The organism is Williamsia sp. CHRR-6 (assembly GCF_018474015.1).
Taxonomy (GTDB): domain Bacteria; phylum Actinomycetota; class Actinomycetes; order Mycobacteriales; family Mycobacteriaceae; genus Williamsia_A.
Genome location: NZ_JAHCSG010000006.1, coordinates 1 through 57,671 on the forward strand (window position 1 = coordinate 1; position 57,671 = coordinate 57,671).

Annotated in this window: 48 protein-coding genes and 2 tRNA genes (1 of these 50 running past the window's edge); 31 read left to right on the forward strand and 19 right to left on the reverse strand. The window is 68.0% G+C overall.

The features are described 5' to 3' along the window. Positions 1-157 precede the first annotated feature (157 nt). Entirely contained in the window at positions 158-1,996 is a 1,839-nt protein-coding gene (locus KIK15_RS15770; RefSeq protein WP_214245695.1) for an NAD(P)/FAD-dependent oxidoreductase, read from the reverse strand. A 154-nt stretch (positions 1,997-2,150) separates the two neighbouring features. Between KIK15_RS15770 and KIK15_RS15775 the strand changes: the two genes are divergently transcribed. Beyond that, positions 2,151-3,443, forward strand: a complete 1,293-nt coding sequence (locus KIK15_RS15775) for a GAF domain-containing protein (protein WP_214245696.1) — start codon at positions 2,151-2,153, stop codon at positions 3,441-3,443. A 15-nt stretch (positions 3,444-3,458) separates the two neighbouring features. Here the strand turns inward: KIK15_RS15775 and KIK15_RS15780 are convergent, their stop codons facing one another. Then, a complete protein-coding gene (locus KIK15_RS15780) occupies positions 3,459-4,016 on the reverse strand; it encodes an NUDIX hydrolase (RefSeq protein ID WP_307851931.1) in 558 nt (185 codons plus the stop codon). A 50-nt stretch (positions 4,017-4,066) separates the two neighbouring features. Between KIK15_RS15780 and nucS the strand changes: the two genes are divergently transcribed. Both nucS and KIK15_RS15790 read left to right on the forward strand, forming a co-directional pair. Further along, entirely contained in the window at positions 4,067-4,750 is a 684-nt protein-coding gene (nucS, locus tag KIK15_RS15785; protein WP_214245697.1) for an endonuclease NucS, read from the forward strand. Between the two features lie 5 nt (positions 4,751-4,755). Beyond that, complete coding sequence (locus tag KIK15_RS15790; protein WP_214245698.1) at positions 4,756-5,043, forward strand: ATP/GTP-binding protein; 288 nt, start codon at positions 4,756-4,758, stop codon at positions 5,041-5,043. Between the two features lie 17 nt (positions 5,044-5,060). Here the strand turns inward: KIK15_RS15790 and KIK15_RS15795 are convergent, their stop codons facing one another. Continuing rightward, positions 5,061-6,098, reverse strand: a complete 1,038-nt coding sequence (locus KIK15_RS15795; RefSeq protein WP_250324833.1) for a DivIVA domain-containing protein — start codon at positions 6,096-6,098, stop codon at positions 5,061-5,063. A 91-nt stretch (positions 6,099-6,189) separates the two neighbouring features. Further along, positions 6,190-6,663, reverse strand: a complete 474-nt coding sequence (gene mce / locus KIK15_RS15800; RefSeq protein WP_214245699.1) for a methylmalonyl-CoA epimerase — start codon at positions 6,661-6,663, stop codon at positions 6,190-6,192. A 69-nt stretch (positions 6,664-6,732) separates the two neighbouring features. On the opposite strand from mce, the gene KIK15_RS15805 reads away from it, so the two are divergent. The 5 genes from KIK15_RS15805 to trxA all read left to right on the forward strand — a co-directional run bounded on the left by KIK15_RS15805 (position 6,733) and on the right by trxA (position 11,051). Next, positions 6,733-7,941 (forward strand): acetyl-CoA C-acetyltransferase, encoded by a 1,209-nt coding sequence (locus tag KIK15_RS15805; RefSeq protein ID WP_214245700.1) that lies wholly within the window; start codon positions 6,733-6,735, stop codon positions 7,939-7,941. Positions 7,942-8,009: 68 nt separating this feature from the next. Next, positions 8,010-8,375 (forward strand): DUF3817 domain-containing protein, encoded by a 366-nt coding sequence (locus tag KIK15_RS15810; RefSeq protein ID WP_214245701.1) that lies wholly within the window; start codon positions 8,010-8,012, stop codon positions 8,373-8,375. 81 nt (positions 8,376-8,456) lie between these two features. Continuing rightward, entirely contained in the window at positions 8,457-8,762 is a 306-nt protein-coding gene (locus KIK15_RS15815) for a thiamine-binding protein (protein WP_214245702.1), read from the forward strand. Beyond that, a complete protein-coding gene (locus KIK15_RS15820) occupies positions 8,759-9,991 on the forward strand; it encodes an MFS transporter (RefSeq protein WP_214245703.1) in 1,233 nt (410 codons plus the stop codon). The genes KIK15_RS15815 and KIK15_RS15820 overlap by 4 nt, the downstream gene beginning before the upstream one ends. 103 nt (positions 9,992-10,094) lie before the next feature. Next, the gene (gene trxA, locus KIK15_RS15825) at positions 10,095-11,051 is read left to right on the forward strand and encodes a thioredoxin (protein ID WP_214245849.1); all 957 of its coding nucleotides are present in this window, start codon (positions 10,095-10,097) and stop codon (positions 11,049-11,051) included. 23 nt (positions 11,052-11,074) lie between these two features. Here the strand turns inward: trxA and glgB are convergent, their stop codons facing one another. The 4 genes from glgB to KIK15_RS15845 all read right to left on the reverse strand — a co-directional run bounded on the left by glgB (position 11,075) and on the right by KIK15_RS15845 (position 18,744). After that, on the reverse strand, positions 11,075-13,267 hold the full coding sequence (gene glgB, locus KIK15_RS15830) for a 1,4-alpha-glucan branching protein GlgB (protein ID WP_214245704.1): 2,193 nt from the start codon (positions 13,265-13,267) through the stop codon (positions 11,075-11,077). Between the two features lie 4 nt (positions 13,268-13,271). Next, positions 13,272-15,284 (reverse strand): maltotransferase domain-containing protein, encoded by a 2,013-nt coding sequence (locus KIK15_RS15835; protein WP_214245705.1) that lies wholly within the window; start codon positions 15,282-15,284, stop codon positions 13,272-13,274. Between the two features lie 98 nt (positions 15,285-15,382). Further along, positions 15,383-17,443: an ATP-dependent DNA helicase gene (locus KIK15_RS15840; RefSeq protein ID WP_307851932.1), complete on the reverse strand. Its 2,061-nt coding sequence runs from the start codon at positions 17,441-17,443 to the stop codon at positions 15,383-15,385. Further along, positions 17,440-18,744 carry a nicotinate phosphoribosyltransferase gene (locus KIK15_RS15845; RefSeq protein ID WP_214245706.1) on the reverse strand — a complete coding sequence of 435 codons (1,305 nt, stop codon included), beginning with the start codon at positions 18,742-18,744 and terminating at the stop codon, positions 17,440-17,442. The genes KIK15_RS15840 and KIK15_RS15845 overlap by 4 nt, the downstream gene beginning before the upstream one ends. A gap of 34 nt (positions 18,745-18,778) precedes the next feature. On the opposite strand from KIK15_RS15845, the gene clpS reads away from it, so the two are divergent. From clpS to KIK15_RS15900, 11 genes are all read left to right on the forward strand, one after another. Continuing rightward, a complete protein-coding gene (gene clpS, locus KIK15_RS15850; protein ID WP_214245851.1) occupies positions 18,779-19,147 on the forward strand; it encodes an ATP-dependent Clp protease adapter ClpS in 369 nt (122 codons plus the stop codon). Positions 19,148-19,155: 8 nt separating this feature from the next. Beyond that, complete coding sequence (locus tag KIK15_RS15855) at positions 19,156-19,737, forward strand: DUF2017 domain-containing protein (protein ID WP_214245707.1); 582 nt, start codon at positions 19,156-19,158, stop codon at positions 19,735-19,737. Positions 19,738-19,741: 4 nt separating this feature from the next. Beyond that, on the forward strand, positions 19,742-20,839 hold the full coding sequence (locus tag KIK15_RS15860) for a P1 family peptidase (RefSeq protein ID WP_214245708.1): 1,098 nt from the start codon (positions 19,742-19,744) through the stop codon (positions 20,837-20,839). Positions 20,840-20,862: 23 nt separating this feature from the next. Next, on the forward strand, positions 20,863-21,276 hold the full coding sequence (locus KIK15_RS15865) for a M67 family metallopeptidase (protein ID WP_307851933.1): 414 nt from the start codon (positions 20,863-20,865) through the stop codon (positions 21,274-21,276). 39 nt (positions 21,277-21,315) lie between these two features. Further along, the gene (locus KIK15_RS15870; RefSeq protein WP_214245709.1) at positions 21,316-21,594 is read left to right on the forward strand and encodes a MoaD/ThiS family protein; all 279 of its coding nucleotides are present in this window, start codon (positions 21,316-21,318) and stop codon (positions 21,592-21,594) included. Further along, a complete protein-coding gene (locus tag KIK15_RS15875) occupies positions 21,591-22,562 on the forward strand; it encodes a PLP-dependent cysteine synthase family protein (RefSeq protein WP_214245710.1) in 972 nt (323 codons plus the stop codon). The genes KIK15_RS15870 and KIK15_RS15875 overlap by 4 nt, the downstream gene beginning before the upstream one ends. Positions 22,563-22,725: 163 nt before the next feature. Then, positions 22,726-23,319: a rhomboid family intramembrane serine protease gene (locus KIK15_RS15880; protein WP_374222871.1), complete on the forward strand. Its 594-nt coding sequence runs from the start codon at positions 22,726-22,728 to the stop codon at positions 23,317-23,319. A gap of 38 nt (positions 23,320-23,357) precedes the next feature. Further along, positions 23,358-24,152, forward strand: a complete 795-nt coding sequence (gene murI / locus KIK15_RS15885) for a glutamate racemase (RefSeq protein WP_214245853.1) — start codon at positions 23,358-23,360, stop codon at positions 24,150-24,152. 48 nt (positions 24,153-24,200) lie between these two features. Then, a complete protein-coding gene (locus KIK15_RS15890; RefSeq protein WP_214245712.1) occupies positions 24,201-24,965 on the forward strand; it encodes a cyclic nucleotide-degrading phosphodiesterase in 765 nt (254 codons plus the stop codon). Between the two features lie 68 nt (positions 24,966-25,033). Then, positions 25,034-25,795 (forward strand): ribonuclease PH, encoded by a 762-nt coding sequence (gene rph / locus KIK15_RS15895; RefSeq protein WP_214245713.1) that lies wholly within the window; start codon positions 25,034-25,036, stop codon positions 25,793-25,795. Further along, positions 25,792-26,421, forward strand: a complete 630-nt coding sequence (locus KIK15_RS15900) for a non-canonical purine NTP pyrophosphatase (RefSeq protein ID WP_214245714.1) — start codon at positions 25,792-25,794, stop codon at positions 26,419-26,421. The genes rph and KIK15_RS15900 overlap by 4 nt, the downstream gene beginning before the upstream one ends. Positions 26,422-26,475: 54 nt before the next feature. Here the strand turns inward: KIK15_RS15900 and KIK15_RS15905 are convergent, their stop codons facing one another. Together KIK15_RS15905 and KIK15_RS15910 are read right to left on the reverse strand one after the other, a co-directional pair. Continuing rightward, entirely contained in the window at positions 26,476-26,832 is a 357-nt protein-coding gene (locus tag KIK15_RS15905) for a DUF3817 domain-containing protein (RefSeq protein WP_214245715.1), read from the reverse strand. Continuing rightward, positions 26,829-27,242: a transcriptional regulator gene (locus KIK15_RS15910; RefSeq protein WP_214245716.1), complete on the reverse strand. Its 414-nt coding sequence runs from the start codon at positions 27,240-27,242 to the stop codon at positions 26,829-26,831. The genes KIK15_RS15905 and KIK15_RS15910 overlap by 4 nt, the downstream gene beginning before the upstream one ends. 64 nt (positions 27,243-27,306) lie before the next feature. Here KIK15_RS15910 and KIK15_RS15915 point away from each other — a divergent pair. Next, a tRNA-Leu gene (locus tag KIK15_RS15915) sits at positions 27,307-27,391 on the forward strand. Positions 27,392-27,412: 21 nt separating this feature from the next. On the opposite strand, the gene KIK15_RS15920 is transcribed toward KIK15_RS15915, so the two are convergent. After that, positions 27,413-28,114, reverse strand: a complete 702-nt coding sequence (locus KIK15_RS15920; protein ID WP_214245717.1) for a cutinase family protein — start codon at positions 28,112-28,114, stop codon at positions 27,413-27,415. Positions 28,115-28,216: 102 nt separating this feature from the next. Between KIK15_RS15920 and KIK15_RS15925 the strand changes: the two genes are divergently transcribed. Continuing rightward, positions 28,217-29,137, forward strand: coding sequence for an alpha/beta fold hydrolase (locus KIK15_RS15925; protein WP_214245718.1), 921 nt, complete (start codon positions 28,217-28,219; stop codon positions 29,135-29,137). 166 nt (positions 29,138-29,303) lie between these two features. Here KIK15_RS15925 and KIK15_RS15930 read toward each other — a convergent pair whose 3' ends face one another. Both KIK15_RS15930 and KIK15_RS15935 read right to left on the reverse strand, forming a co-directional pair. Beyond that, positions 29,304-29,627 (reverse strand): putative quinol monooxygenase, encoded by a 324-nt coding sequence (locus KIK15_RS15930; RefSeq protein ID WP_214245719.1) that lies wholly within the window; start codon positions 29,625-29,627, stop codon positions 29,304-29,306. Between the two features lie 531 nt (positions 29,628-30,158). Next, positions 30,159-31,256 (reverse strand): alkene reductase, encoded by a 1,098-nt coding sequence (locus KIK15_RS15935; RefSeq protein WP_214245720.1) that lies wholly within the window; start codon positions 31,254-31,256, stop codon positions 30,159-30,161. A gap of 81 nt (positions 31,257-31,337) precedes the next feature. Between KIK15_RS15935 and KIK15_RS15940 the strand changes: the two genes are divergently transcribed. Continuing rightward, positions 31,338-32,252 carry an alpha/beta fold hydrolase gene (locus KIK15_RS15940; RefSeq protein ID WP_214245721.1) on the forward strand — a complete coding sequence of 305 codons (915 nt, stop codon included), beginning with the start codon at positions 31,338-31,340 and terminating at the stop codon, positions 32,250-32,252. A gap of 9 nt (positions 32,253-32,261) precedes the next feature. On the opposite strand, the gene KIK15_RS15945 is transcribed toward KIK15_RS15940, so the two are convergent. Further along, positions 32,262-34,052: a long-chain fatty acid--CoA ligase gene (locus KIK15_RS15945; protein ID WP_214245722.1), complete on the reverse strand. Its 1,791-nt coding sequence runs from the start codon at positions 34,050-34,052 to the stop codon at positions 32,262-32,264. A 268-nt stretch (positions 34,053-34,320) separates the two neighbouring features. Here KIK15_RS15945 and KIK15_RS18630 point away from each other — a divergent pair, with 268 nt between their 5' ends. The 4 genes from KIK15_RS18630 (at position 34,321) to KIK15_RS15965 (ending at position 42,590) form a co-directional block, all read left to right on the forward strand. After that, positions 34,321-35,742, forward strand: coding sequence for a serine protease (locus KIK15_RS18630; RefSeq protein WP_214245723.1), 1,422 nt, complete (start codon positions 34,321-34,323; stop codon positions 35,740-35,742). A 158-nt stretch (positions 35,743-35,900) separates the two neighbouring features. Next, positions 35,901-37,628 carry a DEAD/DEAH box helicase gene (locus KIK15_RS15955; RefSeq protein WP_307851934.1) on the forward strand — a complete coding sequence of 576 codons (1,728 nt, stop codon included), beginning with the start codon at positions 35,901-35,903 and terminating at the stop codon, positions 37,626-37,628. 232 nt (positions 37,629-37,860) lie between these two features. Then, positions 37,861-38,190 (forward strand): rhodanese-like domain-containing protein, encoded by a 330-nt coding sequence (locus KIK15_RS15960; RefSeq protein WP_214245855.1) that lies wholly within the window; start codon positions 37,861-37,863, stop codon positions 38,188-38,190. A 230-nt stretch (positions 38,191-38,420) separates the two neighbouring features. After that, positions 38,421-42,590, forward strand: a complete 4,170-nt coding sequence (locus KIK15_RS15965) for an AAA domain-containing protein (RefSeq protein WP_214245724.1) — start codon at positions 38,421-38,423, stop codon at positions 42,588-42,590. A 21-nt stretch (positions 42,591-42,611) separates the two neighbouring features. On the opposite strand, the gene KIK15_RS15970 is transcribed toward KIK15_RS15965, so the two are convergent. Then, positions 42,612-43,052, reverse strand: a complete 441-nt coding sequence (locus tag KIK15_RS15970; protein ID WP_214245725.1) for an HIT family protein — start codon at positions 43,050-43,052, stop codon at positions 42,612-42,614. Positions 43,053-43,552: 500 nt separating this feature from the next. Here KIK15_RS15970 and KIK15_RS15975 point away from each other — a divergent pair, with 500 nt between their 5' ends. Then, positions 43,553-52,813, forward strand: coding sequence for a type I polyketide synthase (locus KIK15_RS15975; RefSeq protein WP_214245726.1), 9,261 nt, complete (start codon positions 43,553-43,555; stop codon positions 52,811-52,813). Then, positions 52,810-53,211: a holo-ACP synthase gene (locus tag KIK15_RS15980; RefSeq protein WP_214245727.1), complete on the forward strand. Its 402-nt coding sequence runs from the start codon at positions 52,810-52,812 to the stop codon at positions 53,209-53,211. The genes KIK15_RS15975 and KIK15_RS15980 overlap by 4 nt, the downstream gene beginning before the upstream one ends. Before the next feature lie 98 nt (positions 53,212-53,309). Here the strand turns inward: KIK15_RS15980 and KIK15_RS15985 are convergent, their stop codons facing one another. Both KIK15_RS15985 and bcp read right to left on the reverse strand, forming a co-directional pair. Then, complete coding sequence (locus KIK15_RS15985; protein ID WP_214245728.1) at positions 53,310-53,999, reverse strand: TetR family transcriptional regulator; 690 nt, start codon at positions 53,997-53,999, stop codon at positions 53,310-53,312. A gap of 24 nt (positions 54,000-54,023) precedes the next feature. Next, positions 54,024-54,497, reverse strand: a complete 474-nt coding sequence (gene bcp / locus KIK15_RS15990) for a thioredoxin-dependent thiol peroxidase (RefSeq protein WP_307851935.1) — start codon at positions 54,495-54,497, stop codon at positions 54,024-54,026. A gap of 185 nt (positions 54,498-54,682) precedes the next feature. Between bcp and KIK15_RS15995 the strand changes: the two genes are divergently transcribed. Continuing rightward, the gene (locus tag KIK15_RS15995; RefSeq protein ID WP_214245730.1) at positions 54,683-54,904 is read left to right on the forward strand and encodes a DUF3618 domain-containing protein; all 222 of its coding nucleotides are present in this window, start codon (positions 54,683-54,685) and stop codon (positions 54,902-54,904) included. Between the two features lie 33 nt (positions 54,905-54,937). Here the strand turns inward: KIK15_RS15995 and KIK15_RS16000 are convergent, their stop codons facing one another. Continuing rightward, positions 54,938-55,540 carry a TetR/AcrR family transcriptional regulator gene (locus tag KIK15_RS16000; RefSeq protein ID WP_214245731.1) on the reverse strand — a complete coding sequence of 201 codons (603 nt, stop codon included), beginning with the start codon at positions 55,538-55,540 and terminating at the stop codon, positions 54,938-54,940. A gap of 125 nt (positions 55,541-55,665) precedes the next feature. Here KIK15_RS16000 and KIK15_RS16005 point away from each other — a divergent pair, with 125 nt between their 5' ends. Then, on the forward strand, positions 55,666-57,018 hold the full coding sequence (locus KIK15_RS16005; protein WP_214245732.1) for a cytochrome P450: 1,353 nt from the start codon (positions 55,666-55,668) through the stop codon (positions 57,016-57,018). Positions 57,019-57,053: 35 nt separating this feature from the next. Here the strand turns inward: KIK15_RS16005 and KIK15_RS16010 are convergent. After that, positions 57,054-57,126, reverse strand: a tRNA-Lys gene (locus tag KIK15_RS16010). A gap of 275 nt (positions 57,127-57,401) precedes the next feature. On the opposite strand from KIK15_RS16010, the gene KIK15_RS16015 reads away from it, so the two are divergent. Beyond that, on the forward strand, positions 57,402-57,671 hold the start of the coding sequence (locus KIK15_RS16015) for an Ig-like domain-containing protein (protein ID WP_214245733.1). It continues 957 nt past the right edge of the window; the window shows 270 of its 1,227 coding nt (coding positions 1-270); its start codon is at positions 57,402-57,404; its stop codon lies off the right edge, out of view.

Here is a 57,671-nt window from a genome sequence, read left to right on the forward strand (position 1 = left end):
CCCGGAAGCTAAGCCCTCCAGCGCCGATGGTACTGCACCCTAATCAGTGTGGGAGAGTAGGACACCGCCGAACACACCTTCCCTTGAGGCCCCCACACGATCAGTGTGGGGGCCTCAAGCATGTGTATGCGGTCTTGCGGAGGCTACCGGCTGGTGATCAGCTCAGATGGTGGACCTGTTGCATTCCGTAGACCGGCGTGGGGATACCGACATGGCGCGCCTTGAGTTGCAGGGCCAGATACAGCGAATAGTGTCGCGACTGGTGCAGGTTGCCTCCGTGGAACCACAGGTTGGGCTGTGCAGTCGGCTTCCACATGTTGCGCTGCTCGCCCTCCCATGGGCCGGGGTCTTTGGTGGTCGCCGAGCCCAGGCCCCATACCTTGCCCACTGTGTCGGCCACCTCCTGTCCGATCAGGTCGGCGGCCCACCCGTTCATCGAGCCATAGCCCGTCGCGTACACGACCACGTCGGCCGGTAGCTCGGTTCCATCTGCGAGGATCACCGAGTTCTCGGTGAGTCGTTCCACCTGACCGTGCGCCAGCGCGATGGTCCCATCGGCGATCAGGTCGCTGGCGCCTACATCGATGTAGTAGCCCGACCCGCGGCGCAGATACTTCATGAACAACCCCGAGTCGTCGTCGCCGAAATCCAGATCGAAGCCGGCGGCCTCCAGGCGCTGATAGAACTCCTTGTCGCGTTCGCGGATGGCGTCATAGATGGGCTTTTGGAACTCGTGCATGATCCGGTAGGGGAGCGAGGCGAAGATGAGGTCGGCCTTTTCGGTGGTGACACCGGAGGCCACGGCACGCTCGGAGTAGAGGTCACCGAGGCCGAGATCCATCAATGATTCCGATCGCACGATGTGCGTCGAAGATCGCTGCACCATCGTGGTGTCGATCCCGTTGTCCACCAACGCTTTGCATATGTCATGCGCGGAATTGTTGGAGCCGATGACGACAACACGTTTACCGACGTATCCGTCGGGCCCTGGATGGGCGCTGGAGTGATGCTGTTCGCCGGTGAACACGTCCTGGCCCGGAAGGGTCGGTACGTGCGCCTTGCCGGACATGCCGGTGGCCAACACGAGATGCGTGGGGGTGATGGTGAGTCGCTCGCCGTTACGGTCGACCTCGACTGTCCACCGCTCGGTGCGTTCGTCGTAGGTGGCGGAGGTGCAGGTGGTCGAGCCCCAGTACGGCACCTCCATCACCTGGGTGTAGAACTCCAGCCAGTCGGCGATCTTGTCCTTGGGTGCGAACACCGGCCAGTTGTCCGGGAACGGCAGGTACGGCAGATGGTCGTACCAGACCGGATCATGCAGGCACAACGACTTGTAGCGACTGCGCCACTGGTCGCCTGGGCGTTGGTGACGATCGACCACGATGGTCGGCACACCGAGTTGTCGCATGCGGGCACCGAGTGCGATGCCGGCCTGTCCGCCGCCGACGATCAACACATACGGCTGCACCGTCCGCCCGAGCTGTCGGTCCTCGTCGGCCTTGCGCTCGGCCCACGACCGCGTGTCGGTCGACTGGCCGTGCACCGCGCCCAGGTCGCGCAGTTCGCCCTGGTGCTCTTCGTGACCTGTGAGCTCGCGCAGCGTGGTCAGCAGCGTCCATCCGCGGTCCACGCCGTCAGCGTCGGGGGAGATGCGCACGTGCCCTTTGCCGCGCCCCACCGAGGTGTCGAACTCGATGAACGCTGACACCACATCGCCCTCGGCCGTGGCGGGCTCGACGGTGGTGAACCCGGTCGGCGCGGTGTCGTCGAGCCGAGCACTCAGCATGTCCCGGATCGGCTCGTGGCCCTCGACGGTGCGAATGTTCCAGGTGAACGACACCAGATCGCGCCAGTAGCTGTCGGTGTGGAACTCGGCGACCGCGCGGTCGATGTCACGTGTGGTCAGCGCTTCCTCGAATCGACGCAGCCACGCGAGCATCCGTGCGTGCGGGTCGTCCGCGGTCACTGCGGTTTCGGGCTCCAATGTCTGTGTCATGGTCACTCCTCACTCCCACCCGATGCGATCGTCGGGTTGTGATCGCAAGCACACTCGCCGACCCCACGGCGGGCAAGAGTTGCAGACCGTTGCACCGCGAAGGTGAGCGCCAGGCGATTGCGGACAGGTTGTGACCTGGCGCACACTGTTGGTGATGTCTGATCACCCCGTCGCCGAGCCGGCTCTGGTTGCCGGCGACGATCCACGCGAGCATGCGCGGACCCTCGCCGCGGTCTACGACGCGACCATGTCCGGTGCTCGGGCCCCGGCTCGTCCGCGCTCGATCATCTCCTCGTCCTGGGATCGGCTGCTGTCCATGGGGGTCGACCCCGATCAGCTCGCTGGACCGGTGTCTACCCTCGACGCCACCCAGGTGCAGGCGCGGCGACACGAGTCGGGGTTGATCGACGTGATCGACGACCTGACCTTGGGGCTCGGTGCCCTGCTGGAGGAAGGCGACAACATCCTGGTTGTCGCCGACGGCGACGGTCGGGTGCTGTGGCGCAGCGGGTCCGCTCATGTGATCGACCAGGCTGATCGACTCGGATTCATCGAGGGGGCGAGTTGGGCCGAGCACACCGTGGGAACCAACGCCATCGGAACCGCGCTGGTCTCGCGGCGTGCTGTGCAGGTGTTCTCGGCCGAGCACTTCGTCCGTAGCCATCACCCGTGGACCTGCGCAGGGGCCCCCATCCACGACCCGCGTTCGGGTTCGGTCATCGGCGCGGTCGACGTGAGCGGGCCTGCGGCGACCATTCACCCGACGACCGTCGCGCTCGTCGACGTCGTTGCCCGACTGGCCGAATCGCACCTGCGAGAACTCCATCGCAGCACGTTGGATCGGCTGCGCGCGGTCGCGGCGCCGATCCTGGCCCGGACCCGTCAGCCGTCGCTGGCCGTGGATCGACACGGGTGGGTGGCCGCGGTCGAATCTGTTGCCTCGCGTCACCGGGTGACGTTGCCCGACGAGATGCACGTCGGCCGTGTATACGTACCGACTCTGGGCTTGTGCGACGTCGAACCGTTGCCGGGTGGATGGCTGGTCGCCCCGGTGCGCTCGACAGATGTCGTCGCGCACATGTCGCGTCGGCAGATCCGGATCGACCTCAGCGACACCTCGCGTCCGCTGGTCTGCGTCGACGGGGCGATCGGATCATGGACGCACGAGCCGACCCCGCGCCACGCCGAGATCCTCTATCTGCTGGCCACTCATCGTGACGGTCGAACCGCGTCGCAGATGGCCGCCGATCTCTTCGGTGATCCCACGCGAACCGTCACCGTGCGGGCCGAATTGTCGCGTCTGCGCAAGCAACTCACCGGCATGCTGCTGAGTTCTCCGTACCGGTTCGTCGACGACGTCGACGTCGACGTGCGATTGCCGGAGTGTTCGGCGTGGCTGCTACCCAACTCCACCGCGCCGGCGATCAGAAACGCCGGCGGCCAGTGAACTCGGGCGCGCTCGTCACCGGGCGATCGACAACAACGCCCATGCGGCCAACGAATGCGCATCACACACCGCGCCGGTGCGTATGGCCGTGACGACCTCCCGGCGCGACCACCACCGCCCGATCAGGTCGGACTCTTCGTTCTCGAGGATCGCTCGACCCTCGATGAGGTCTTCGGCCAGGAAGACCGAGTTGGGCTGACTGCAGAACCCGACGGCGACGTCGATCGTGCCCAACAGGGTCAGCCGTCCCGCATCGAGTCCGGTTTCCTCCACCAGTTCACGGCGCGCGATCACCTCCGGCGCTGCGACCGCCTGGTCGGGCAGGGTACCCCCGGGAAACTCCCACCGCCGCGCACCGACCGGGTATCGAAACTGCTCGACGAGGTAGTACTCCTCCTCTGCCGGGCCCGGACGTGCGGCGATCACGGTGACCCCGGGTGGTTTGTCGACGACGCCGTAGACGCCGTCGGAACCATCGGAACGCCGAACCGTGTCTTCACGAAGCGTCATCCATGCGTTGCGGTAGACGATGCGGCTGGACACGGCGACCATCGCATCGTCGTCGGCGTCCACCGCGCCAGCATGCCTCGCAGTCGTCGCGCGCGGCAACCTAAGGTGGAGGGGTGCGTTTGGTGATCGCTGAGTGTCAGGTCGACTACGTCGGACGGTTGACCGCCCATCTTCCGATGGCGCGTCGGCTGCTGTTGATCAAGAACGACGGGTCGGTCAGCGTGCACGCCGACGACCGCGCCTACAAGCCGCTGAACTGGATGAGTCCACCCTGCTGGCTGCACGAGTCGCCGGCACCCGACGATTCAACCGCCACGGCACTGTGGGTGGTGACCAACAAGGCGGGCGAGGAGCTGCGGATCCAGATCGGAGAGGTGGAGCACGATTCCACCCACGAGCTCGGCGTCGATCCCGGCCTGGTGAAGGACGGCGTGGAGGCGCACCTGCAGGAGCTGCTCGCCGAGCACGTGGCCACGCTGGGAACCGGCTACACCCTGGTTCGGCGGGAGTACATGACCGCGATCGGTCCGGTGGACCTGCTGTGTCGGGACGCTGGTGGCGCCACGGTGGCCGTGGAGATAAAGCGCCGCGGTGAGATCGACGGGGTCGAACAACTGACCCGGTACCTCGAGCTGCTCAACCGGGACACCACCTTGGCTCCGGTGTCGGGGGTGTTTGCGGCCCAGGTCATCAAACCGCAGGCGCGGACTCTTGCCGAGGATCGCGGAATCCGTTGCCTCACTTTAGATTACGACGCATTGCGCGGCACCGAGAGCACCGAGTTCCGACTCTTCTGACCCTGATGCCTCGTCACAACAACCGTGATCGCCGCGCGACACCCGTGCCGCGGTCGATCGGCGCCCACCGCGTGGAACCCGGACCTGCCGGATACGAGATCGATCACCATGTCCGGACGATCTCGGCGTCGGCCGCAGTGAAGAACTATCTGTGCCCGGGGTGCAACCAGTCCATCGTGGTCGGGGTGGCCCACGTCGTGGCCTGGCCGGTCACCGATCGCGACGGCGAGGATCGGCGCCACTGGCACACCGGTTGCTGGCGTGGGCGTGCCACCCGCACCGGGTATCGCTGAGAGACTGCTGGGTCTTGCTACTCGCGACCAACGGTGGCAGTGGCGCGATCGATCTTGGCCGCGTCGCCCAGTCCGCCGTTGATCAACTCGGTGATGTCGGTATCGACCATGTCCTTCTCGCCCTCGAGTTCGGCGAGCATGCGCGGCAGTTCGTCGAGGCTGGAGCGCACCTCCGAGATCTGCGCAAGCAGCCGCCCGCGGAGCTGGCGGGCACTCTGCACCAGCTCGCCGGACCGGGTGACCCGCTCGGTGGCGATCGAACGAGACTGGGCGAGAAGACGTTCGGACTCAGCGGTCGCGTTGTCGAGCAGGTCTTTGGCCGTGGCCTGTGAGGTGAGTTCGAGTTCCTTGATGGCCTGGACGGTCTTGTCGCGACGCGCGGCCATCGTGACGTCGAAGTCCTCCTGCACGCGATCGCGGTTGCGCTGGGCCTCGGCGTCGGCTTCGGCGGCCTGGGCGCGGGCGTTGGCGACGATCCGTTCGGCCTCGGCCTTGGCCGCGCTCATCGTGCGAGCATGCTCGGCCTCCATGGCCGCGGTGCGCTCGGCGATGAACCGGGCGTTCTCCTCGGTGGCCCGGCGTGCCTCGGCCTCGAGGTTGGCTGCCTCGGTCCGCAGACGTTGTGACTCCACCTTGGCGGCGGCCAGGGTCGAATTGGCTTCCTCGGAAGCGTTTTCGCGCAGCCGCGCAGCCTCCTGTTGGGCCACCGACAAGATCTCGGCTGCCTGCGCCTGGGCCTCGGCCCGCATTTCCGAGGACTCGTCGGCGGCGAGCTGCAGCATGCGAGAGATGCGGTCGCTCATGCCCTGGGCGGTGGTGACGGGCACCGACAGCGAGTCGACCTCGCGGCGCAGCTGGTCGACTTCGTCGCGTGCGTCCTCGAGGTGCTCGGCGAGTTCGCGTGCGTTCGCTGCGGCTGCGTCCCGGTCGGCGGCGATCACGCGGAGCTCGGCATCGGTTCGCGCGAAGAACTCCGCGACCTGTTCGCGGTCGTAGCCGCGCATCGCGATGGCGAAGGGCAACGTTGACGACGAGACGTGATCGTGTTCGGCCATGCGCCAGAGTTTAACGGGTGTGTCGCACGATTCGGGCGTCAGCGCGCTGCTCGCGAGCCGGGTTCAGGTGCTCTGCCCCGAGGTTGCAGGTTCAGTGCTCGGCGAGCTCGACCAGTTCGAGCAGCACACCGCCGGCGTCCTTGGGGTGGACGAAGTTGATCCGCGAGTCCGCGGTGCCGCGCCGCGGTGCGTCGTAGAGCAGCCGCAGCCCGGCGCCGGACAGGCGGGTCATCACCTCGTCGATGTCGCGCACGCGCACGGCCAGCTGCTGCAGGCCCGGGCCATTGCGGTCGAGGAATTTGGCGATGGTGGAGGATTCGTCCAGCGGGGCCAGCAGCTGGATCAGCGTGCCGCCGGTGGCCGGTGCGTCGGCGGGACCGACCATCGCCTCGACGACCCCCTGCGCTTCGTTCACCTCTTGGTGCAGGCATGCGAAACCCAGGTGCTCGGCGTACCACCCGATGGCCGCTGCGAGGTCGGGTACGGCGATACCGACATGGTCGACGGCAATGACGAGGTCGCTGATCTGCGCGGTGGCCGAATCGGCCCGTTCGGAGGCGGTCATCACCCAACGGTAGCGTTGTCCCGAAACCGCCACCACGCGGCGGTCGGTCCCACCTGCAGGAGGTCACCCATGTCGACAGCCACCACCACCTCGGTCATCGTCTCCGGTGCACGTACCCCCATCGGTCGCCTCAGCGGGTCGCTGAAGGATCTCAGCGCCGTCGACCTCGGGGCCATCGCCATCCGCGGGGCCCTGGACAAGGGCTCGGTCGATCCGTCGGTGGTCGACTACGTGATCATGGGGCAGGTGCTGACCGCAGGCGCCGGTCAGATGCCTGCGCGTCAGACCGCGATCAAGGCTGGGATCGGCTGGGATGTCGCTGCGTTGACGATCAACAAGATGTGTCTCTCCGGCATCGACGCGATCGCCCTGGCCGACCAGTTGATCCGGGCCGGCGAGTTCGAGTGCGTGGTGGCCGGTGGCCAGGAGTCGATGACGCAGGCGCCGCACCTGCTGCCGGGCAGCCGCGGCGGCTTCAAGTACGGCAACGTCGAGCTGGTCGATCACACCGCCTACGACGGTCTGTGGGACGCCTTCACCGATCAGCCCATGGGGGCGTTGACCGAAGAGCACAACGACGGCAACCACGGCCCGGCGTTCAGCCGCCACCAGCAGGACGAGTTCGCCGCGCAGTCGCATCAGAAGGCGGCGGCGGCCTGGAAGAACGGTGTCTTCGCCGACGAGGTGGTGCCCGTGAGCATCCCTCAGCGCAAGGGTGAGCCCATCGAGTTCACCGAGGACGAAGGCATCCGTGCCGACACGACGGTTGATTCGCTGGGACGGCTGCGTCCGGCGTTCGCCGCGAGCGGCAGCATCACCGCCGGCAACGCATCGCAGATCTCCGACGGAGCCGTGGCCGTGGTGGTGATGAGCAAGGCCAAGGCCACCGAACTCGGGCTGGCGTGGCTGGCTGAGATCGGCCCGCACGGAGTGGTGGCCGGGCCCGACTCCTCCCTGCAGTCCCAGCCTGCCAACGCGATCGAGAAGGCTTGTGCCCGTGCCGGTATCACCCCGGCCGATCTGGACCTGGTCGAGATCAACGAGGCGTTCGCCGCCGTCGGACTGGCCTCGACCGAGCAGCTGGGCATCGACCCGGCGATCGTCAACGTCAACGGTGGTGCCATCGCCATCGGGCATCCGATCGGGATCTCCGGCGCGCGCATCACCTTGCATCTGGCCTTGGAGCTGGCTCGCCGCGGCGGCGGGACCGGGGCGGCGGCCCTGTGTGGGGCCGGTGGCCAGGGCGACGCCCTGATCATCACCGTGCCCAAGCGTTGAGAGGTCCGGGAATCGGCTTCTACTACGGCAAGTAGTAGCAGCCTTCCCAGATCGGGCACAATGGTGGCATGCGTTCCTTCTTCGATCTGAGCACCACCGCCAAGCGGTTTCGGTTCATCGCCGTCCTGGAGGCCATCACCTGGGTGGCACTTTTGATCGCCATGTTCTTCAAATGGGTGTTGGGTCACGACAAGGCCGTGTCGGTGCCGGGGATGGTGCACGGCATCGTGTTCATCGCCTTCGTCGTCATCTCCCTGGTCACCGCCCGCGCGTTGTCGTGGGGACGCAACGTCACGCTGCTCGCGCTGGTGTCGAGCATCCCGCCGTTCGGCACATTGGTGTTCGAGGCGTGGGCGCAGCGCAACGGCCATCTGGCCGAACTGAGCACCGGCGTCACGACCCCGACCACCGCAAACCCCACCACCACCGTCTGAGGCCTGGTCGGGCCGACACCTGGCCTCGCACTCTGTGCGATCGGGTTGCCCTACACCGGCGTGGCGTGTGACTGTGACGGGGTGATCGTCGCCTTCAGCATCGCCCCGTCCGGCGGGAACGCCGTGGACGAGGACGGCACCATGACCGACGCCGTCGCGGCCGCGGTCGCGGTGGTGCGCGCCTCGGGGCTCGATCACCAGACCTCGGCGATGTTCACCTACCTCGAGGGGGAGTGGGACGAGGTGTTCGCGGTGGTCAAGGACGCCACCGACGCCGTGCTCGCCGTGGCCCCTCGGGTGTCCTTGGTCCTCAAGGCCGACATCCGGCCGGGCGCGACCGGCGAGCTGGCCGCCAAAGTCGACCGCATCGAGCAGGCCCTGCGATGAGCGCGGGGTCGACGACCGTGATCGCGTCGACCCCGTCCCGCGCCCGCATCGCAGTGTCGGCGGTGTTCGCGGTCAACGGGGCCTTGGCCGCGATGTGGGTGGCCCACGTGCCCGTCATCGCCACCCGCACCGGCGCCGACCACACCACCCTGGGGTTGCTGCTGCTGATCCTCGGCGGGTCAGCGTTCGCCGGGATGCAGCTCTGCGGCGTGGCCATCGATCGGTGGGGCTCACGTGGGCCGGTCGTGATCGCCGCCGCTGCCCTGTGCCTGGTCATGATCGCTCCGGCGACGGTGACCTCGGTGTGGGCGCTGGCGCTGGCGCTGGCGATGTTCGGATTCGTCAACGGCGCACTCGATGTGTCGATGAACGCCCAGGCGGTGGTGGTCGAGCAACGCTGTCCACGCCCGGTGATGTCGTCGTTTCACGCGTTCTTCTCCCTCGGCGGGATGCTGGGCAGTGGTGTGGCCGCGCTCGGGTTGGTGCTCGGTGTGCCGGTACCGGCCACCGTGGCCTGCGTCGGTCTGGTCTGTGCCGTGGTGATCGCCTCCACCGCAGCTCATCTCGTGCGTGCGACCCGCCCGGTACCCGCCGGTGAGACCGACGACCGGGCGGTGGCTGGCTTCCCGCGCGGCTTGCGGCGGCGGATCGCGGTGATGGCCGCAGTCGCCTTCGCTCTGATGCTGGCCGAGGGCACCGCCTACGACTGGAGCGCGTTGCACTTGGTGCAGCGATTCGGCACCTCGGATGCGATCGGCGCCATCGCCTTCGCGGTGTTCAGCGCAACGATGGTGATCAGTCGGTTTCTCGTCGACGGGGTGGTGCACCGGGCCGGGCCGGCTGCAGTGGTCCGGGGCGGCGCGGTGCTCGCTGCGGTCGGTCTGGGGCTGGTGATCCTCGCGCCGGCTCCGCTGATCGCGATCATCGGGTGGGCGGTGTTCGGGATCGGGATCGCCGGCGGCGTGCCCCAACTGTTCACCGCGGCGGGAAACATCACCGATCGGCCCAGCGGTCGCGTGATCTCGACGGTCGTGGGTACCGGATACCTGGGGATGCTGGCCGGACCGGCCTCGATCGGTTTCGTCAGTGGCCACACAGGCCTGGGAACGGCGCTGTGGATCGCGGTGGCTGCGCTGGTCTTCGCCGCCTCGGCGGCCATGGTGGTCCGACCGCGCCGCACCTCGGCAGCACCGACGACCCCGCGCCCGCACGAGGCCCCGTCCGCCTGATGCCGACGCGGGTGCGTGGCTTGGGCCTGCGTGGACGTGCCAGACTTGTGGTGTGAGCCGACCTCAACGACCACAGCCCAGCGCCCTTGCCCGCGCCGCCGCCATGACCGGAGCCGTCGACCTCTCTGCGCTCAAGGAGCGCGCCGACGCCGCCCGCAACCGGCCGCCGTCTCGAGGAGCGTCACCCGCGCCCGCAGGTGGGCCCGCGACGTCCGCGGCCACTGCAGGTGCGACCGGCGCGAACGGTCCCGCGTCCGCCGCGCCGGCAGCCGTCGTGGACGTCACCGAGGAGACCTTCGAGGCCGAGGTGTTGGCCCGTTCCGAGCAGGTTCTGGTGCTGGTCGACCTGTGGGCGACGTGGTGTGGGCCGTGTAAGCAACTTTCACCCGTGCTCGAGCAGTTGGCGGCCGACGCCGACGGACAGTGGGTGCTGGCCAAGGTCGACATCGACGCCAACCCGCGGATCGCGCAGGCCTTCGGGGTGCAGTCGGTGCCGACCGTGATCGCCATCGCGCTGGGCCAGCCGGTCGCGGCGTTCCAGGGTGTGCAACCGGCCGCACAGATCACCGGGTGGGTGAACGAGATCCTGGCCAAGGTCGGCGACCGGCTGACCGGGATGCCCACCGAGGGTGCGTCGACCCCGACCCCTGAACCCGTCGACCCGCAGGTCGCCGCCGCCGAGCAGCTTCTCGAATCCGGTGACCTGGCCGCCGCTGCGCAGGCCTACCGGGCGATCGCCGATTCTGACCCCGGCAATCTCGAGGCCGCGTCGGTGGTGCGCAATCTCGACTTCATGATGCGCGCCCAGCAGCACGACCCGGCGATCGTCGACAGCGCGGCCGCCGACGATCGCGACGGTCAGTTCGCCGCGGCCGACGTCCTGCTGCTCAACCAGCAGCCCGAGGCGGCCTTCGACCGACTGATCACGCTGGTCCGGCTGACCGCAGGTGAGGACCGTACCGCCGCCCGCACCCGGCTGCTGTCGCTGTTCGAGCTCTTCGACCCGGCCGAACCGTTCGTGGTCGCCGCCCGCCGAAAGCTGGCCAGCGCCCTGTTCTGACCTCCCCGAGGGCAATCGTCGCCTCAAGCAGGCTGAATCCAGATGGCACCGTTGGCGGGCAACGTCATCCGTGCCGACGTGGGCCGCCCGTGCCAGGCGGGTCCGTCGGCGACGATCGAGCCGAGGTTGCCCTCGCCGCTCCCGGAGTAGTGCGGGGAGTCGGTGTTGAGGATCTCGGTCCAGGTGCCGGCCTGCGGGAGACCGATCCGATAATCGGTGACGGTGATGCCGGAGAAGTTGTACACACACGCGAGCACGCTGCCGTCGGACCCGAAACGCAGGAAGCTGATCACGTTGCCCGCGGTGTCGTTGGCGTCGATCCAGGAGAACCCGTTGGGGGTGGTGTCCTGGGTGTACAGCGCGGGCGTCTGGCGGTAGACCCGGTTGAGGTCGGTGACGAGAGATTCGATGCCGGTGTGCAGTTCGCCCTCCCACCCGGTGCGTTGATCCCAGTCGAGGCTGCGGTTCTCCGACCATTCCGAGCGTTGTCCGAAGTCCTGGCCCATGAACAGCAGTTGCTTTCCGGGATGTCCCCACATGTAGGCCAGCGCGACGCGCACACCGGCCGCCTTGGCGTGGGAGTCGCCGGGCATCCGCGACCAGAGGGTTCCCTTGCCGTGCACCACCTCGTCGTGGCTGATCGGCAACACGAAGTTCTCGCTCCAGGCGTACATCAGCGAGAACGTCAGCTCGTGGTGATGGTGGCTGCGGTGCACCTGATCTCGGCACAGGTAGCCCAGGGTGTCGTGCATCCACCCCATGTTCCATTTCATGGTGAAGCCGAGTCCGCCGAGGTTCGTGGTGCGGGTGACCCCTGGCCATGAGGTGGACTCCTCGGCCACCGTCACCACGCCGGGATGGTGCTTGTGGACGGTGGCGTTCATCTCCTGCAGGAACTGCACCGCTTCGAGGTTCTCGCGACCGCCGTAGACGTTGGGTGTCCAGCCGCCGTCGGGGCGCGAATAGTCCAGGTACAACATCGATGCGACGGCGTCCACGCGCAGTCCGTCGATGTGGAACTCGTCGAACCAGAACAGCGCGTTGGCCACCAGGAAGTTGCGCACCTCATTGCGACCGAAGTCGAAAACGTATGTGCCCCAATCGAGTTGCTCACCGCGCTTGGGGTCGCTGTGTTCGTAGAGCGGCGCGCCGTCGAAACGGGCCAGCGCCCACTCGTCCTTGGGGAAGTGCGCGGGCACCCAGTCGACGAGGATCCCGATGCCCAGGCCGTGCAGGTGATCGACGAAGAACCGGAAGTCGTCGGGCGACCCGAACCGGGAGGTGGGTGCGTAGTAGGAGGTGACCTGATAGCCCCACGATCCCCCGAAGGGATGCTCGGCCACGGGCAGCAGTTCCACGTGGGTGTACCCGCGAGCGGTCACGTAGTCACCCAGCTCGGTGGCCAACGCGCGGTAGTCCAACCCCATCCGCCACGAGCCCAGGTGCACCTCGTAAACGCTCATCGGCTCGGCGGTGGGTGTCGAGGCCGCGCGTCGTGCGATCCAGTCGGCGTCACCCCAGCGGTGGCTGGACTCGTCGATGATCGAGGCCGTGGCCGGTGGCACCTCGGTGCGTCGGGCCATCGGGTCGGCCTTCTCGGTCACCGTGCCGTCACTGCCGTACACCCGGAACTTGTATCGGGTACCCGGGCCCAGGTCGGGGGCGAACACCTCCCACACCCCACTGGCGCCCAGCGAACGCATCGGGGTGCTGCGGCCCGCCCACCCGTCGAACGATCCGATCAGGGTGACCCCGCGTGCATTGGGTGCCCACACCGCGAACGAGGTGCCCACCACCGACCCGTCCGGGGTGTCGTAGGTGCGCGGTTGCGGGCCGAGGATGTCCCAGAGTCGCTCGTGGCGACCCTCGGAGAACAGATGAAGGTCCAACTCGCCGAGGCTGGGCAGGAACCGGTATCCGTCTGCCACAACGAATTCGCTTGTGCCGCCGTGCCCGTCGGGATAGCTGACGCGGTAGCGATAATCCATCAGCTCGGAGATGGGGACGGCCACGACGAACACGCCCGGCGCCTGCCTGCTCATCGGATGGTCCACCCCGCCGATCACCGCGCTCACCGCGGTCGCGTCTGGACGCAACGTGCGCAGAATGGTGTGTGATCCCATCGGGTGTGCGCCGAGGACCGAGTGCGGATCGTGATGGGTGCCGGTGGCCAGCAGGTGCAGATCGGTGGCTGAGATGTTCGGATCGACGCTCATCAGTTCACCTGTCCGCGATGGGAAGTCGGTAACCCAGGCCGCGGGCCACATCCGGATCCAGTGGGGGAAGGGCGACGATGTGAGCCACCGCGCGCCACGGTTCCAGTCGCAGGTAGTTCGCCTGACCCCAATGGAAGTGCTCGCCGGTCACCTCGTCGACGCCTGAGAACCGATCGCCCCACCCGCGACCGATGGCGGGCATGTCGAGCCAGAGGGTGGATTCCTGCGCGTGGTGGGGATCGAGGTTGACCACCACCACGACCACGTCGCCGGTACCGGGATGGAACTTGGAGTAGGCGATCAACGCATCGTTGTCGACATGATGAAAGGTGATGTGGCGCAACTGCTGTAGCGCCGGATGACGGCGTCGGATGTCGTTGAGGCTGCTCAGCCACGGCTCGAGCGAATCACCCTGCGATGCCGCGGCCTTGAAGTCACGCGGACGGAGCTCGTACTTCTCGGAGTCCAGGTACTCCTCGCTGCCCTCGCGGACCGCCTCGGACTCGAAGAGCTCGTAGCCGCTGTAGACCCCCCAGGTGGGTGCCAGCGTGGCCGCCAGCGCCGCACGCAGCGCGAACATCGCGGGCCCGCCCTGCTGCAGGCTGGCGTGCAGGATGTCGGGGGTGTTGACGAAGAGATTCGGCCGGGCCTCGTCGCAGCGCTGCGCGATCTCGGTGCCGAACTCGGTCAACTCCCACTTGGCGGTGCGCCAGGTGAAATACGTGTAGGACTGCGTGAATCCGAGTTTGGCCAGGCCGTAGAGCCGTGCGGGGCGGGTGAAGGCCTCGGCGAGGAACAGCACGTCGCGATCACGTTTCTTCACCTCTGAGATCAGCCACTCCCAGAAGTCCGGTGGCTTGGTGTGTGGGTTGTCCACCCGGAACACGCGCACGCCCAACGAGACCCAGTGCACCACCACGTCGAGGATGGCGCGATAGATGCCGCGACGATCGTTGTCGAAGTTGAGCGGGTAGATGTCCTGGTACTTCTTCGGCGGGTTCTCGGCGTAGGCGATGGTGCCGTCGGGGGAGACGGTGAACCACTCGGGGTGCTCCAGCGCCCAGGGATGATCCGGCGCGCACTGCAGCGCCAGGTCGAGAGCCACTTCCATGCCCAATTCCCTCGCGCGCGAGACGAAGTAGGAGAAGTCCTCCTGCGTGCCCAGTTCGGGATGGATGGCGTCGTGACCCCCTTCGGCCGATCCGATGGCCCACGGCGAGCCCACGTCGTGCGGTCCGGGGTCCAGGGTGTTGTTGCGACCCTTGCGGTTCACCCGCCCGATGGGGTGAATGGGGGGCAGGTAGACGACGTCGAAGCCCATCTCGGCGATCCGCGGGAGCTCGCCGGCTGCGGTGAGAAACGTGCCGTGCACCGGATGGCCCTCGTTGTCCCAGCCGCCGGTGGAGCGCGGGAACAGCTCGTACCAGGAACCGAAGAGAGCACGCGTGCGGTCCACCCAGACCCGATGGGCGCGGCTGCGGGTGATCAGCTCACGCAGTGGGTGATCGGTCAGCAGGGTCACCATCTCCGGCGCCAGGGCCGGGCGCACCCGCACGGCGAGATCGCGATCGCTGCGCAACGCGTCGACGGCATCGCGGACCAGCCCGACCGACGACGCGGGTACACCTTCGGCGGCACGTTCGAGCAGCCGGGCGCCGGTCTCGATGTCGTTGGCGAGCTCGGCGGCGTGCTGCCCGGCGTCGAGCTTCTTGGTCATCGCCGAGAACCAGGTGGCGTAGGGATCGCTCCAGGCGTCGATGCGAAAAGTCCAGTACCCCACGGTGTCGGGGGTGAACGCGGCGTTGAAGGTGTCCGGTTCGGCGGCGGGCAGCATCGGGGTCTCGACGGCGTGTCCGCGACGTGGGCCCTCGACGTGCAGCGTGGCACCGACGGCGTCGTGACCCTCGCGCCACACGGTCGCGCTCACCGGAACGTACTCGCCCACAACAGCTTTGGATGAGAACTGTCCAGCGGAGATGACCGGCTCGATGTCGTCGATGCCGATGCGGCCAATCACCTTCGGTCACACTCCTGGGTTCGCGTCGCGATGGGCGGCCGGTGGGGGGACCGGTCGGTTCAACCGTAGGTGATGCGGCGGTGGTTTGGCGCGTGGTCTCAGGTTCTGTCGGCCCCGACGGTCGATCCCAGCCGGGTCAGTGCGGCGCGCACCACCGCCGGATCGGTGGTTTGCCAAAACGGTGGCAACGATGCACGCAGGTATCCGCCGTAGCGCGCGGTCACCAGCCGCGGATCCAACACCGCCACCACCCCCTTGTCGTCGGTGGCGCGCAGCAGTCGACCGGCTCCCTGGGCCAGCAGCAGAGCGGCGTGATTGGCCGCGACGGAGAGGAATCCGTTGCCGCCGCGCGCGGTGACCGCTGCCTGACGGGCGATCAGGAGCGGATCGTCGGGTCGGGGAAAGGGCACCCGATCGATCAACACCAGCGACAACGACGGCCCGGGGACGTCGACGCCCTGCCATAGCGACAGGGTGCCGAACAGGCAGGTCCTCTCGTCGGCGCTGAACTCGGCCACCAACGCCCCGGTCGCACCGTCGCCCTGACACAGCACCGGCAGCTCGATGCGTTCGCGCACCGCCTCGGCGGCCTCACGCGCTGCGCGCATCGAGGAGAACAGGCCCAGGGTGCGACCACCGACCGCCGAGATCAGATCGACCATCTCCTCCAGGGTCGCCGGTGCGATGGCCGAGCGTCCGGGCGGATCGAGGTGTGCGGCGACGTAGAGGATCGCCGAACGGGGGTAGTCGAACGGTGAACCGACGTCCACGCCCTGCCACCGCAGCGATTCGCCGTCGGATGGCGTCTGCTTGCCCGAGGCGGTCACCTCGACAGGTGACCCGCCCGTGCTCGACCCGTTCGCGGTGATCGGTAGCCCCCAGGTGGCGGCCAGGCTGTCGAAGGATCCGCCCACGGTCAGGGTGGCCGAGGTGAGAATCGCGGTGGCATCGGCGAACAGCGAGCTGCGCAGCAGCCCGCCGACCGATAGAGGAGCGACCCGCAGCACCGTCCGACGGTCCTCGCGGACGGTCTCCACCGCGGTCCACACCACGTCGCGCCGCTTGGATTCATCGGGTTCGTCGAATGCGGCCAGCACCCGCACCGCGGTGTCGTGCAGATCATCGACGGCAGTGATCGCGGCCGATCGGGCCGCCGCGGCGGTCGCATCGGTGCCATCACGAGCTGGACCGATGGCGCTGCGCGCCCGCCACAACCGATCACGCAGCGCGGCGAAGGTGGGGGCCGCGCCGTCCGGCAGCCGGGTCCACCGGCCCTCGGGCATCGCGCTCAGCAGGTCCTCGAGCATCTCGCCCGCGCCGAGGATGTCGTCGGAGAGTTCCACGACCACGAGCTTGGAACACCGCCGCGCCACGCCGGCCACCGACGACGGCGACACCTCGGCGGTGGCGACCGAGGTGATCCGGTCCACCAGCTCGTGGGCCTCGTCGACGATCACCACGCCGTGTTCGGGAAGCACGTTGAATCCGCTCATCGCGTCGATGGCCAACATCGCGTGGTTGGTCACGATCACGTCGGCCTGCCCGGCCAGTGCGCGGGACCGTTCGGCGAAACAGTCGGCGGCGTACGAACAGTTGGCCGCACCGAGACATTCGCGGGCACTGACGCTGACCGCCCGCCACGACCGGTCCATCACCGAGGTGGGCAGGTCGTCGCGGTCGCCGGTCTCGGTGTCGCTGACCCATTCCCGCAGCCGCACCACCTCCCGACCGATCCGCGACATCGTGAACGGGTCGAAGAGCTCCTCGGCGGGCTCGTCGGATTCGCCCGCGTGGATCTTGTTGAGGCAGATGTAGTTCGCGCGGCCCTTGAGGATGGCGAAGACGGGTTCGCGGCCCAGGGGGCCGGTCAGCGCTGTGGCCAGACGGGGCAGGTCCCGGTCGACGAGTTGGCGTTGCAGCGCGATGGTGGCGGTGGAGACCACGACGGTCGACCCCGACTCCACGGCGTGGCGCAGCGCCGGTACGAGGTAGGCCAACGACTTCCCGGTTCCGGTACCGGCCTGCACCGCGAGGTGTTCGCCGGTGTCGATCGCGTGGGCCACGGCCGAGGCCATCCGCAGCTGCCCGTCGCGGGTGGCCCCGCCCACTGCGGTGACCGCGGTGGCGAGGAGGTCGGGAACCGCGGGCAGTGCTGTCACGGCATGACGTAGCGCGTAGGGATGGCCGGCTCGCCGCGCGAGAGACCCAGCCCCTCCCACGGCAGACTCACCAACGCCGCGGCGAGGTGATCGCGCCCGGCGTTCAGCGATGGCAGGTCGGCGACCGGTTCTCCGTTGCGTACCAACGGGATCTGCAGGGGACGAAACTCCAGACCGTCGGTGTCGGGGGTGTCCGAGCCGACCGGATGGATCACCTCGTCGACGACAGTGCCGCTGGGGCGGTGGGTGCGGATGGCCGTCTTGGCCCCGCCCCGCGACTCCTTGTGGCTCGACCGCTTGGCCACCGCGACGCCCTCCACCTCGACGAGCTTGTAGACCATTCCCGCTGTCGGAGCACCGCTGCCGGTGACCAGCGAGGTACCCACCCCGTACGCGTCGACCGGCTCGGCGCGCAGCGCGGCGATGGCGTATTCGTCTAGGTCGCCGGACACCACGATCCGGGTGGCGGTGGCACCGAGTCGATCGAGCTGCGCGCGGACCTGACGAGCCAGGACGCCGAGGTCGCCGGAGTCGATCCGCACGCCGCCAAGGGTGGGACCGGCCACCGCGATCGCATTCTCCACGCCGGTGGTGATGTCGTAGGTGTCGACGAGCAGGGTGGTGTCGGTGCCCAGGGCGGCCACCTGGCCGGCGAAGGCGGCACGCTCGTCGGGCCCGCCGGGGCCGGTGTGCAGCAGGGTGAACGCGTGTGCGCTGGTGCCCGCGCCCGGCACCCCGTAGCGACGTGCCGCCTCGAGGTTGGAGGTGGAGGTGAGACCGGCGAGATAGGCGGCGCGGGCGCACGCCACGGCCGCATGTTCGTGGGTGCGGCGTGAGCCCATCTCGATCAGCGGCCGACCGCCCGCCGCGGTGACCATCCGCGCTGCGGCCGAGGCGACGGCACTGTCGTGGTTGAGGATCGAGAGCACGACGGTCTCGAGGATGACGGCTTCGGCGAAGGTGCCGCGCACGCTCAGGACGGGCGAGCCCGGGAAATACAACTCGCCCTCGCGGTAGCCGTCCACCGACCCGGTGAAGCGGTAGCCGCGTAACCATTCGATGGTGTCGGCGTCGAGGTACTCCGACATCCCGGCGAGTTCGGAGTCGCCGAAACGGAACCCCGCGAGCGCGCCGATGACCCGTCCGGTGCCTGCGACCACCCCGTATCGACGACCGTCTGGCAACCGTCGGGCGAACACCTCGAAAGTGCAAGCACGCTGCGCCGTTCCGTCCTTCAGCGCCGCCGACAGCATGGTCAGCTCGTACCGATCGGTGAACAGGGCTGTGTTCTCCGTGCTCACAATCACCTACCCTGGTCTCATGCGCGGACTGATGATGACCGCACGCGTGTGCGCCGTCAGGATCCCAAGGCGCGACAGTCGGCTGCGGAGCCCTCGTGGACACGAAGAGGCTACCCCGGCCGGTACCGCCGTCGCCGAACCCGACACAGCGGTCTCCGACCCGTCGCTGGACCGGCCCTGGGTGACGATCGTGTGGGACGACCCGGTGAATCTGATGCGCTACGTCACCTATGTGTTCCAGAAGGTGTTCGGCTATTCCGAGTCGCGGGCGTCGCAGCTGATGATGCAGGTGCACACCGAGGGCAAAGCGGTCGTCTCCACCGGAGACCGGGACAAGGTGGAGGCCGACGTGCGCAAGCTGCACGCTGCGGGCCTGTGGGCCACGATGCAGCGGGACAGCTGAGCGCTGGGGTGCACAACTGGAGACGACGGGGCCGCGGTGGTGGGCTGCGCATCACCACCCGACTCGACGCGCATGAGGCCGAACTGATCGAATCGCTGATCGATTCGATGCTCGAACTGCTCGACGAGCGTTCGGCGACCGCGCCGGCGGACGAGTTGTCACAGCTGACCGGCATCGAGATGGGTCACTCGGCACCGCCCGACGACCTCACCCTCGCGCGCTTGCTGCCCGACTTCCACCGTCCAGATCAAGACCGCGAACTGATCGCCGACGCGGTCAACGGTGACCTCAACGCCGCGTTGCGCAGCGTGCACGAGCCGGCCATCCTCGCGGCGAAATCGGACGCGGCGCGGGTGGTCCTGTCGACGTTGCCGCCCGGCGGGGGCGACATGACCCTCACCCCGGCTCAGGCCGAGCAGTGGTTGACCGCGATCAACGACGTACGGCTTGCCCTCGGGGCGATGCTGGGAATCGATGAATCCACCCCCGATCGGCTGCCCCCCGATCATCCGCAGGCCGCCCATCTCGACGTCTACCACTGGCTGACCGTCGTGCAGGAGTTGTTGGTCGTGGCCCTGATGGGCAAGTGACGTCGTGACCGGGTGGAGCCCATCGTGGCGTCCCGGACCCACCGACAGCATCACCGATGTGGTCGGGGTGACGGTGGGCCACTCCCATCGCATCGATGACGACGTGGTGCTGGCCACCGACACCACCCCCGGATCGGGGTGGGCCACCGGGGTGACGGTGGTGCGTCCGCCCACCGGCTCGATCGTCGCGGTCGATGTGCGCGGCGGTGGCCCGGGAACGAGGGAGACCGACCTGCTGGACCCGTCGAACACGGTGCAGACTGCGCATGCGCTGGTCCTCTCCGGTGGCAGCGCGTTCGGGCTGTGCGCGGCCGACGGGGTGATGACCGAGCTGGCGTCGGCCGGGATCGGGCTGCCGATGAACGCCTTCGGCGACGTGGTGCCGATCGTCCCGGCCGCGGTGATCTTCGACCTGCCCGTCGGCGGATGGCAGCAACGACCGACACCCGCAGATGGTCGGGCCGCGGCGCGGGCGGCGAGTGCGCAGGTCGCTCGGGGCTCGGTGGGGGCGGGCGCCGCCGCGCGTGCCGGTGTGCTCAAGGGCGGTGTGGGGACTGCGAGCGTGGTCCTCGACGCGCCAGGGGCGACGGGGGTGACCGTCGCCGCGCTGGTGGTGGCCAACCCAGTCGGTGACGTCATCGATCCCGCCAGCGGGCTGCCCTGGGGCAGCGAGGACAGCGAACTCGCGCACCACCGGTTGGGCGTCCCCGACCCCGCCGATGTCGAGCGGTACCGGCAGCTGCGGCCCAAAGGGACCGTTCTCAACACCACCATCGGCGTGGTGGCCTTCGACGCCCGACTCGATGCCGCCTCGACCCGTCGGGTCGCGATCGCCGCGCACGACGGGCTGGCCTTGGCCATCCGGCCGGCGCACTCACCGCTCGACGGTGACACGCTGTTCGCCGTGGCCACCGGTGGCCGGCTGATCGAGCCGGCGCCTGGGCCACCGTCCGGCATGAACCCGGACGTGGCGCTGGTGGCGGCGGTGTCGGCCGCTGCGGCCGTGGTGGTCCGACGGGCGGTGGTCGACGCGGTGCTCTGCGCGTCGACCGTCGCCGGAATACCGACATTTCGCGCGACGTTGCCTTCAGCACTGCGCTGATCGCAGACGAAGGGTGTGTACTGGTGGTTTTGCGGATCTCGGCCGATCTGGTCGATCAGATGATCGGCCATGCTCGAGCCGACCATCCCGACGAGGCATGTGGGGTCATCGCCGGTCCCGAAGGGTCTGATCATCCGGTGCGTTTCATCCCGATGATCAACGCTGAGCGCTCACCGACGTTCTACCGCTTCGATTCCGGGGAGCAGCTGCGTGTCTGGCGCGCGATGGAAGCGGCCGACGAAGAGGCGGTGGTCGTTTATCACTCGCACACCGCCACCGAGGCGTACCCCAGCCGCACTGACATCTCCTACGCGGCGGAGCCGCAGGCTCACTACGTGCTGATCTCCACCCGGGATCCAGAGCACACCGAGCTGCGTAGCTTCCGGATCATCGACGGTCAGGTCACCGAGGAGCCCGTCGAGATCGACGGCGGCTGAGCTGACCACCATCCATCCACCACCGACGAGGAGTACCCCATGACCGTGACCGTGTCCGTGCCCACCATCCTGCGTACCTACACCGCCGGCGAGAAGCGGGTCACCGCAAGCGGATCCACGCTCGCCGAGCTGATCGACGATCTGGAATCCAACCATCCCGGCCTGCGCGAGCGACTGGTCGCCGACGGCACACTGCACCGCTTCGTCAACATCTACGTCGATGACGAGGACGTGCGGTTCTCCGGTGGCCTCGACACCACGATCGCCGATGGCGGGCAGGTGACCATCCTGCCTGCCGTCGCCGGTGGGCGCCGATGACGCGCTACGACTCGCTCATCGAGTCGGTCGGGCACACCCCGCTGGTGGGCCTGCAGCGTCTGTCGCCACGCTGGGACGACACTGCCGGCGGACCGCATGTGCGCCTGTGGGCAAAACTGGAGGACCGCAACCCCACCGGGTCGGTCAAGGATCGCCCGGCGCTGCGCATGATCGAAGCGGCCGAGCGTGACGGCACCTTGACGCCAGGATGCACCATCCTCGAACCCACCAGCGGCAACACCGGGATCTCGTTGGCCATGGCCGCCAAGCTCAAGGGCTATCACCTCATCTGCGTGATGCCGGAGAACACCTCGTCGGAGCGTCGCGACCTGCTCACGATGTTCGGCGCCGAGATCATCCCCTCTCCGGCAGCGGGTGGGTCGAACACCGCAGTGGCCGTGGCCAAGGAGCTGGCCGCACAGAACCCCACGTGGATCATGTTGTACCAGTACGGAAATGCGGCCAATGCGCTGGCGCACTACGAGACCACCGGACCTGAGGTGCTGGCCGACCTGCCCGAGATCACCCACTTCGTCGCCGGACTGGGCACCACCGGGACGTTGATGGGCGTGGGGCGGTACCTGCGTGAACGACGACCCGACGTGCAGATCGTCGCCGCCGAACCTCGCTACGGCGAGGAGGTGTACGGGCTGCGCAACATCGACGAGGGCTTCATCCCGGAGCTCTACGACGACTCGGTGCTGACCCGGCGCTTCTCGGTGCGCAGTCGCGATGCGATCGCCCGGGTGCGGGAGTTGATCGAGTCCGAGGGCCTGTTCGCGGGTGTGTCGACCAGCGCCATCGTGCACGCAGCACTCGGGGTGGGGCGCACTGCGATGGCCGCGGGTACCAGCGCCGACATCGCCCTCATCGTCTGCGACGCGGGGTGGAAGTATCTGTCGACCGGCGTCTACGCCGGTACCCTCGATGATGCAGAAGACGCGCTGGAAGGCCAGCTGTGGGCCTGATGACACCGGAGGAGGACGCGAGATGACTGGTGTCGATCCCGGTTCGGCACGCTCATATCCGGGTGTGCCCGGCGCCGTCCCCGCCTACACACCTGCGTTCGCACCATACTCAGGCCCTGGGTCTGCGCCCCGATCTCGGGCGCCACGATCGGAGCGGTCACAGCTGTGGCTGCGCTCGGCGATCATCATGGCGGGCCTGGTCGCCCTGCTCTACGTGATCGAGGCGATCGATCAGCTCGGCGGCAACCACCTCGACGACGACGGCATCGTCAGCCGCGAGGCCGACGGATTGCCCGGGGTGTTCTTCTCGCCGTTCCTGCATCACGGATTCGACCACCTCACCTCCAACGCCCTCGTCGGCGCGGTGTTGGGGTTCCTGCTGCTGCTGGCGCGCCGATTCCTGGTGACCACCGTCATCGTCTGGGTGGTGTCCGGGTTCGGCGTGTGGTTGTTCGGGCCGTCGCACGCGGTCACCATCGGCGCGTCCGGGATCATCTTCGGATGGCTGGCGTTCCTGCTGGTGCGCGGGCTGTTCAACCGCTCGTGGCGACAGATCGGACTCGGGCTGCTGCTGTTCGTCGTCTACGGCTCGGTGCTCTGGGGGCTGCTGCCCGGCCAGGACGGGGTGTCGTGGCAGGCGCACCTGTTCGGCGCGGTGGGCGGGGTGCTGGCCGCAGCACTGTTGGCCGGTCGAGACCGTCGCGACAAGTCGGCACCGGCGTCGGTGTCGCCGGGATTTCCGCCGGTCGCCCGGTGAGCGAATCGGGCTCTGGTCCGCCCGCTCGCAACGCAGGAATCGACACGAGCGCACCCATCGGCATCTTCGATTCGGGCGTCGGTGGGCTGACCGTTGCCCGAGCGATCGTGGACCAGCTGCCCGGCGAGGACATCCGCTACGTCGGCGACACCCGCAACGGCCCCTACGGTCCGCTGCGCATCCCCGACATCCGCGCCCATGCGCTGGCCATCGCCGACGACCTCGTCGACAGTGGTGTGAAGGTGCTGGTGATCGCTTGCAACACTGCGTCCTCGGCCTGCCTGCGCGATGCCCGGGAGCGCTACCCGGTGCCGGTCGTCGAGGTCATCCTGCCCGCCGTGCGCCGCGCGGTGGCCACCACACGTACCGGTCGAATCGGTGTCATCGGTACCTCGGCCACCATCGCGTCGCAGGCCTACGACGATGCCTTCGCTGCCGCCCCCGACGTGGAGGTCACCTCGGTGGCCTGCCCGCGGTTCGTCGACTTCGTAGAACGTGGGGTCACCTCCGGACGCCAGATCCTCGGGTTGGCACAGGGGTATCTCGAACCGCTGCAACACACACGCGTCGACACCGTGGTTCTCGGCTGCACCCACTATCCGCTGCTCTCGGGGGTGATCCAGCTGGCCATGGGTGACGAGGTGGCGCTGGTGTCCAGCGCCGAGGAAACCGCCAAAGACGTGGTGCGGATCCTCACCGAACTCGACATCACCAACCCCGATCTCGAGCGGGACGTTCACCGGGTGTTCCAGGCCACCGGCGACCCGGTGTCCTTCGCGCGTCTGTCGGCGCGCTTCCTCGGCCCCACAATCGGACAGATCCAACACGCGTGATCTGCGATCGTGAGACCCCGTCGGTCCATCCCATGGCACAGTGGGCGCATGCGTCTCACCGTTCTGGGTAGCTCAGGCAGCTGCGGCGGACCGGGTCGCCCAGCGTCGGGGTATCTGTTGTCTGTTCCCGGTGAACAACCGGTGGTCATGGACTTCGGTCCCGGGGTGTTGGGGGCCCTGCAGCAGCACACCGATCCCAACGGGGTGGCCATCATGCTCAGCCATCTGCACGCCGATCACTGCCTCGATCTGCCCGGTCTGATGGTCTGGCGGCGATTCGCCCCGGTACCTGCCACGTCGCGGACCCGACTCATCGGCCCGACCGGCACCGGTGAACGTATCGGCGCCGCCTCCTCGGAGTACCCCGGTCAGATCGACGACGTCAACGACACGTTCACGGTGCACGCGTGGACACAGGGGACACCAGTCGAGGTCGGTGGACTCACAGTCACGCCCACTCGGGTGTCGCATCCGCCCGAGACCTACGGCCTGCGGGTCGTGGCTCCCTCGGGGAAGGTACTGGCCTACAGCGGGGACACCGGTGTCTGCGACGGCCTGGTGTCGCTGGCCCGCGACGCCGATGTGTTCCTGTGCGAGGCGTCGTGGACCCATGACCCCGCCAACCGTCCGCCGGGACTGCACCTGTCCGGCACCGAGGCCGGTGAGATGGCCACCGCCGCGGGCGCGAAATCGCTGTTGCTGACCCACATCCCACCGTGGACCGATCAGGATGCGATCGTCGCCGAGGCGAGTACGACCTACTCCGGTCCCATCAGCGTCGCCGTTCCCGGACGGGCCCTGGACATCGTCTGACCAGCCGCATCGACCAGCGCTGAGCATCGCCGCCTGCGCGCGTTCGTCGGGTCGTTAGAGTTGGCCCGGTGAGCAGACGCGCAGACGGCAGAGCAGACGACGAGATGCGGCCGATCCGCATCACCCGCGGATTCACCGACCACCCGGCGGGCTCGGTGCTCATCGAGTTCGGCAAGACCCGGGTGATGTGTACCGCCAGCGTGGACGAGGGGGTTCCGCGATGGCGGCGCGGTTCGGGTCTGGGCTGGCTGACCGCCGAGTACGCCATGCTGCCGGCCGCCACGCACAGTCGTTCGCAGCGAGAGTCGGTGCGCGGCAAGATCGGTGGCCGCACCCATGAGATCAGCCGCCTGATCGGTCGATCCCTGCGCGCCTGCATCGACCTCGCCGCACTGGGGGAGAACACCATCGCCATCGACTGTGACGTGTTGCAGGCCGACGGCGGCACCCGCACGGCGGCCATCACCGGCGCCTACGTGGCGTTGGTGGACGCGGTGGCCTACCTCAACGATCAAGGCAAGTTGGCCGACCCCAAACCCATCTCGTGTGCCATCGCTGCGGTGAGTGTGGGCGTGGTAGACGGCCGGGTGCGCCTGGATCTGCCCTACGAGGAGGACTCCCGCGCCGAGGTGGACATGAACGTCGTCGCCACCGATGCCGGTCCGCTGGTGGAGGTGCAGGGCACCGGCGAGGGCGCCACCTTCGCGCGCGCCACCCTGGACAAGATGCTCGACCTGGCGGCCATCGGTACCGAGGCGTTGTTCGCCGCACAGCGTGCGGCCCTGGGGTCACCGCACCCCGGCGAGACGCTCGACGCCATCGACGGATGACGACGCTGCTGCTGGCGAGTCGCAACGCCAAGAAGCTGGCCGAACTGCGGCGCTTGGTGATCTCCGAGGCCATCGCCGGTGTCGAGGTGATCGGTTTGGACGAGGTGCCGCCGTTCGACGAAGCACCCGAGACCGGTGCCACCTTCGAGGACAACGCGCTGGCCAAGGCGGTGGATGGTTGCGCGGCAACGGGTCTGGCGTGCCTGGCCGACGATTCGGGCATCGAGATCGACGAGTTGCGGGGGATGCCCGGAGTCCTCTCGGCGCGCTGGGCCGGGCGCCACGGCGACGACCAGGCGAACCTCGAGTTGGTGCTGGCCCAGCTGCGTGACACTCCCCTCGAGCGCCGCGGCGCCGGTTTCGTCTCGGCGTGTGCCTTGGTCACCCCGGACGGTCAGCGCACGGTGGTGCGCGGGGAGTGGCGGGGATCAGTGGCCACCGAACCGCGGGGCGACGGCGGATTCGGTTACGACCCGATCTTTCTGCCGGTCCAGGATCGCGACGAGGTCGCGGTGGCTGGTCGCAGCGCGGCGCAACTGACGGCGGCCGAGAAGGACGCCATCAGCCATCGGGGCCGTGCGTTGGCGTTGTTGATCCCTCGGTTGCGCGAGCTGGGGGTGTCGTGACCGACCCGTGCGTGAATTGCGACCCCCGGCGAGCGCAATTCACGCACGGGCAGGTCAGAAGCCGTACTGGGCTTTGACCTCGCGAGTGCGGATGTGCTCGAAGTAGAACGACAGGAACGGGATGGTGCCTGCGATGAGTGTGATCACCGTCTTGCCGATGGGCCAGCGCACGCGGATGGCCAGGTCGATCGCCATCAGCAGGTAGGCGAAGTACACCCAGCCGTGCACGAACGGCACGAAATCCAGGGCGGTGACGCCGAATCCGTACTTCACGACCAGTTCCACGACCAGCAGCAACAGCCACAGACCGGTGACCCACGCCAGCACCCGGTACCGCAGCAGCGCACCCCGTACCTTCTCCGGGGTGGCGTTGGGTGCGTAGGCGATGGCCTTGTCGGGTTCGCTGGTCACTGCTTCTCCTGGCTGGTGAGGCTGTCCCGCGCTGCAAGCTGGGACAGGTATTCGTTGTACTCGGCCAACACTCGGTCCTCGGGGGGCTGATCGTCGGCGGGCAGTGTGCTCACTGCGCGAGGCGGTCGAGGTGGCAGTAGTTCGGCGGGGATCTCGGTGGGCCCCTTGGCTTGTGGCGAGGTTTTGCGTACCTCCTCCGGGTCGCTCTCGAGCACCACGAAGCGCCGATAGGCGTACACCACGAACGCGGCGAACAGTGGCCACTGCAGCGCGTAGCCGAGGTTCTGGCCGGTACCGGATGTGGATTCGAAACGCACCCACTGCCAGTAGGCCAGCCCCAGGCAGGTGAGCGCAGCCACGACGACCAACGCGATCAGTGCCGGCCGACGTCGCCTTCCTGAAGAAGCCATGTAACGACGGTACCTCCAGCACGAACGAAGCAGGTCAACCGGTATCGTGACTTCCGACGCACACGCGCGAGTGGCGGAATTGGCAGACGCGCTGGATTTAGGTTCCAGTGTCTTCGGACGTGGGGGTTCAAGTCCCCCCTCGCGCACCACCAGCTCGGTTCAGATCTGTCTCACAGCCGACTGCGGACGAACCCCGCAGCCCGCAGGGTGTCGCCGTTGGCCGCATACAGCACGTGCAGTGGACCTGGCAGCGCCAACCGGGCACCGTTGCAGATGTTGTCGCCGGGGATGCAGAACCGGACGGTGCGGTTTCGGTACAGCGGCGACGGAACGTAGCGCGGCGCACCGGCATCGGCGAGGAAGCGGGTGGATGGGACCGCGAACAGCGCCACCGCGGCCACCCGTGGAGCCACCGCTGCGGGTAGCACCGGCGGCGCGAGGAACGTGTACGACGGGGGCAGGGTCACCTGGGAGCTGGTGGCGTACGCCGCGACGATCGCACCCTGGGAGTAGCCGCCGAGCACGAGGCGAGTGCGAGAGCAGGCCGAGGCCATGAAGGTGATCCGGTTCTGTGCGTCGATCACGCCCTTGGTCACCGAGCGAGCCAACCCGATCCGGTCGCGGAAGTTGGAACTCGCGGCGTAGTTCACCGCGTAGGCGTTGACCGACCTACCGGGCAGTGCGCCGCGTACCGCGGCGACGAACGACGCCCCGGTGACCCCTAGCGGCGCACCGGGTTCGGCGGTTCCGCGGGCGAAGATGACCTCGACATCGGGGCAGCCGCGGGCCGATGCGGTGCCGGTACCGCCGATCACGAGCGTGGTGATGAGGGCTACGAGGACGGTGGCGGCAGCGAGGAGTCGTCTCAGCATGGGTGGGATGCTACGGGATCAGCCACGACGTCGAATCCATTGCGCCGTCGTTCATCTGCCCGGTCGGGGCGACGGCGACCGGTGCTCGCTACCGTGTTGCGCATGGCTTCTCACGTCTCCCCGCCGGTCGAGATCGTGCGCGCGGGCGTGGTGGATGTCGGGGTGCAGCGATGGGGTTCGCGGGGTGCGGCGTCCGTCGTTCTCCTGCACGGGTTTCCCTATGACACCCGCAGCTACGACGACGTGGCCCGCCTGCTGGCCGACGCGGGATATGACGTCGTGGTGCCGTACCTGCGGGGGTTCGGGCCTACTCGGTTCGTCGATCAGTCGGTGATGCGGTCGGGTCAGCAGGCGGCGCCTGCGCATGACCTGCGCGAGCTGATCCTCGCGTTGAGGTTGGATCGGCCGGTGGTGGCCGGCTGCGACTGGGGCGGACGGGCTGCGTGCATCGTCGCCGCGGTGTGGCCCGAGTTGGTGTCAGGTCTGGTGAGTGTGTCGGGATATCTGTTGCAGGACATCAGGTCTGCGATGTCGACCCCGGTGCTGCCGCATCTGGAGAAACGGTATTGGTACCAGTACTACTTCCATTCGGAACGAGGCCGGGCCGGGCTGACGCGATACCGGTCGGAGATCGCCCAGACGCTGTGGGCCGACTGGTCGCCCACCTGGCGCTTCGGTGACTCTGAATTCGCCGCCACCGCAGCATCGTTCGACAACCCGGACTTCGTCGACGTGGTCGTGCACTCCTACCGGCATCGCTATGGGCTGGCGCCGGGTGATCCGGCGTATGCCGCCACCGAGGAGATCATTACGACCCGCCCGCCGATCACCGTGCCCAGCATCGTCATCGAGCCGACCGAGGACACCATCGCCGGGCTGTACGGGCCGACGGAGCATTCTTCGCGGTTCACCGATCTGCTCAGGGTGGTCGACTTCGACTGCGGCCACAACCCGCCGCAGGAGTTGCCGGGGCGATTCGCTGCGGTGGTGGGGGAGATGGTGCGTCAGATGCGGAGAGCCTGACCGCAGCACGCTGCCGAGCCCGCAGGCGGATCCTCCTGGCCCCCTCCGAACTACATGAAGTCGATCAGCCCGAACCAGGCCATAGTGAACGCGTGCTCACGCACGAACTCGGTCGCGATGGGTGTTCTCCTCCAGGACTGTCGATCCACCGTGTTTGCTCCCGGGGCTATTCGACCGCCAGCTCGCCGAGCTCGGACCAATCGGTGGCATCCACTTCCTGGGAGATGATCTTCGGGGTCTCCTGTAGGTAGGGCGGGAGGTCCTGCTGGGCTTTCTTGAAATGGGCCGAGTTCACGTGCACCGCACCGGCATCGGGGTCGGTGAACGCCTCCACCAGCACATACTCGGTGGGATCGTCGAGCGTGCGCGACCAGAAGTACCAGAGGCACCCCTCCTCGGCCTGGCAGGCCTCGGTGAACTCGCGGGAGATCTCCGCCCAGTTGTCGGCGTGCTCAGGCTTGATCTTGAACTTCGCGGTGATGAAGATCATTGAGTGCTCCTCGTGCTCGTGGAACTGACAGTCGTCTGCCCGTCTCAGAGTACGAGGACGAGTGGCTGGTTGGCACCAAGCGCGCGAGCGGCGTGACCGCCCCTGCGCTGCGAGCACCGAAACTGGTCCGGCGCTGTGTGTGCCGAACCTCAGCCTCTTGGCATCGACGAGCACTTCATCTGCGATCCCGCCGAGTTCCGGGCTAGAACGGGTGAGTTCTTGGCCACCGATCCTGCCCGGATGACGGCCTTCCCCACCAATTCATGCTTCGCCAAGGCGCGACCGGCCTACCGCTCGCCCGGTGGCACCACGTTCACGGCGATTGCAGATCGACGTACCCACCCGCGTTGTGCTCAGGGCAAGGCCGCGTGCACGACAGCGAACGGTTGTCGTAGACGCTGGCTTTCAGCCACCCGCCAACGATGTCGAGGTGATCTCCGACGCGTTGTACTACACGGTTGCGATGCGGTTCACGAACACGTGAGTGCCGCCGCAAAGGTCTCCTGCGGCGACATCGCGTGGCTCAAGCTGTCAGGCCGACTGGCCGACCAGCGTCGGGTAATCGGTGTAACCCTTCGCGCCTGGGCTGTAGAACGTGCTCTGGTCCGGCGCGGTCAGTTCGACGCCGGTACGCAGCCGCTCGACGAGGTCGGGGTTGGAGATGAACCACCGACCGACGGACACGGCGTCGGCAGTTCCGTTGGCCACCAACGACTCCAGCTGCGCGAAATCGGATTCGATGACGAAGCCGGTGTTGATGACGACCGGGCTGGTGATCTCCGAGCGCAGTGTGGCCAGGGTCGGGTCGTCGGGCTCGATGAGCAGGTGCACGTACGCGAGCGGGATGTCGGCAAGCGTACGCAGCAACTCCTGGTACACGGTGACCGGATCGGCCTCGTTCATGCCGTTGGCCTGATGGCCGGGGCTCAGGCGGATGCCCACCCGGTCGGCCCCGATCTCGTCGACCACAGCCTGCACCGTCTCGACCACGATGCGGGCGCGGTTGGCTGGCGAGCCGCCGTAGGCGTCAGTGCGCTGGTTGCTGTCGTCCCCCAAGAACTCGTGCAGCAGGTAGCCGTTCGCGGCGTGGATCTCCACGCCGTCGAGACCGGCGTCGACAGCGCGGCGTGCTGCGGTGCGGAACGAGTCGACGATTCCGGCGATCTCGTCGGTCTCCAACGCGCGAGGAGTGACCAGGGGCTTGCTGCCCTCAGGGGTGTGAGCCGAGCCCTCGGCGGCGATGGCCGATGGTGCGACAGGATGCTCCCCACCGGGGATCAGCGGGTGTGCCACCCGACCGACGTGCCAGATCTGCACGAAAATCTTCCCGCCTTCGCCGTGGACGGCCTCGGCGACCTCGGCCCATCGCTGTTGGTGACGATCGGTGTGGATGCCGGGCGTGTTGAGGTACGCGCCGCCTGCGGTCGCGCTCACGTGTGTCGCCTCGGTGATGATCAACCCGGCTCCGGCGCGCTGTCGGTAGTGCTCGACCTGTAGGTCGCTTGGCGTCCCATCTGCCTGCGCACGCTGACGGGTCAGGGGAGCCATGAAAATTCGGTTTGCTGCAGCGGTGGCGCCGACCGTGACAGGGGTGAGCAACGCGGATTCAGAAGTCAGTTGGTAAACCATGTATGGCCCAACACCGCTGCGGAGGACCGCTATTCCGGTGACCATGCCGCCGATGAGGTGTCGAGAACAGGAGTCCCAGTCATGGCAGTGGCATCACCAGCACCGACACCGCCGGGTGCGGAATTGATCACACTACGGTTGTCGACCATCTCGCTGTCGGCGTTCGCGTGGGGGCGCCCCGGTGACCGACTCGCGATCGTGGTGCACGGCTACCCCGACACCGCCTGGACGTGGCGCCACCTGGGTCCGGTGTTGGCAGCAGCCGGGTTTCGCGTCGTCGCGCCCTTCACCCGGGGGTACGCCCCCAGCGAGATCCCGCTGACGGCCGTGCACGTGGGTGACCTGATGCGTGATGTCCTCGACATGCACGCCGCGCTGGACGGCGGTGACGACGCAGTTCTGGTGGGCCACGACTGGGGTGCGATCACCGCCAACGGGATCGCCGCGCTCGACGATCAGCCGTTCGGTGCGATCGTGGTTATGTCGGTGCCGCCCATGCCCGCGCTCCTGACACCGTCTGGGGGCCTGGGTTCGTGGTCGCTGCGCACTCTCCGCCAGCTCGGGATGAGTTGGTACATGGCGTTCAACCAGATACCGGGCGTATCCGAGCGCAGCCTGGATCGGCTGATCCCGTGGTTGTGGCGAGCGTGGTCGCCGGGGTATTCGGCCACCGAGGACCTCGCGCACGTGTTCGACGCACTGCCGACGCACGCGCACCGCCGCGCAGCTCTGAGCTACTACCGGGCTGCGGCGCGGCCGTGGACCGGCTCCGACGAGAACCGTTCGCTCACACGCGCATCCAACCGAGCGCCGCAGACCCCGATTTTGTACCTGCACGGTCGCGACGACGGGTGTCTGCAATCGACCTACGCCGATGCCGTCGACCATCTCGTGGCCGACAGTGAGGTCGAGATCGTCGACGGCGCGGGACATTTCCTACAACTCGAACAACCCGAGCTGGTGAACGCGCGAATCCTCGAGTATCTCCAGCGCTGAGCGCGGTGGCTACTTCTTGTCGGCGTAAAGATGATCCATCGCCGCGGTCTGCTTCTGCAGGATGATGTTGCGCTTCAACTTCATGGTCGGTGTCAGTTCGCCCGACTCGACGGTGAAATCGCTCGCGAGCACCACATACTTCTTGATCGCCTCGGCGTGCGACACCTTGGAGTTCGCGACCTCGACGGCCTTGTCGATCTCTGCGCGTAGCGCCGGGTGGTCGACGAGGTCGCTGACCGGCGTGCCGGCGGGTAGTTCGTTGCGCTGCAGCCAGTCCGGTAGTGCCTCGGGATCGAGGGTGATCATGGCGGCGATGAAGGGCTTGGCGTCTCCGACGACCATGCACTGGCTGACCAGTGGGTTCGCGCGCACGTTGTCTTCCATCTGTGCCGGAGCGACGTTCTTGCCGCCGGCGGTCACGATCAATTCCTTCTTGCGTCCGGTGATCGAGAGGTACCCGTCGTCCAGGGCGCCCACGTCACCGGTGTGGAACCATCCGTCGACGATCGCCTCTGCGGTGGCGGTGGGGTTGTTCCAGTAGCCGTCGAACACCATCGGGCCACGCAGCAGAACCTCGCCGTCGGAGGCGATCCGAACCGAGGCACCGGCCACCGGCCGCCCCACGGTGCCCACCCGCTGCTCGCCGGGCCGGTTCACCGTCACCGCTGCGGCGGTCTCGCTCAGCCCGTAGCCCTCGTAGACGGGCAGCCCGACCCCGCGGAAGAAGTGGCCGAGACGTTCGCCCAGGGGCGCGCCGCCGGAGATGGCCTCCTCGCAGCGACCACCCAACGCGCCGCGCAGCTTTGCGTAGACCAGTACGTCGAACACCTTGTGCATGATGCTCAACAGCAACCCGGGCTTGCCGCTGTCCTGCGCGCGGCTGTACTCGATGGCGGTCGCCTCGGCCCGGTCGAAGATCGCGCCCTTACCTGCGCTGTGTGCCTTCTGCTTCGCGCCGTTGAAGACCTTCTCGAAGACGCGGGGTACGGCCAGGATGTAATGCGGTCTGAACTCGTCCAGGTCGGCCAGCAGGTTGGTGATGCTCGCGGTGTGACCGAGCGTGACCCCGCTCTCCACGGCGCCGACGGCGATCACCCGCGCGAACACATGCGCCAGGGGGAGGAACAGCAGGGTGGAGCGCCCGGGGTACATGATGTCGCCCAGGGTCTCCTTGACGCCCTCGCACTCGGACAGGAAGTTCCGGTGGGTCAGCGCAACGCCTTTGGGGTTGCCGGTGGTCCCCGAGGTGTAGATCAAGGTCGCCATGTCGTCTGCGGTCTGCCCGGCCCGACGCCGATCGAGCTCTGCGGCCTGCACCGACTCGCCGCGCGCGATGAGTGTGTCGACGGCACCGGCATCCATGACGAAGGTCTCGCGCACCTCACATGCGGCGGCCACGTCGGCGTGGAGGTCGGCGTGCTCGGTGCTGTCGACGACGAGCAAGGTTGCTCCCGAGTCGGACAGGATGTACTTGACCTGATCGGGTGCGGAGGTCTCGTAGATCGCCACGGTGGCGCCGCCCGCGCGCCAGATGGCGTAGTCGAGCAACGTCCACTCGTAACGAGTGGGAGACAGGATGGCGACCCGGTCGCCCACCTGCACCCCGGCTGCGATCAGACCGCGGGCCACCGCATCGACCTGGTCGATGAACTCCCCGGCCGTCACGGTGGTCCAGGCGGCACCGGTGCGGCGTTTGAACAACGGCATCGAGGGGCTCTCGGCGGCATAGCGCCGCGGGGTGTCGACCAACGACGCGTTCTCGGCGACGGTGAACGTTGCGGGCGTGGACGCTTCGAGCACGGGACCTCCATGGTCTGATGCCGTCCCGTTCGGGGGCGGTTTCGGGCCGAACGCCTGACGGCGCCTGTGAGGTAGGTTACCGCCTCGCCGACCGCTCGAGTCAGTCCGCCATGTCGGGATCGGCGGGTCGGGTCAGACCCATCGCGCAGTCGGGGATGCCGGTTTAGGCTGGGTTCAGACGGCCGTCCGGGGCATACGGTGGTTGTCGTGCCCAACCGCACGATTGATCGGATACGATTCGCTCGCTCAATCGAAGGAAGGACGTCGCGTGCTCAAGCGGCTCACCCTCTGCTCTGCTGTCACGTTCCTGGTGGGCGCGCTCTGCGGTCCAGGACTCGCGGCTGCCGACACCCAGACCGAGATCAACGACAAGGTCACGCGTTCGCTGGTGTTCATCCAGATGAACTACTCGGGACACGTGTTCATCCCCGCGTCGGTCAATGCCGCGAACCGAGACGGGCGCAGCGACGAGGTCACGGTCTCGGTCACCTGCACCGGCTTCGTGGTCGACAACAACGGCGCGATCGCCACCGCCGGACACTGCGTGGACTCCGGCGGCGACGACGTGAAGGAAGCCCTGCGCGAAGAGTTCATCTCGGAACAGGTCAAGAAGGGCAACATCGCGTCCACGTCGGCTCAGCGATTCCTGGATCAGGCCAACTCCGAACGCTGGGCGGTCGACGGGGACGATCCCGGGTCGCCGATCGCGCGCGAGGTGCAGGTGATCCAGCCTCCGGGCGAACACCAGAAGATCAGTTCGTTCACCACCGCCCAGGTGGTCGACTTCCAGAAGGTGGGAGACGGGGACAACGCGCTGCTGCGCCTGAACAACTTCAAGAACCTGCCCCCACTGCCGGTGGCCAAGTCGGCCCCCAAGTCCGGTGAGCTGCTGACCGCAGCGGGATTCCCCGGCAACGTGCGGCAGGTCGCTGATCCGTCCCGGCTACCGGCGCCCAGCTTCAAGTCCGGTGCCGCGTCGAGTCAACAGATCGCCGAGGGCGGTCAGCCCCGGACCGAGGTGAACATCGCGCTCTCGGGCGGCATGAGCGGCGGCCCCGCCGTCGACAACGACACCGGTGAGGTGGTGGGAATCAACTCCTCGGGATTCACCACCGGCACCACCTCGTTCATCACCGACGCGGCCACGCTACGAGGGTTCTTGCAGCGCAACGGAGTCCAGCTCATCTCCGCACCCTCTGAAGGTGGCAAGAGCAACACCGTCCTGTTCATCGCGCTCGGTGCCGGTGTGGCCGTCGCGGTCCTCCTGATCATCCTCGCCATCGTCTTGCTGCGCCGCCGCTCGTCGCGCAACGCCGTGCCCGCAGGCGGGTGGGGTCAAGGCGGTCCCGGGGGCCCGACGTTCGGCGGGCCGTCGGCGATCGGAACGGGCGGCCCGACGTCGTACGGCCAGAACCCCTCGCAGGCGCCGTCATTCCCAGGTCCCGGCGGATTCACGGGATCTCCATCACCTGCGCCCGTGCGACCGTCGCCGCCGCCCGCGCCGCCTGCACCGCAGTATCGGCCCACGCAGTACCCGCCGGCCGGTCCGCAGTACCCAGGGTCGCCGAGTCCGGGGAACCCGTATCCGGGTGGCGGTTATCCGGGCGGTCAGAACCCCGGCGGTCAGAGTCCTGGCGCCGGGCCGTATCCCGGTGGGCCTGCGCCCGGTGGCGGTTACCCGCCGCGCTGATCGGAATCGCGCACGGTGTGTCCCACGGCACCAGGGCCGCGCGGGAATGTGGTCGCGACGCGTTCGGCGGATAGAGTTCGGGTTCAGCACACCTCGCGCCGCCCAAGCAGCGCGAGCTCATCCATCGGCGCGGGAGCCGAGAAAACGTCGGAGTAGCAGTGGACGGCAACGGGCACGAGACCGAATCGGTGGCCTTCGCAGATCTCGACATCGAGCCCCGCGTCCTGCGGGCGTTGACCGATGTGGGGTACGAAACCCCGTCGCCGATCCAGGCCGAGACCATCCCGCCGCTGATGAACGGTCGTGACGTGGTCGGTCTGGCTCAAACCGGCACCGGTAAGACCGCCGCGTTCGCCATCCCGATCCTGTCGAAGATCGCCGGCGGCGGACGCAAGCCGCGTGCGCTGGTGCTCGCTCCTACCCGCGAACTCGCGCTGCAGGTCGCAGAGGCGTTCGGGAAGTACGCCGCGCATCTGCCCGACATCAAGGTGCTCCCGATCTACGGCGGCCAGAGCTATGGGGTGCAGCTGTCCGGCCTGCGGCGCGGCGCGCAGATCGTGGTCGGCACCCCTGGGCGCGTCATCGACCACCTCGACAAGGGCACCCTCGACATCTCCGAACTCGACTTCCTCGTCCTCGACGAGGCCGACGAGATGTTGACGATGGGGTTCGCCGAGGATGTCGAGCGCATCCTGTCCGAGACCCCCGACAGCAAGCAGGTCGCACTGTTCTCGGCCACGATGCCCAAGGCGATCGGCAGGTTGGCGCAGAAGTACCTCAAGAGCCCGGTCGAGATCACCGTCAAGGCCAAGACTCAGACCGCACAGAACATCACGCAGCGTTACCTGCAGGTCTCCCACCAGCGAAAGCTCGACGCGCTGACGCGGGTCCTCGAGGTCGAACAGTTCGACGCCATGATCATCTTCGTCCGCACCAAGTCGGCGACCGAGGAGTTGGCCGAGAAGCTGCGTTCCCGCGGCTTTTCGGCGGTGGCGATCAACGGCGACATCGTGCAGGCGCAGCGGGAGCGGACCATCGCCTCGCTGCGCAACGGAACCCTCGACATCCTGGTCGCCACCGATGTCGCAGCGCGTGGTCTAGACGTCGAACGCATCTCTCACGTCGTCAACTACGACATCCCGCACGACACCGAGTCCTACGTCCACCGGATCGGCCGTACCGGTCGCGCGGGGAGGTCGGGCAACGCGCTGCTGTTCGTCTCACCACGCGAGCGTCATCTGTTGCGCTCGATCGAGAAGGCCACCCGTCAACCGCTGACCGAGATCGGGTTGCCCAGTGTCGACGACGTCAACGCTCAGCGCGTCGCCAAGTTCGGCGAGTCGATCACCGAGAACCTGCAGTCCGAGCACCTCGACATGTTCCGCCGGTTGGTCGAGAACTACGCGCGCGACAACGACGTGACCCTGGCCGACATCGCGGCGGCGTTGGCACTCGAGACCCGCGACGGCGGCTTCCTGTTGACCCCCGATCCGCCGGCGGGTGCGCGTTCGAGCGGCGACGATCGTCCGCCGCGCCGCCGGCGCGAGGGCGGCCCCAGCTTCGCCACCTATCGGATCGCGGTGGGCAAGAAGCATCGGGTCACCCCGGGTGCCATCGTCGGAGCCATCGCCAACGAGGGTGGTCTGACCCGTGGCGACTTCGGGCACATCAGCATTCGTGAGGACTACAGCCTTGTGGAGCTGCCCGACGACCTCGGGCGTGAAACGCTTTCGGCGTTGCGTCGGACCCGCATCTCCAATGTGCCCATCAACATCGGTGTCGATCAGGGTCCACCCCGTCAGCGCGGGTCGGCTCGTTCCGGTGGGCGTGGCGGTGATTTCGGTGGACGCCGGTCGCCCCGGGTCGCCGGCCGCGGTCGGTCCTGATCTTCGCTGGTCCCTGCGTCACCTTCGACCGAGATCTGTCGCCTGTGCGCCGCGACGACCCTCCGATGTGAAACTTTCCCGTAACATTGCGTCGGTTTCCGGCGATGTTCGTCACAGGTGCGTTCGCCTGGTCTCCGTCGGGGGCGGGTGAACGCCCGCTTTCGGACCCATTCGAAGAACTGTCCTCCGGGCACCCTCGGAGGCGATGCTACGAGGATCGGTGACATCCCCAGTGTCAGTGGTGGATCGAATCTCGGCGACGGAAGCCGCCGAGCACACACAGCAGGGCCACGCGATCGTGGTCGACGCCCGCCCACAGGTGGCCAGGCACCAGGGCAGCCTGCCCGGTGCGGTGGTCGTCGAGCCCGACAACCTCAGTGCCGCACTGGCCCCGAATTCTCCGCGCCGCATGGTCGGCAGCCTCGACACCGAGATCGCGGTGGTCTCGGTCCAGGCGCGCGCCCGGATGGTGGCCGAACAGATCGCGTCGTTGGGCTACACCAACGTCCGATACGTCGACGGTGGCTTCCCCGCCTTCCGTACCGCCCTCGGGGCGCACTGACCTTCACGCACGCAGCACCCGACTCGTCGGTGGCGCTCGACCGGCATGCCCGCGGGCGGCGCGGTACCGAGCCGCCCGCGCGTGTGCCACGTCGAATATCGTTGTTGACGATGAATCACGATGGTCACGGGTAGCGTTTTGCCAAGGTCACGGTCACATGTGGACCTGAGGTCGAGCTCGAGCATCGGCATGTGGCCGCGAACAGCGCTTTTGTGGGCGAAGAGGACGGGATGACCGAATCGATGACCGGCGACGATCGTCGCGCGCGGGTACTGCGACTGCTGCAGTTCCTGCACGAGCTGATCCGCGCTCGGTCCACGATCGTGCGCAACGTCGACGACCACGAGGAGATCGTCTGGCTCGGCGACGAGTGGCAGATCCCGGTGCGGACCAAGGCAGTTCCCGGCGAGCGGTTCATGGAACTGCGTGCCGAGGACAAACCGGACGTGTTCTCGCTGGTCGCGCGAATGATCGACGGACTCGCCGAACGCCCCGAGTCCCTCGAGCTGGTGCTGGCCGACGGATTGCTCGGGGTGAGCGCCGGTGCCGACGGCGTCGCCGTCAACCAACACCTGCTCACCCAGGCCGTGGTCGCCGAGCACGATCACGTCGCCGGCGTCATCACCATCGCTCTCGCCGGTGACTCGGTTCCGGACCTGCAGGACAGCCACCTGCTCACCGGGCTCGACGGATTCGATCTCAACGCTTCTGCCGAGGTCGCTGACGCCGTCTCCGCCCTGCCGTCGGTCCTGGCCTCCGGGATGGACGAGGTGTTGCAGCGCTGGCGCGCCGAGGTGCCGATCGACTCGGCCGCGGTCACCCTCGAGTCCAAGCCCGCACTCATCCTGCGCAACCGTGGGTCGGGGCCGATGCTCGACTACTACGAGACGATGCTGACCGCGTTGCGCGACCCCGAGGTGGACGTGCCCATCGGGCTTGCCCAACTCGTCGAGCCGATCGAGGCTCCCGAACGTATCGAACGGCTCGCCGCGACCGGCGCGATGTCGGCGGCCGAGCTGGTCGAGGACGCTCTTTACCCGTTGCCGTCCAACGTCGAACAGCGCGACATCCTGGCTCAGCTGGGCCTCGACAGCGGCGTGGTCGTGGAAGGCCCGCCCGGGACCGGCAAGACCCACACCATCGCCAACCTGATGTCGGCGCTGCTGGCCAAGGGTCAACGTGTGTTGGTGGTCTCGGAGAAGGCCCAGGCCCTGCAGGTGCTGCGCGACAAGCTTCCCCCGGAGCTACGCGAGTTGGCCGTCGCCATCACCGACGTCACCAAGGACGGGTCGGCGTCGTTGATCGAGAGCGTGGAGGCTATCGCCGCTCGCAAGGGCACCTTCCAGCCGCGGGTGGTCACATCCGAGATCAAGAACCTGCGGTCCAAGCGTGATCAGGCTCGTGCCAAGCGGGAACAGATCCTGCGTGAGATCTGGCAGTTGCGGGAATCCGAGACCGAGAAGCATGAATGGGTGGCGGCCGGGTACAGCGGGACCGCTGCGGCCATCGTGCGTTCATGCCAGGCCGTGGCCGACCGGTACGACTGGCTGCCCGGCCCCCTTGAGTCGCCGCTGCCGCCGTTGGACACCGACGATATGGACCGGCTGCTGCAGCTGTTGCGCACCCGCGACGACACCTGGGCAGCCCGGCTGGGTCAGCGGTTGCCCGATCTCGACGCGATCCTTCCCGATTCGGTCACCATCGACGCGATCTGCGCCCGCATCCGGGAGCAACCGGTCGAGAAGATGACCGGTAGCGGCTCGCTGCTGGCCATCCTCGCCGACGTCGACAGCGCCCGGCTGCTCACCATCAAGTCGACCTGTGAACAGTTGCGGGCCGCGGTGACCGAGGTCCGCAGCTTCCCCGACCACCTGCAGGAGATGGCTGGTCGGCTGCTCTCCGGTGAGGCCGCCTACCTGTGGAACCGAGTCACCCAGATCTCGGCCGTCGTCGACGAGGCCACGCGGCGCGATCGTGAGATCGGCACCCATGACGTGGTGGTCGACGGCGTTCCCGCGGCGGGGGCCGCCTCGGTGTTCGACGACGCTGCCCAGTTCCTGCGCTCAGGCGGGTCGTGGAAGTCGAGGTTCCGCAAGTCGCCGCAGCAGCGTGCGGTCGAAGCGCTCGGCCTGTCGGTCACCGTCGACGGTCGGGCGCCGGGTGGCGATGCGACCGCCATGCAGTTGGTGGCCGATCACCTCGCGGTACTTCAGGCTGTCGGCACAGTGCAGTCGATCCTGGCCGACGTGGGTGTCCCGGTCGATGACACGGGGTCGCGCTCGGCTCAACTCGGTCAGCTGGTGTTGTTGGACGCTCGTCTGGGCTGGGTGTCAGAGCTTCTCGTGGGGCGCGACTCGTTGGTCCGCACGCTCGAATCCATCAGCCCCGGCGGCCCGCGGCCCAAGAGCATCGACGAGGTGGCCCACGTCGCCGAGCAGACCGCGGCCATCGCGGCCACCAATGATGCGGTGCTGGCACGCAGGGAGCTCGACGAGTGCGCTCGTGTGCTGTCGGCCGAGGTCGATCAGGGGCCCTCGGCCGAGGGTGACGCACTGCTCGCCGCCATCGCGGCTGCTGATGCCGACGCCATCCGTGAGGCTCGTCGAGCGTGGAACACCGCCCGCGCGCAACGCGATCAGCAGGGTGCTCTCGACCTCCTCGAGTTGCGTCTGCGGCAGAAAGCACCGCAGCTGCACAAGCTGTTGCGCGCAGACGCAGCTGATCCGGTGTGGGACGTTCGGCTGCGGGAACTGACCGACGCGTGGTCGTGGCGCCGCGCCTACGACTGGGCGCGCGACCGCAGCGACCCCGGTCGCGAGGCTCGGCTGGAAGCCGACCTCGACGCCGTCGAAGCCGACATCGCCCACTTCACCGCTGGCCTGGCCGCGGCCTGCGCGTGGCGCGAGTGCCTGGAGCAGATGACGGTGGCCCAGGTGCAGGCACTGCAGTCCTACCGCGACCACATCACCAACCTGGGCAAGGGTTCGGGCAAGCACGCGGAGCGGTTCCGCCGGGCCGCCCGGTCGGCCATGAGTCAGGCCCAGGGTGCGGTCCCGGCGTGGATCATGCCCATCTCGCAGGTGCTCTCCTCCATCGCGCCGGATCAGAACTCGTTTGACGTAGTGATCGTCGACGAGGCCTCACAAGCCGACATCACCAGCCTGTTCCTGCTCTGGCTGGCGCCGCGCGTGATCGTGGTCGGTGACGACCGGCAGTGTGCGCCAGGCGGTTTCGCCGGCAACGGTCTCGACGAGGTGTTCGCCAAGCTCGACACCTACCTCTCGGACGTTCCGCAGTACATGCGCGACAGTCTCACCCCGCGATCCAGCCTGTTCTCCATGTTGCGTACCAGATTCGGCCACGTGGTGCGGCTGCGCGAGCACTTCCGGTCGATGCCCGAGATCATCGAGTACTCCTCGCGGCAGTTCTACCCGGACTCGCCGCTGGTGCCGGTCCGTCAGTTCGGCGCCGACCGGTTGCCGCCGCTGCGGACCGTCTTCGTCTCCGATGCCGTTGCCGAGGGCAGCAATGCGGGCCTGACCAACCAGGCCGAGGCCGATGCACTCGTGCAGGCGGTGGTCACGTGTGCTGCCGATCCGGCCTATGCGGGTCTGAGTTTCGGCGTCGTGGTGCTGCAGGGGCAACGGCAGGTCGACCTGATCGCGCAAAAACTGCGCGCGGCATTGCCGGCGGCCCAGTGGTACGACCGGTCGCTGCGGATCGGGACCCCGCCGGACTTCCAGGGCGATGAGCGCCATGTGGTGTTCCTGTCGATGGTGGTCTCGGCCGACCGGAATCCGGTGTCGCTGACCCGCAGCGAGTCACAGCGCCGGTTCAACGTGGCGGCCTCGCGGGCCATGGAGCAGCTGTGGCTGTTCCACTCGGTGGGTTCCGACGCCCTCAAGGACAACGATCTGCGGTACTCGTTGCTGTCCTACATGGAACGCACCGAGGGTGCGTTGGTCGATCCGATGCCCGACGAGGTGAGCGCCACCGAGCGGGTCGAGCCGTTCGAGAGCCTTTTCGAGCAACAGATCTTCCTCGAGTTGGTGGCTCGCGGCTTCCACGTCAATCCCAAGGTCTCGGTGAACAATCGGGTGATCGACCTGGTGGTGACCGGGGCCGACGCGCGGCTGGCCGTGGAGTGCGACGGTGACGAGTTCACCAGCACACCCGAGCAGGCCCGCGCCGACATGGAGCGCGAACGCGAGCTGCGGCGGTGTGGCTGGCGATTCTGGCGGGTCCGCGAGTCGGAGTACCTCCTCGACCCCAAGCGGGCGCTGGAGGGCGTCTGGCGCGAGCTCGAGGCCCGCGGTGTCGCGCCCGGATCGGTGGACGAGTCGGTGGCTGCGGTGTCGCGCGAGCCCTGGGAGCCCATCGACCTGACCGGCGGCGACTGACCGGTTCTCAGAGCCGGTTTCTCAGCGCTCCCCGTCGGCGACCGGCGCCACGAAGGCCGCGCGGATCGCGGTTGCCGTGGCGTCGGGGTCCCGATCGCGCCGCGTCACCAGCCCTGCCGCCATCGAGATCTTGTCGCCGTGGTGGCGCGGCACCACGTGGATGTGGCTGTGGAAAACGGTTTGCGCGGCCGCACGCCCGTCGTTTATCGCCACGTTCACCCCGTCTGCGGCCACCGACGACGCCCGCAGAGCGGCTCCCACGGCCCGTGCGGTGTCGAACATCCGGGCGCCCAGGGTGCTGGGGATACCGGCGAGATCGGGGATGTGTCGGCGCGGGATCACCAAGGTGTGACCTGGGCGGACCGGTCGGATGTCGAGGAAGGCGAGCACGTCGGCGTCGGAGTGGATGAGCCGCGCCGGTGCGGTGCCGGCGACGATCGAGCAGAAGACGCAGTCGTTCACACCTTCACGGTACGAAGGCTGCGCCGGCGTCGGCGCCACGCACCCGATCCGAATCAGATAACGATCAGATAACGAAAATCGGTTCACGTGCGAAGGTGGGTCGCACTGGCGATCCCACGTGTGAACAGCGCCGATACCCAGACCCGGATACCCCGGCGGCCCTTGGTGAAAGGTTACCCGTCGGGTTACCGGTGGGTATACCGAGCGGTCACCGGAGAACATGAGGAAACCCTCATTTTTCTGTGCGAACATTGTCGCGTGCCCCAGACGTGGCACGGCGAGTACCCGACCCGGACTCGACCTGGCCCACGTTGTGAGCCAACGATTTTCGACCGCCTCGACGGTGAGATGCGGTCACCCGGTGGTGGATTGCTCCGGCGACGACGCCGAGCCCACCCCAGCCACAACGGCGATCCACGCCTCCCACACCCCAACCGGATGACGACATCCGGTGACCTCGTCGTACCCCGACGTCGAAGTGATCACAAGGAGTTCCACCAGTGACTGTCCACCAGTTCCGCAGCGGCCCCGGTGAATTCGCAGCAGCACACCGTCCTGACGAGACGCTCATCGCCCGTCTGCGCGCGGGTGCCCCCTACGCGGTCAGTTTCGGTGGACAGGGTGTGGCGTGGTTGCCTGCACTGGCTGAGCTGGTCGTCGACGCCGAACTCGACCGCACCGTGGCCGGCATCGTCGGTGCCGCCGAGCGACTGCTGGAGCCCGTGGCCGACGCCATTGCTGCGGTACGCCCGGATGGATTCCACCCGCTGAGTTGGGTGCACGCATTGGGTGCCGACGAACCGGTACCCGCTGATGCGGTCCTCACCGGCGCGCCGCAGTCGGTGCCGGGGATCCTGCTGACCCAGTTGGCTGCGGTTGCCGCGTTGCGCAAACAGGGTCTCGACACCGCCGAGCTGGCACCCCGCGCCGTGGTCGGTCATTCCCAGGGGGTCTTGGCCATCGAGGCCATCACCGCCGACCCCGACAGCGCCAGCGGTGGTGCAGGCGCACTGCTCGCGCTGGCTCACCTCATCGGCGCCGCCGGTGCGCTGGTCGGGCGCCGGGCGGGCCTGGTGCATACCGCCGACGGTTCGCCGATGCTCTCGGTGACCGGTGTCGATCCTGCGCGCATCGACGAGCTTCTGACCCGCTACCGCGACTCGATCTCCGGTGTGGATCTGGCAGGCGTCCCCGCCACCGCAATCCGCAACGGTCGACGCGCCGTGGTCATCTCGGGCAGTCCTCGTCACCTTCGCGCCTTCGAGCAGCTGTGTGAATCGGTGGCGTCGACCGAGGCGGCAGCCCGAGCCGACAAGGTGATCGGGGGTAGCCCCTTCGCGCCGGTGTTCGACCCGTTGAGCGTGGGTGTCGCCTTTCACCATCCCGGCCTGGCCGCGGCGTGCGAGATCGTGATGGCGTGGGCCGGTGCGTGTGGGCTCGACGTCGAGTGGGCCGGACGTCACGCCGCAGCCATCCTCACCGACCCCGTCGACTGGGTCGGGACCCTCGACGCGGTCGCCGAGCAGGGCGTGGAGTGGGTGCTCGACTTCGGTCCCGCCGACGTGGCCACCCGCCTGGCCGTGCCGGTGCTACGCGGTCACGGGATCGGGTGCATCTCGGTCAGTCTGCGCGGGGGCCAGCGAAACCTGTTCGCTCCCGGCGGGATTCCCGATGTGCAGAAGCCGTGGGCCCGCTACGCGCCGACGCTGATCACACTGCCCGACGGTTCAACCACCGTGTCCACCTCGTTCACCCGGCTCACCGGCCGTTCACCGATGCTGCTCCCGGGCATGACCCCGACCACCGTCGACCCGGCCATCGTCGCCGCCGCGGCCAACGCCGGGCACTGGGCCGAGCTGGCCGGCGGTGGACAGGTCACCGAGGAGATCTTCGCGCGCAACGTGGCTCGCCTGGGTGAGTTGCTCGAACCGGGGCGGCAGGTGCAGTTCAACACGCTGTTCCTCGACCCCTACCTGTGGAAGTTGCAGGTGGGCGGAAAACGACTGGTGCAGAAGGCCCGTGCCGCGGGGGCCGCCATCGACGGCATCGTCATCTCGGCGGGCATCCCGGAACTGGACGACGCGGTGGACCTGGTCGAGGAACTCGCCGAGGCCGGGATCACCTACGTGGTGTTCAAGCCGGGCACCGTCGAGCAGATCCGTGCGGTTGTGCGCATCGCCGCCGAGGTACCGCACCGAGCGATCATCGTGCACGTCGAAGGGGGCCGCGCCGGTGGGCATCACTCGTGGGAGGACCTCGACGACCTGCTGATCGCGACCTACGCCGAGCTGCGGGCCCGCCCGAACGCGGTCATCTGCGTCGGTGGCGGCATCGGCACGCCCGAGCGCGCCGCGGACTACCTGACCGGATCATGGTCGGCCGCATTGGGTTACCCCGCCATGCCGGTCGACGGCATCCTGCTGGGCACCGTGACCATGGCCGTGTTGGAAGCCACCACCTCGCCCGAGGTCAAACAGCTGCTGGTCGACACCCCTGGGTGCGACGAGTGGATCGGCGCCGGCCGTGCGATGAATGGGATGGCCAGTGGCCGTAGCCAACTCGGCGCCGATATCCACGAGATCGACAACGCCGCCTCTCGCTGCGGACGTCTGCTCGACGAGGTGGCCGGCGACGCCGATGCGGTGGCCGATCGCCGCGACGAGATCGTCGCCGCGCTCGACGCCACCGCCAAGCCCTACTTCGGTGACGTGAGCTCGATGACCTACCGGCAGTGGCTGACTCGCTACGCCGATCTCGCCGTCGGTGCCGACACCGACACCGAGGCGGTGTGGATCGACGTCACCTGGCGTGCTCGCTTCGTCGAGATGCTGCAACGCACCGAGGCCCGGATGCATCCGGCCGATCGTGGGACCGTTCCCACGATGTTCGCGGAGTCGACAGCCGCCGACAACCCGCACGTGGCCATCGACGTCCTGCGCGGCATGTACCCCGAGATCGAGTGCGACATACTGCATCCCGCCGATGTCGTGTTCTTCCTCGAGCTCTGCCGGACGCCGGGCAAGCCGGTCAACTTCGTGCCCGTCGTCGACAAGGATGTGCGGCGCTGGTGGCGCAGCGACTCACTGTGGCAGGCGCACGACCCGCGCTATCGCGCCGACGAGGTGTGCATCATCCCGGGAACCGTGGCCGTCGGTGGCATCACCCGCGTCGACGAACCGGTCGGCGAGCTGTTGAACCGGTTCGAGGCTCACGTGGTCGATCAGCTGCGCGCCGACGGTGTCACCCCGGTCCCGGCGTCGAGCCGGCGCGCGCTGGGGGTGGTGGACGGATCCGGTGTCCTCGTCGACGTCATCGAATCCGACAGCGTGGTGTGGGCCGGGCGCATCGTGCGCAACCCGATCGCATTGCTCGGCGGCATCGACCGCTGGACCATGCCCAACGCCGATCGGGCCGAACACGAACCCACCGGCTCGGTGCTCGAACGCACCTCCGATGGCGCCGTGTTGCGGGTGCCCATCGCGAACACCGTCGTCGAGATCGCGATGGTCGTCGACGCCGGGATCGTCGACGGTGGTTGCCCGCGTGTGCTTCTCGAGGACGCGGCCGCAGCGATGCGTGCCATCCTGGCCGTCGCCGCGGGCGGCTCACTGCCCTCGGTCACCGACGGTGTGGCGATCACCACCGCGCGCTGGACGGCCGACCTGGCCGCTGATCACTCCGCGGTCACCGCCGCCACCCTGCCCGAACGGTTCAGTGCGTCGGTGCCTTCCGGCTCGTCGGGGTTCGCGGTGCCCGATGCGATGGTGGGCCTGTGCTGGCCCGCCGTCTTCGCTGTCATCGGTGCCGCCACCTCCGAGTCCGGTACCCCGATCGTGGAGGGCCTGCTCGACCTGGTGCACCTCGATCACACGGTGGCCACTGTCGCCACCCTGCCGCGCACCGACACCGATCTGGTCATCACCGCGCGGTCGGGCGCCGTCGTCGACACCGACCTCGGTCGGATGATCGAGGTCGCGGTCGTCGTCGCCGACGAGGCCGGAACCGAGATCGCCACGATGACCGAGCGATTCGCCATCCGCGGTCGCTTCGGGTCTGCGCCACTGACCGATCCGGTTCGAGCCGGAGGAGCGATCGGCGAGGAGACGTCTGCGGCACGCCGACTGCTGCGCAAGGTCACCGTGGTGGCGCCGTCGCGGATGCACGGGTTCGCACTCGTCTCCGGCGATCGCAACCCGATCCACACCGACAGTGCCGCAGCGCGATTGGCGGGTCTCGGCGAGCCGATCGTGCACGGGATGTGGCTCTCGGCGGCCGCAGCACACGTGGTGACCGCCGCCGACAGCAAGAACCCGATCCCCGCGCCTCGTCCGATCCTGGGCTGGACGGCTCGGTTCATGGGCATGGTCCGCACGAATGACGAAGTGAGTGTGCGCGTCGACCGCGTCGGGCTCGACCACGGCTGCGAGGTGGTCGAGGTCACCTGCAGTGTCGGTGACGACCTGGTGATGACCGCGACTGCGCGGCTGGCCGCCCCGGTCACCGTGTACGCCTTCCCTGGACAAGGCATCCAGAGCAAGGGGATGGGGCTGGCTGCGCGTAGCCGGTCGAAAGCCGCCCGCGATGTGTGGGATCGCGCCGACCAGCACACCCGGGCCGCCCTGGGCTTCTCGATCCTGGCCGTGGTGCGCGACAACCCGACCACTCTGGTGGCCAACGGTGTCACCTACTCCCATCCCGACGGGGTGCTGTTCCTGACGCAGTTCACCCAGGTGGCCATGGCCACCCTCGGGGTGGCTCAGGTGGCCGAGCTGCGAGAGGCCGGTGGCTTCGTCGACAACGCCATCACCTGCGGTCACTCGGTGGGCGAGTACAACGCGCTGGCCGCCTGTGCCGGTGTGTTGCCCCTGGAAGCGGTCCTGGAGGTGGTCTTCCAGCGCGGCGAGGCCATGCACCATCTGGTTCCTCGCGATGACCTGGGCCGCAGCAACTATCGGATGGCCGCCATTCGCCCCAGCCAGTTCGCCCTCGCCGACGCCGACGTCGTGGATTTTGTCAGCGGAGTGGGCGCCTCCTGCGGTGAGTTCCTCGAGGTGGTCAACCTCAACCTGCTCGGATCGCAGTACGCCATCGCGGGCACGGTGCGTGGCCTCGAGCACCTCGAGGTCGAGATCGACCGGCGCCGCGCGCAGGTCGGTGGCAAGCGTGCCTTCATCCTGATCCCCGGTATCGACGTGCCCTTCCACTCCACGGTGTTGCGGGCCGGCGTGGCCGAGTTCCGCACCAAACTGCAGGAGCTGCTGCCCGAGTCGTTCGATCCCGACATCCTGATCGGGCGATACGTGCCCAACCTGGTTCCTCGCGTGTTCAGCCTTGATCGCGCATTCGTCGCCGAGATCGCCGCCCTGGTCCCGTCGGAGCCACTGAATGCGGTTCTCGCGGACTGGGACCGCGCTGCGGCGGATCGGATCTCGTTGGCCCGCATCATCCTGGTGGAGCTGTTGGCCTGGCAGTTCGCCAGCCCGGTGCGCTGGATCGAGACCCAGGATCTGCTGTTCTCCGGTACCGACGTCGGTGGCCTCGGGGTCGACCGGTTCGTCGAGATCGGCGTGGCCGCGGCCCCCACCCTGGCCGGACTGGCCACCAACACCCTGAAACTGGACGGCTACCGACGCGCCGCAGTACAGGTCCTCAACCTCGAGCGCGACAACGCGGTGATCGTCGCCCAGGATCCCGATGTCGAGATCGACGAGCCCGCCGAGGATTCGGCGTCCGAGGGCTCCCCGTCGGTGACCGACGAACCGGCCGCGCAACCGGTGGCCGCGCCGGTGGTCGCCACCCCGGTCGCACCAGCGGCCGCGGGCCCTCGACCCGAGGACATCGCTTTCGTCCCCGCCGATGCCGTGCGCGCCGTGATCGCACTGTGGACCAAGATGCGCACTGATCAGATCGGAGCCGTCGACACCATCGAGGCGCTGTGTGACGGGGTGTCCTCACGCCGCAACCAGCTGCTGCTCGACATCGGCGGCGAGTTGGGGCTCGGTGCCATCGACGGTGCCGCTGAGGCCGACATGGCCGCGCTCGCCTCCACGGTGAATTCCCTTGCTCGCGGCTACAAGCCGTTCGGTTCGGTGTTGACCGACGCCCTCAACGACCAGATCCGCAAGGTGTTCGGCCCGGTGAACAAGCGGTCCTCTCACATCGCCGACCGGGTGTCGTCGGTGTGGGAGCTGGGCCCGGGTTGGGCGCTGCACACCACAGTCGCCGTGGCGCTGGGCAGTCGCGACGGCGTGTCGGTACGAGGAGGTGACCTGGGCTCGCTGGTGTCGGGACCGATCGCCACGGCCGATGCCCTCGACGCGCTCATCGACTCCGCCGTGCTCGCGGTGGCCGCCGAACGTGGTGTGGCGGTGGCCAAGCCGAGTGTCGGCGGTGCATCGGCGGGCTCGGTCGATCTCGCTGCCCTCGGTGAGTTGACCGAACAGTTCACCGGACGCTCGGGCGCGCTGGCCACGGCGGCCCGCACCATCCTGAGCAAGCTGGGCTTGGCCGACGAGCCGTCGGCGCAGGAGCTCGCTGCCGACGACAACTCCGCGGTGGTGCAACGCGTCAGCGCCGAGCTGGGATCGGATTGGATGCGGACGGTGGCACCGGCTTTCGACGAGCGTCGTGCCGTGCTGTTCGACGACCGGTGGGCCAGCGCCCGTGAGGATCTCGCTCGGCTGTGGATGGCGTCCGAGACCGAGCTCGACGTCGACTTCCACACGATCGCCTCCCGATTCGCCGGAGCCGGTGACATCGTTGCTCGCCATGCCACCTGGTGGCAGGGCAAGGCGTTGGCGGTCAGCAACCCGGTGCACGCCCGCATCTACGCCGAGATCGCCCATGCTGCAGAGGATCCCGGCGTCGGACAGTGGCAGTCTGAGGTAGCTGTGGTCACCGGAGCATCGCGTGGCTCGATCGCCTCGGCGGTGGTCGGTCGGCTGCTCGCCGGCGGAGCCACCGTCATCGCCACCACCTCTGCACTCGACGATGCGCGGGTGTCGCTGTTCAAGCAGCTCTACCGCGACCATGCTCGTGTCGGTGCCGCGCTGTGGGTGGTGCCGACGAACATGGCCTCCTACACCGATGTCGACGACCTGGTCGAGTGGATCGGATCTGAGCAGACCGAGAACCTGGGTGGCACAACGGGTCTGCTCAAGCCGGCGCTGAAACCGACGCTGCTGTTCCCGTTCGCCGCACCTCGCGTGGCCGGTGACCTGACCGACGTGGGTGGTCGGGCCGAGCTGGAGATGAAGGTCTTGTTGTGGTCGGTTGAGCGGCTGATCGCCGGGCTCGGGTCGATCGCCGCCGACCACGACCTCGCGGCTCGTCTGCACGTGGTCTTGCCCGGTTCACCCAATCGCGGGATGTTCGGTGGCGACGGCGCGTACGGCGAGAGCAAGGCCGCGCTCGACGCGCTGGTCACCCGCTGGGCTGCCGAGGACTCGTGGAACCGCACCGTCACCCTCGCTCATGCGCTGATCGGCTGGGTGCGTGGCACCGGGCTCATGGGCCACAACGACGGGATGGTGGCCGCAGTCGAGGCGGCCGGGGTCCGCACCTGGGCCACTGAGGAAATGGCTGACGAGCTGCTCGGACTGTGTGTGCCGGGCGTCCGCGAATCGGCCCGCACCGCGCCGATCGTCGCCGACTTCACCGCCGGCCTCGACGCGGGTGCACTCGATCTCAAGGCGCTGGCCGAGCAGGCTGCCGCCCACGGTGCGACCGACGACTCTGCGGTCGCCGAGGAATCGGCCGTCGGCTCGGTCGCCGCCCTGCCTGCGCCGGCTCGCCCGGCAGTCGCCACCACGCCCAGCTGGCCCACCATCGACGTCGATCCAGCCGATCTGGTGGTCATCGTCGGGGCCGGCGAGCTGGGCCCATACGGCAGCGCGCGTACCCGATTCGAGATGGAGGTCGACGACACCCTCTCGGCGGCAGGGGTGTTGGAGCTCGCCTGGAACACCGGACTGATCGTCTGGGAGCAGACTCCCAAGCCCGGCTGGTACGACGCGCAATCGGGTGATGCGGTGCACGAGAGCGAGATCGCCGACCGCTACCACGATGCGGTCATCGAGCGCTGCGGCATCCGGCGATTCGTCGACGAAGGCGCGATGGTCGACACCACCGCGCCGTTGCTCACCTCGGTGTTCCTCGACGAGGACCTGACCTTCGCCGTGGCGTCGGAGGAGGAGGCGCGTGCGTTCGCCGCCGCCGAACCCGAGCGCACCCGTATCGCCGTCGACTCCGGATCCGGCGAATGGCAGGTGACCCGGCGCGCCGGGACCGAGATCCGGGTGCCGCGTCGATTCACGTTGTCGCGCAGCATCGGTGGACAGATTCCGACCGGGTTCGACCCCACCCGCTGGGGCATCTCGCCCGACATGGCCGAGTCGGTGGACCGGGTGGCGCTGTGGAACCTGGTGGCCACCGTCGACGCGTTCCTCGCCTCAGGCTTCGAGCCCTCGGAGCTGATGCGGTGGGTGCACCCGGGCCTGGTGGCCAACACCCAGGGCACCGGCATGGGCGGGATGGAGTCGATGCGCTCGCTCTACATCGACACTCTGCTGGGCGAGTCGAAGGCGAACGACATCCTGCAGGAAGCCCTGCCCAATGTGGTTGCCGCCCATGTGGTCCAGTCCTACATCGGCAGCTACGGCGCCATGATCCATCCGGTTGCGGCGTGTGCCACCGCAGCGGTGTCGGTGGAGGAGGGCGTCGACAAGATCAGACTCGGCAAGGCCCTGTTCGCGGTGGCCGGCGGTTTCGACGATCTGGGTGTCGAGGGTGTCGTCGGGTTCGGTGACATGTCAGCCACCGCCGACTCGCAAAAGATGCTCGACAAGGGCATCGACCCCCGCCGGTTCTCCCGGGCCAACGACCGCCGCCGCGGCGGCTTCGTCGAATCCCAAGGTGGCGGAACAGTGTTGCTCGCCCGGGGGGACGTAGCCGCGCAGATGGGGCTACCGGTGCTGGGTGTGGTGGCCTGGGCGCAGAGCTTCGGCGACGGTGTCCACACCTCCATCCCGGCCCCCGGTATCGGGGCGTTGGGTGCGGCGCGCGGACGCGAACACTCCGGTCTCGCCGCAGCGTTCGCCGCGCTCGGTGTCAGTGCTGACGACGTGGCCGTGGTGTCCAAGCACGACACCTCCACCAAGGCAAACGATCCAAACGAGGCCGACCTGCACGAGCGGCTGGCCGCAGCACTGGGCCGCAACGACGGGGCGCCGCTGTTCGTGGTGTCGCAGAAGTCTTTGACCGGGCACGCCAAGGGTGGTGCGGCGGCCTTCCAGCTGATCGGCATGTGTCAGATGTTGCGCGACGGCGTCATCCCACCCAACCGCAGCCTGGACTGTGTGGACGAGGCGATGGCCGAGCACGAGCACCTGGTGTGGCTGACCGAACCGCTGCGCACCGGGTCGCGGTTCCCGCTCAAGGCAGGGCTGCTGACCAGCCTGGGCTTCGGACACGTGTCCGGGCTGATCGCCGTGGTCCATCCGGAAGCCTTTGTGGCGAGCCTGGATCCGGCGCAACGGGCGGAGTACCGCCGTCGCGCGTGCGAACGCGAGCGTGACGGAGGCCAGCGGATGCTCGAAGCGATGTGTGGCGGGGTGCCGATGTATCAGCGACCCCCCAACCGGCGCCTCGGTGACGCCGGTGTCGACACCGAGCGCGAGGCGCAGCTGCTGTTGGATCCGGCTGCGCGTCTGGCCGGCGATGGCAACTACCCGGCGGTCATCGCTGCTGCCGAACTCAGGTGAGCGTGATCGGAGTCGGGATCGATGTGGTGTCGATCCCGGAGTTCGCCGAGCAACTCCGCCAGCCGGGGACGTCGTTCGCCCAACGGTTCACCGTGGGCGAACGGCGTGACGCCGCCTCGGGCAGCGGGGGAGAAGCCCATCACCTGGCCGGGCGGTGGGCGGCCAAGGAGGCCGTGATCAAGGCCTGGTCGGTGTCGCGATTCGCGAGATCACCTGCGCTGCCCGTGATCCGGCACAGCGACATCGAGGTGGTCACCGACACGTGGGGGCGGCCGGCGATCCGGTTGGCCGGTGACATCGCCGAGCATCTACGCGAGACGACCGTGCACATCTCGCTGACCCACGACGGTCCGACGGCAGCCGCGGTGGCGATCCTCGAGGACGCTCCGGTGACCTGATCGTCCCGCCGGTGCCGGCGGGTGCAGTCGACGACCATCCGGGGCCTGCTCGGGACGGGGCTTGCTCGGGACGGGGCCTGCTCGGGACGGGGACCGGGTCAGGTCGTGTCCGGGCTCGACCCGCCGTCGCCGAGCAACAGGTAGCCGCCCAGCATCCGTTTGAGTTCGGCGACGGTGTCGGGGTGGTTCTGCCCGTCGTGTACCGAGAAGCTCAGCAGCGAATATGCGGTGTGCACCAACACTTCTGACATCATCGCCCGCCGTTCCCGCTGATGTGGGGTGAGTGGTGCGATGATCTTGGCCACCTGTTCGGCCAATGCCCGTTCGTGCACCATCGCCGTGGCGCGGGTGGCCGGTGTGGACTGCACAGCCAGCCATACCGCGCGCCGTGAAGGATCATCGCGCCACAGTTGCGCCAGGTGGTCGATGAACTTCTCCAGCAGCCGCGGCCACTGCAGCGACGGCACCTCGGCCGCGAATGCGGCCAGCGCGGACTGCACGGCCGTCGCGTCCTGACGGTCGAGCTCGCACACCACCACATATTTGTTGGCGAAGTACTGATAGAGAGTGCCGATCGGCACGTCGGCTCGCGCGGCGATCTCTTCGCACGTCAGTGACTCGAACCCGACCTCGATGAGCAGCGCTCGGGCCTCGCCCAACATCGCCTCGAACTTGCGCTTGCTGCGCTCCTGGGTGGGCCGCTTTCGTGGCACCAGTGGCCCCGCGGACTGCAGCCCCTGCGGGGCAACGGTTCCCGGTCCGCGGGTGGGGCGATCAGACACAGGCATGCAGTGGTGCGGAGGTGGCGTGGATCAGACCGACAGGTCGCGACGCAGCTTGGCCACGTGTCCGGTCGCCCGAACGTTGTACTGAGCCACTTCGATGCGACCTTCCTCGTCGACGAGGAAGGTCGAACGGATGACTCCGGTGACGGTCTTGCCGTACATGGTCTTCTCGCCGAAGGCACCCCACGCGGTGAGCGTGGTCTTGTCCGGGTCGGACAACAACGGGAAGGTGAGGGATTCGGCATCGCGGAACTTGGCCAGCTTGGCGGGCTTGTCCGGCGAGATGCCGACCACCTCGATGCCTGCGCCCTCCAACTCGGCGAGGTTGTCACGGAAATCGCAGGCCTGCTTGGTGCAGCCCGGTGTGGACGCAGCCGGGTAGAAGTAGACGATCACCTTGCGTCCGGCGTAGTCCGAGAGGGACACGGTGTTCCCGTCGGCGTCGGGCAGGCTGAACGCGGGGGCAGGGTCTCCGGCGGAGAGTCGCGAGGCTGAGGTCACCTCGGCCACGGTAGTCGAGAGAATCGGGCGGTGGTCGCGACCCTGGTGGGCGCAGTGAACTACCGTGGGAGTCATCGGTGCGGCTCGCGCCTGACCGGACACCCGCCAGACCGGACACCGGAGTGCAGCTCCGAATGCATCGACACCACTGATCGACATGCAACACCGACCCAGACGGAGGACTCGTGGCCCGCGACATCGACCGCATCGAACGCGACATCGCCCGCGCGCGCGAAGAACTCGCCGCCACGCTGGACACCCTGGCGGTGCGCGCGAACCCGCAGCGGCTGGCCGACGACGCCGGCAACGCAGTGGTGGCCACGCTGAATCAACCGGCTGTGAAGTACCCGCTCATCGGTATCGGCGTCATCGTCGTCGTCTTGACGATCCGCAAGATAGTTCGCTGACGCCGCGCGTGTGATCACTGCCCCACGCAGCGATCAGGCGGAGGGATACGCGGTGAGCACCGCGCACGCCACGGCCACCGCGTCATCGGCCAACGTGGCCGGAGACAAGCCCCGTTCGACCTGCGTGGCGATCAGCTCACGCAAGCCACCCACCAGGATCAGGGCGGCGTTCTCGGGAAGTGGTCCCATGCCGGCTTCCCGGAACTTCTCGTTGTGTGACACCGCGACGACCAGCGCGGCAAACGCGTCGGTCGCCGTACGCGACACCTCGCGGGCGCGTGACCCGAGCCCCGGTGCGTCGCGGATCCAGCTCAGGGTGAACGTGGGGTCGGCCTGCGCCTGCGCCAACCACGCCGCTATCCCGTGACGAACCTGATCGCGCCACGGAGCCTCGAGATCGACTGCGGCCCTGATCGCCTCGATCTGACGTTCGGTGCGGTCCTGCAGTAGCGCTCGGTAGCAGTCGTTCTTGTCGGTGAAGTGTTCGTAGAACGCGCGACGGGACATCCGCGCGATCCGCACCACGTCGGCCACGGTGGAATCGGTGAGCCCCTTGTCGGCGATGGTGGTGGCCAGCGCGTCGATCAACCGTTGGGCCACGGTCGTCCCGGCGGCGACGGGTGAAGCGGCGATCATGTCTGCCAACGTAGCGCGCCGTCGGGTGGGGCCGTCACCTTGTCAGTCGTGGACAAGCTTGGGTACATAGACGTACCCTGCGCGTGGGTACATCGATGTACCCACCACTCGACCCTGGAGGCGACATGAGCCCATCGACGACGACCCGCGCGCCCGACTCCGAGCGCGGATCGCTCGGTGGCGTCCCACCGCGGATTCGCATCCCCGCAGCGGTGGTGGCCGCGATGATCGTGCTGGACCGACGGCGGGCCATGCGCTCGATGCGCCGCCGCCACGGCAGCGTGTTCGCCGCCGATCTCCCGGTGTTCGGGTCGTCGGTGATCGTCGCCGACCGGGAGTTGGTGCGCGAGATGTTCACGACACCGCCGCACCTTCTCGGTCAGATCGATCAGAACCTCGGGCGCGTGCTGGGCCCCAATTCGATGTTCGCGCTCGACGGCGACCCACACCGCGACCGACGCAAGCTGCTGGCGCCGCCGTTTCACGGACGGCGGCTGGCGTCCTACGCCGCGCTGATGGAGACCGAGGCCCTCCGTGAGTTCGACACCTGGCCGAGCGCAAAGGAATTCGCCGTCCAGCCGTCGATGATGCGGCTGACGCTGTCGATCATCCTGCGGGCGGTGTTCGGGGCCGATGGGCAGGAGTTCGAACGACTGAGGGTGATCGTGCCCGCTCTGGTAGAGCTGGGGTCACGCCTGCAGGTGGTACCGGTGCCACGACTGGCGGTGCTCGGCGATCACAGCCCGTGGGGTGCCCTGGCTCGTCGGCGACGCGAGTACGACGCGGTCGTGGGGCGGTTGATCGCTGCAGCGCAGGACGATCCGCAGTTGTCCGACCGCAACGACGTGTTGGCGATGATGGTGCAGAGCCGATACGACGACGGCTCGGCCATGACGCCCGCGGAGATCTCCGATGAGCTGTTGACCGTGCTCAGCGCGGGTCACGAAACCACCGCCACCACGTTGGCGTGGGCGGTGGAGCGGCTACGACGCCATCCCGAGGTGCTGTTCAGGCTGAATGCCGAACTCGACGCCGGTGATGAAACCCTCTTGGACGCAACGATTCTCGAGGTCCAGCGGAGTCGGTCCGTCATTGATCTCACGGTGCGACAGGTGATGGTCGACGAGTTCACCCTCGGTCCGTGGACCGTGCGTAAGGGCCAGACACTGATCGCTGCGATGGGGCTAGTACACGATGACCCTGACGTGTTCGACCAACCGCACCGTTTCGATCCCGATCGGTTCGTCGGCGGCCGCGCCGACACCACCTCTCCGATGCCCTTCGGTGGTGGCACCAGGCGTTGTATCGGTGCCGCCTTCGCCACCATGGAGCTGAAAGTCGTTCTGCGCACGCTGCTTCGAGAATTCGACGTGCAACCGACCACGCAGCGGGGCGAGCGATGGCACTCGAGGGGAGTCGCGTTGGCGCCGGGCCGGGGCGGTCGGGTGGTGGTGTCTCGCCGCACACCGGCCATGTGACGACGGGCGTATCGCGTGAGAGAGAAAAGCGTATGTGCGCCATCAGGGACTCGAACCCCGAACCCGCTGATTAAGAGTCAGCTGCTCTGCCAATTGAGCTAATGGCGCCAGATCGTGCGAGTCGAAACAATAACAGGTCCACGCTCCCGGATGAAAATCGCCAGGGCGATGCTGCCGCTGGGGGCATCGGCGACGCACCACGGCCCGACTGAACGTCGATCGGATCGCAATCGTCTCGTACACTTGGTCCATCGATCCGACCCGGGCGGCGTATCCGCAGGTGACACGTGGCGTCCGGGTTGTGCGGGTTGCGACGTCGCCCCGCGAGACGACTCGATGTGGACACGAAGACTGCGCCGGTGGCGCGCGATGGTGGGAGTGTGATGGTTTTCGGGCTGCACGGTGGACGCAACCGCTGGACGTCTGTCGGAATCGGAATGGTGGTGGTCGCCTCACTGGCTGCGTGCTCGCAGTCGGCGCCGGCCCCGAGGTACAGCAACGAGGTGGCGACGAACGCGTCGTTCGACGACCTGCTGCGTCCTTCGATCGTGGTCACCGGGTTCGCCGGACAGCCGCTGCGCGATCGCATGGTGGGGGTGCAGCCGGGCGCCCCGATCACCGTGCGCGCTGCGGCTGGTGAGCTGACCGACGTC

Bases quoted from the DNA above. Each gene is read 5' to 3' on its own strand.
- KIK15_RS16000 (WP_214245731.1), bottom strand. From the start codon at position 55,540: ATGATCGCCGCTTCACCCGTCGCCGCCGGGACGACCGTGGCCCAACGG.
- KIK15_RS15930 (WP_214245719.1), bottom strand. From the start codon at position 29,627: ATGATCTTCATCACCGCGAAGTTCAAGATCAAGCCTGAGCACGCCGAC.
- KIK15_RS16005 (WP_214245732.1), top strand. From the start codon at position 55,666: ATGAGCCCATCGACGACGACCCGCGCGCCCGACTCCGAGCGCGGATCG.
- KIK15_RS15805 (WP_214245700.1), top strand. From the start codon at position 6,733: ATGTCGACAGCCACCACCACCTCGGTCATCGTCTCCGGTGCACGTACC.
- KIK15_RS15965 (WP_214245724.1), top strand. From the start codon at position 38,421: ATGACCGAATCGATGACCGGCGACGATCGTCGCGCGCGGGTACTGCGA.
- KIK15_RS15820 (WP_214245703.1), top strand. From the start codon at position 8,759: ATGAGCGCGGGGTCGACGACCGTGATCGCGTCGACCCCGTCCCGCGCC.
- KIK15_RS15775 (WP_214245696.1), top strand. From the start codon at position 2,151: ATGTCTGATCACCCCGTCGCCGAGCCGGCTCTGGTTGCCGGCGACGAT.
- KIK15_RS15770 (WP_214245695.1), bottom strand. From the start codon at position 1,996: ATGACACAGACATTGGAGCCCGAAACCGCAGTGACCGCGGACGACCCG.
- KIK15_RS15795 (WP_250324833.1), bottom strand. From the start codon at position 6,098: ATGGCCGAACACGATCACGTCTCGTCGTCAACGTTGCCCTTCGCCATC.
- glgB (WP_214245704.1), bottom strand. From the start codon at position 13,267: ATGAGCGTCGATCCGAACATCTCAGCCACCGATCTGCACCTGCTGGCC.
- mce (WP_214245699.1), bottom strand. From the start codon at position 6,663: ATGACCGCCTCCGAACGGGCCGATTCGGCCACCGCGCAGATCAGCGAC.
- KIK15_RS15935 (WP_214245720.1), bottom strand. From the start codon at position 31,256: ATGGTTTACCAACTGACTTCTGAATCCGCGTTGCTCACCCCTGTCACG.
- KIK15_RS15940 (WP_214245721.1), top strand. From the start codon at position 31,338: ATGGCAGTGGCATCACCAGCACCGACACCGCCGGGTGCGGAATTGATC.
- KIK15_RS15790 (WP_214245698.1), top strand. From the start codon at position 4,756: ATGCCTCGTCACAACAACCGTGATCGCCGCGCGACACCCGTGCCGCGG.
- KIK15_RS15875 (WP_214245710.1), top strand. From the start codon at position 21,591: ATGACGCGCTACGACTCGCTCATCGAGTCGGTCGGGCACACCCCGCTG.
- KIK15_RS15925 (WP_214245718.1), top strand. From the start codon at position 28,217: ATGGCTTCTCACGTCTCCCCGCCGGTCGAGATCGTGCGCGCGGGCGTG.
- KIK15_RS15890 (WP_214245712.1), top strand. From the start codon at position 24,201: ATGCGTCTCACCGTTCTGGGTAGCTCAGGCAGCTGCGGCGGACCGGGT.
- trxA (WP_214245849.1), top strand. From the start codon at position 10,095: ATGACCGGAGCCGTCGACCTCTCTGCGCTCAAGGAGCGCGCCGACGCC.
- KIK15_RS15920 (WP_214245717.1), bottom strand. From the start codon at position 28,114: ATGCTGAGACGACTCCTCGCTGCCGCCACCGTCCTCGTAGCCCTCATC.
- KIK15_RS15870 (WP_214245709.1), top strand. From the start codon at position 21,316: ATGACCGTGACCGTGTCCGTGCCCACCATCCTGCGTACCTACACCGCC.
- clpS (WP_214245851.1), top strand. From the start codon at position 18,779: ATGACCGCACGCGTGTGCGCCGTCAGGATCCCAAGGCGCGACAGTCGG.
- KIK15_RS15810 (WP_214245701.1), top strand. From the start codon at position 8,010: ATGCGTTCCTTCTTCGATCTGAGCACCACCGCCAAGCGGTTTCGGTTC.
- KIK15_RS15985 (WP_214245728.1), bottom strand. From the start codon at position 53,999: ATGCCTGTGTCTGATCGCCCCACCCGCGGACCGGGAACCGTTGCCCCG.
- KIK15_RS15900 (WP_214245714.1), top strand. From the start codon at position 25,792: ATGACGACGCTGCTGCTGGCGAGTCGCAACGCCAAGAAGCTGGCCGAA.
- KIK15_RS15910 (WP_214245716.1), bottom strand. From the start codon at position 27,242: ATGGCTTCTTCAGGAAGGCGACGTCGGCCGGCACTGATCGCGTTGGTC.